The organism is Acidimicrobiia bacterium, assembly GCA_035948415.1.
Lineage (GTDB): Bacteria > Actinomycetota > Acidimicrobiia > IMCC26256 > PALSA-555 > PALSA-555.
Genome location: DASZJD010000096.1, coordinates 1 through 55,972 on the forward strand (window position 1 = coordinate 1; position 55,972 = coordinate 55,972).

66 protein-coding genes (1 of these 66 cut by a window edge) are annotated in these 55,972 nt (G+C 72.6%); 50 read left to right on the top strand and 16 right to left on the bottom strand.

The genetic code is table 11. The features are described from left to right. The 4 genes from VG869_13125 to VG869_13140 all read left to right on the top strand — a co-directional run. Positions 1-227 (top strand): hypothetical protein (locus tag VG869_13125; GenBank protein HEV3452127.1); only part of this gene is annotated, 227 nt, incomplete at its 5' end. Positions 228-381: 154 nt separating this feature from the next. Continuing rightward, positions 382-831, top strand: a complete 450-nt coding sequence (locus VG869_13130) for a VOC family protein (protein HEV3452128.1) — start codon at positions 382-384, stop codon at positions 829-831. Between the two features lie 11 nt (positions 832-842). Next, positions 843-1,628, top strand: coding sequence for an SDR family NAD(P)-dependent oxidoreductase (locus VG869_13135; GenBank protein ID HEV3452129.1), 786 nt, complete (start codon positions 843-845; stop codon positions 1,626-1,628). Next, positions 1,628-2,212, top strand: a complete 585-nt coding sequence (locus tag VG869_13140; protein HEV3452130.1) for a thioesterase family protein — start codon at positions 1,628-1,630, stop codon at positions 2,210-2,212. Before VG869_13135 ends, VG869_13140 begins: the two co-directional genes overlap by 1 nt. A gap of 36 nt (positions 2,213-2,248) precedes the next feature. Here the strand turns inward: VG869_13140 and VG869_13145 are convergent, their stop codons facing one another. Continuing rightward, a complete protein-coding gene (locus VG869_13145) occupies positions 2,249-3,055 on the bottom strand; it encodes a sugar phosphate isomerase/epimerase (GenBank protein HEV3452131.1) in 807 nt (268 codons plus the stop codon). A gap of 100 nt (positions 3,056-3,155) precedes the next feature. Further along, positions 3,156-3,926 carry an SDR family oxidoreductase gene (locus VG869_13150; GenBank protein ID HEV3452132.1) on the bottom strand — a complete coding sequence of 257 codons (771 nt, stop codon included), beginning with the start codon at positions 3,924-3,926 and terminating at the stop codon, positions 3,156-3,158. A gap of 77 nt (positions 3,927-4,003) precedes the next feature. Between VG869_13150 and VG869_13155 the strand changes: the two genes are divergently transcribed. Beyond that, complete coding sequence (locus VG869_13155; GenBank protein ID HEV3452133.1) at positions 4,004-4,885, top strand: cation diffusion facilitator family transporter; 882 nt, start codon at positions 4,004-4,006, stop codon at positions 4,883-4,885. 6 nt (positions 4,886-4,891) lie between these two features. On the opposite strand, the gene VG869_13160 is transcribed toward VG869_13155, so the two are convergent. The 3 genes from VG869_13160 to VG869_13170 form a co-directional block, all read right to left on the bottom strand. Then, entirely contained in the window at positions 4,892-5,956 is a 1,065-nt protein-coding gene (locus VG869_13160; protein HEV3452134.1) for a hypothetical protein, read from the bottom strand. Continuing rightward, positions 5,956-6,477 carry a sigma-70 family RNA polymerase sigma factor gene (locus VG869_13165; protein HEV3452135.1) on the bottom strand — a complete coding sequence of 174 codons (522 nt, stop codon included), beginning with the start codon at positions 6,475-6,477 and terminating at the stop codon, positions 5,956-5,958. The genes VG869_13160 and VG869_13165 overlap by 1 nt, the downstream gene beginning before the upstream one ends. Positions 6,478-6,538: 61 nt before the next feature. Then, positions 6,539-6,973: a Fur family transcriptional regulator gene (locus VG869_13170; protein HEV3452136.1), complete on the bottom strand. Its 435-nt coding sequence runs from the start codon at positions 6,971-6,973 to the stop codon at positions 6,539-6,541. A 26-nt stretch (positions 6,974-6,999) separates the two neighbouring features. Between VG869_13170 and VG869_13175 the strand changes: the two genes are divergently transcribed. Genes VG869_13175 through VG869_13190 form a run of 4 tightly spaced genes read left to right on the top strand, consistent with a single transcriptional unit; the run spans position 7,000 to position 8,849 of the window. Continuing rightward, the gene (locus VG869_13175; GenBank protein HEV3452137.1) at positions 7,000-7,767 is read left to right on the top strand and encodes a transglutaminase-like domain-containing protein; all 768 of its coding nucleotides are present in this window, start codon (positions 7,000-7,002) and stop codon (positions 7,765-7,767) included. Between the two features lie 25 nt (positions 7,768-7,792). Next, entirely contained in the window at positions 7,793-8,407 is a 615-nt protein-coding gene (locus VG869_13180) for an LON peptidase substrate-binding domain-containing protein (protein ID HEV3452138.1), read from the top strand. A gap of 23 nt (positions 8,408-8,430) precedes the next feature. Beyond that, the gene (locus VG869_13185) at positions 8,431-8,568 is read left to right on the top strand and encodes a hypothetical protein (protein ID HEV3452139.1); all 138 of its coding nucleotides are present in this window, start codon (positions 8,431-8,433) and stop codon (positions 8,566-8,568) included. After that, positions 8,565-8,849, top strand: coding sequence for a MoaD/ThiS family protein (locus tag VG869_13190; GenBank protein ID HEV3452140.1), 285 nt, complete (start codon positions 8,565-8,567; stop codon positions 8,847-8,849). Before VG869_13185 ends, VG869_13190 begins: the two co-directional genes overlap by 4 nt. Here the strand turns inward: VG869_13190 and VG869_13195 are convergent. After that, on the bottom strand, positions 8,846-9,466 hold the full coding sequence (locus tag VG869_13195; GenBank protein ID HEV3452141.1) for a superoxide dismutase: 621 nt from the start codon (positions 9,464-9,466) through the stop codon (positions 8,846-8,848). The genes VG869_13190 and VG869_13195 overlap by 4 nt on opposite strands. A 101-nt stretch (positions 9,467-9,567) precedes the next feature. On the opposite strand from VG869_13195, the gene VG869_13200 reads away from it, so the two are divergent. The 9 genes from VG869_13200 to VG869_13240 all read left to right on the top strand — a co-directional run bounded on the left by VG869_13200 (position 9,568) and on the right by VG869_13240 (position 16,951). Further along, complete coding sequence (locus tag VG869_13200; protein HEV3452142.1) at positions 9,568-10,086, top strand: aerial mycelium formation protein; 519 nt, start codon at positions 9,568-9,570, stop codon at positions 10,084-10,086. Position 10,087: 1 nt separating this feature from the next. Then, positions 10,088-10,480 carry a helix-turn-helix transcriptional regulator gene (locus VG869_13205; GenBank protein ID HEV3452143.1) on the top strand — a complete coding sequence of 131 codons (393 nt, stop codon included), beginning with the start codon at positions 10,088-10,090 and terminating at the stop codon, positions 10,478-10,480. Between the two features lie 28 nt (positions 10,481-10,508). After that, positions 10,509-11,738 (top strand): glycosyltransferase, encoded by a 1,230-nt coding sequence (locus VG869_13210; GenBank protein HEV3452144.1) that lies wholly within the window; start codon positions 10,509-10,511, stop codon positions 11,736-11,738. Continuing rightward, the gene (locus tag VG869_13215) at positions 11,735-12,184 is read left to right on the top strand and encodes a YbjN domain-containing protein (GenBank protein ID HEV3452145.1); all 450 of its coding nucleotides are present in this window, start codon (positions 11,735-11,737) and stop codon (positions 12,182-12,184) included. Before VG869_13210 ends, VG869_13215 begins: the two co-directional genes overlap by 4 nt. Before the next feature lie 196 nt (positions 12,185-12,380). Further along, positions 12,381-13,190 (top strand): pyrroline-5-carboxylate reductase, encoded by an 810-nt coding sequence (gene proC / locus VG869_13220; protein HEV3452146.1) that lies wholly within the window; start codon positions 12,381-12,383, stop codon positions 13,188-13,190. Beyond that, entirely contained in the window at positions 13,187-14,089 is a 903-nt protein-coding gene (locus VG869_13225; protein ID HEV3452147.1) for a phosphatase, read from the top strand. Before proC ends, VG869_13225 begins: the two co-directional genes overlap by 4 nt. A gap of 2 nt (positions 14,090-14,091) precedes the next feature. Next, on the top strand, positions 14,092-14,295 hold the full coding sequence (locus tag VG869_13230) for a helix-turn-helix domain-containing protein (GenBank protein HEV3452148.1): 204 nt from the start codon (positions 14,092-14,094) through the stop codon (positions 14,293-14,295). A gap of 24 nt (positions 14,296-14,319) precedes the next feature. Next, positions 14,320-15,147: an SAM-dependent chlorinase/fluorinase gene (locus VG869_13235; GenBank protein HEV3452149.1), complete on the top strand. Its 828-nt coding sequence runs from the start codon at positions 14,320-14,322 to the stop codon at positions 15,145-15,147. 337 nt (positions 15,148-15,484) lie between these two features. Next, complete coding sequence (locus tag VG869_13240) at positions 15,485-16,951, top strand: AMP-binding protein (protein ID HEV3452150.1); 1,467 nt, start codon at positions 15,485-15,487, stop codon at positions 16,949-16,951. 58 nt (positions 16,952-17,009) lie between these two features. Here VG869_13240 and VG869_13245 read toward each other — a convergent pair whose 3' ends face one another. Then, entirely contained in the window at positions 17,010-17,708 is a 699-nt protein-coding gene (locus VG869_13245; protein HEV3452151.1) for a hypothetical protein, read from the bottom strand. A 69-nt stretch (positions 17,709-17,777) separates the two neighbouring features. Between VG869_13245 and VG869_13250 the strand changes: the two genes are divergently transcribed. From VG869_13250 to hemL, 7 genes are read left to right on the top strand one after another with little or no spacing between them, the layout of a single operon-like run. After that, positions 17,778-18,491 (top strand): redox-sensing transcriptional repressor Rex, encoded by a 714-nt coding sequence (locus tag VG869_13250; protein HEV3452152.1) that lies wholly within the window; start codon positions 17,778-17,780, stop codon positions 18,489-18,491. Positions 18,492-18,501: 10 nt separating this feature from the next. Further along, a complete protein-coding gene (locus tag VG869_13255) occupies positions 18,502-19,149 on the top strand; it encodes a bifunctional precorrin-2 dehydrogenase/sirohydrochlorin ferrochelatase (protein HEV3452153.1) in 648 nt (215 codons plus the stop codon). Beyond that, entirely contained in the window at positions 19,125-20,390 is a 1,266-nt protein-coding gene (locus VG869_13260; GenBank protein ID HEV3452154.1) for a glutamyl-tRNA reductase, read from the top strand. The genes VG869_13255 and VG869_13260 overlap by 25 nt, the downstream gene beginning before the upstream one ends. Then, on the top strand, positions 20,387-21,274 hold the full coding sequence (gene hemC / locus VG869_13265) for a hydroxymethylbilane synthase (GenBank protein ID HEV3452155.1): 888 nt from the start codon (positions 20,387-20,389) through the stop codon (positions 21,272-21,274). The genes VG869_13260 and hemC overlap by 4 nt, the downstream gene beginning before the upstream one ends. Positions 21,275-21,284: 10 nt before the next feature. Further along, entirely contained in the window at positions 21,285-22,736 is a 1,452-nt protein-coding gene (cobA, locus tag VG869_13270) for a uroporphyrinogen-III C-methyltransferase (GenBank protein HEV3452156.1), read from the top strand. A gap of 47 nt (positions 22,737-22,783) precedes the next feature. Then, positions 22,784-23,761: a porphobilinogen synthase gene (gene hemB / locus VG869_13275; GenBank protein HEV3452157.1), complete on the top strand. Its 978-nt coding sequence runs from the start codon at positions 22,784-22,786 to the stop codon at positions 23,759-23,761. After that, a complete protein-coding gene (gene hemL / locus VG869_13280) occupies positions 23,758-25,032 on the top strand; it encodes a glutamate-1-semialdehyde 2,1-aminomutase (GenBank protein HEV3452158.1) in 1,275 nt (424 codons plus the stop codon). The genes hemB and hemL overlap by 4 nt, the downstream gene beginning before the upstream one ends. On the opposite strand, the gene VG869_13285 is transcribed toward hemL, so the two are convergent. From VG869_13285 to VG869_13320, 8 genes are all read right to left on the bottom strand, one after another. Further along, complete coding sequence (locus tag VG869_13285; GenBank protein ID HEV3452159.1) at positions 25,029-25,259, bottom strand: hypothetical protein; 231 nt, start codon at positions 25,257-25,259, stop codon at positions 25,029-25,031. The genes hemL and VG869_13285 overlap by 4 nt on opposite strands. 19 nt (positions 25,260-25,278) lie before the next feature. Further along, a complete protein-coding gene (locus tag VG869_13290; protein ID HEV3452160.1) occupies positions 25,279-26,130 on the bottom strand; it encodes a hypothetical protein in 852 nt (283 codons plus the stop codon). A gap of 15 nt (positions 26,131-26,145) precedes the next feature. Next, positions 26,146-27,375, bottom strand: coding sequence for a cytochrome c (locus tag VG869_13295; protein HEV3452161.1), 1,230 nt, complete (start codon positions 27,373-27,375; stop codon positions 26,146-26,148). A gap of 49 nt (positions 27,376-27,424) precedes the next feature. After that, positions 27,425-28,285, bottom strand: a complete 861-nt coding sequence (locus tag VG869_13300; GenBank protein ID HEV3452162.1) for a Rieske 2Fe-2S domain-containing protein — start codon at positions 28,283-28,285, stop codon at positions 27,425-27,427. 9 nt (positions 28,286-28,294) lie between these two features. Then, positions 28,295-29,137: a menaquinol-cytochrome c reductase cytochrome b subunit gene (locus tag VG869_13305; GenBank protein ID HEV3452163.1), complete on the bottom strand. Its 843-nt coding sequence runs from the start codon at positions 29,135-29,137 to the stop codon at positions 28,295-28,297. Between the two features lie 15 nt (positions 29,138-29,152). After that, positions 29,153-29,842, bottom strand: a complete 690-nt coding sequence (gene extP, locus VG869_13310; protein HEV3452164.1) for a selenite/tellurite reduction operon b-type cytochrome ExtP — start codon at positions 29,840-29,842, stop codon at positions 29,153-29,155. Positions 29,843-29,990: 148 nt separating this feature from the next. Beyond that, complete coding sequence (locus tag VG869_13315) at positions 29,991-30,377, bottom strand: 4Fe-4S binding protein (GenBank protein HEV3452165.1); 387 nt, start codon at positions 30,375-30,377, stop codon at positions 29,991-29,993. Positions 30,378-30,406: 29 nt separating this feature from the next. Beyond that, the gene (locus tag VG869_13320; GenBank protein ID HEV3452166.1) at positions 30,407-31,081 is read right to left on the bottom strand and encodes a hypothetical protein; all 675 of its coding nucleotides are present in this window, start codon (positions 31,079-31,081) and stop codon (positions 30,407-30,409) included. 159 nt (positions 31,082-31,240) lie between these two features. Between VG869_13320 and VG869_13325 the strand changes: the two genes are divergently transcribed. From VG869_13325 to VG869_13405, 17 genes are all read left to right on the top strand, one after another. Beyond that, positions 31,241-32,488 carry a geranylgeranyl reductase family protein gene (locus VG869_13325; GenBank protein HEV3452167.1) on the top strand — a complete coding sequence of 416 codons (1,248 nt, stop codon included), beginning with the start codon at positions 31,241-31,243 and terminating at the stop codon, positions 32,486-32,488. Between the two features lie 122 nt (positions 32,489-32,610). Then, positions 32,611-33,078 (top strand): NADH-quinone oxidoreductase subunit A, encoded by a 468-nt coding sequence (locus tag VG869_13330; protein HEV3452168.1) that lies wholly within the window; start codon positions 32,611-32,613, stop codon positions 33,076-33,078. A gap of 2 nt (positions 33,079-33,080) precedes the next feature. Beyond that, complete coding sequence (locus VG869_13335) at positions 33,081-33,650, top strand: NADH-quinone oxidoreductase subunit B family protein (GenBank protein ID HEV3452169.1); 570 nt, start codon at positions 33,081-33,083, stop codon at positions 33,648-33,650. 18 nt (positions 33,651-33,668) lie between these two features. Beyond that, positions 33,669-34,217 (top strand): NADH-quinone oxidoreductase subunit C, encoded by a 549-nt coding sequence (locus tag VG869_13340; protein ID HEV3452170.1) that lies wholly within the window; start codon positions 33,669-33,671, stop codon positions 34,215-34,217. Next, complete coding sequence (locus tag VG869_13345) at positions 34,214-35,503, top strand: NADH-quinone oxidoreductase subunit D (GenBank protein HEV3452171.1); 1,290 nt, start codon at positions 34,214-34,216, stop codon at positions 35,501-35,503. The genes VG869_13340 and VG869_13345 overlap by 4 nt, the downstream gene beginning before the upstream one ends. Then, the gene (locus VG869_13350; protein ID HEV3452172.1) at positions 35,503-36,003 is read left to right on the top strand and encodes an NAD(P)H-dependent oxidoreductase subunit E; all 501 of its coding nucleotides are present in this window, start codon (positions 35,503-35,505) and stop codon (positions 36,001-36,003) included. Before VG869_13345 ends, VG869_13350 begins: the two co-directional genes overlap by 1 nt. Further along, complete coding sequence (nuoF, locus tag VG869_13355) at positions 36,003-37,337, top strand: NADH-quinone oxidoreductase subunit NuoF (GenBank protein ID HEV3452173.1); 1,335 nt, start codon at positions 36,003-36,005, stop codon at positions 37,335-37,337. Before VG869_13350 ends, nuoF begins: the two co-directional genes overlap by 1 nt. After that, positions 37,334-40,015, top strand: coding sequence for an NADH-quinone oxidoreductase subunit NuoG (gene nuoG / locus VG869_13360; GenBank protein ID HEV3452174.1), 2,682 nt, complete (start codon positions 37,334-37,336; stop codon positions 40,013-40,015). Before nuoF ends, nuoG begins: the two co-directional genes overlap by 4 nt. Continuing rightward, positions 40,012-41,214, top strand: coding sequence for a complex I subunit 1 family protein (locus VG869_13365; GenBank protein HEV3452175.1), 1,203 nt, complete (start codon positions 40,012-40,014; stop codon positions 41,212-41,214). Before nuoG ends, VG869_13365 begins: the two co-directional genes overlap by 4 nt. Then, positions 41,214-41,843, top strand: coding sequence for an NADH-quinone oxidoreductase subunit NuoI (gene nuoI / locus VG869_13370; GenBank protein ID HEV3452176.1), 630 nt, complete (start codon positions 41,214-41,216; stop codon positions 41,841-41,843). Before VG869_13365 ends, nuoI begins: the two co-directional genes overlap by 1 nt. Then, complete coding sequence (locus tag VG869_13375) at positions 41,840-42,394, top strand: NADH-quinone oxidoreductase subunit J (protein HEV3452177.1); 555 nt, start codon at positions 41,840-41,842, stop codon at positions 42,392-42,394. The genes nuoI and VG869_13375 overlap by 4 nt, the downstream gene beginning before the upstream one ends. A gap of 14 nt (positions 42,395-42,408) precedes the next feature. Continuing rightward, positions 42,409-42,708: an NADH-quinone oxidoreductase subunit NuoK gene (gene nuoK / locus VG869_13380; protein ID HEV3452178.1), complete on the top strand. Its 300-nt coding sequence runs from the start codon at positions 42,409-42,411 to the stop codon at positions 42,706-42,708. Between the two features lie 24 nt (positions 42,709-42,732). Next, the gene (nuoL, locus tag VG869_13385; GenBank protein ID HEV3452179.1) at positions 42,733-44,772 is read left to right on the top strand and encodes an NADH-quinone oxidoreductase subunit L; all 2,040 of its coding nucleotides are present in this window, start codon (positions 42,733-42,735) and stop codon (positions 44,770-44,772) included. Further along, on the top strand, positions 44,772-46,358 hold the full coding sequence (locus VG869_13390; protein ID HEV3452180.1) for an NADH-quinone oxidoreductase subunit M: 1,587 nt from the start codon (positions 44,772-44,774) through the stop codon (positions 46,356-46,358). The genes nuoL and VG869_13390 overlap by 1 nt, the downstream gene beginning before the upstream one ends. Then, entirely contained in the window at positions 46,355-47,842 is a 1,488-nt protein-coding gene (locus VG869_13395) for an NADH-quinone oxidoreductase subunit N (GenBank protein ID HEV3452181.1), read from the top strand. Before VG869_13390 ends, VG869_13395 begins: the two co-directional genes overlap by 4 nt. Before the next feature lie 61 nt (positions 47,843-47,903). Further along, positions 47,904-49,526 (top strand): glucose-6-phosphate isomerase, encoded by a 1,623-nt coding sequence (pgi, locus tag VG869_13400; GenBank protein ID HEV3452182.1) that lies wholly within the window; start codon positions 47,904-47,906, stop codon positions 49,524-49,526. Further along, on the top strand, positions 49,523-50,092 hold the full coding sequence (locus tag VG869_13405) for a histidine phosphatase family protein (protein ID HEV3452183.1): 570 nt from the start codon (positions 49,523-49,525) through the stop codon (positions 50,090-50,092). The genes pgi and VG869_13405 overlap by 4 nt, the downstream gene beginning before the upstream one ends. Here the strand turns inward: VG869_13405 and VG869_13410 are convergent, their stop codons facing one another. Beyond that, on the bottom strand, positions 50,093-50,935 hold the full coding sequence (locus VG869_13410; GenBank protein ID HEV3452184.1) for a patatin-like phospholipase family protein: 843 nt from the start codon (positions 50,933-50,935) through the stop codon (positions 50,093-50,095). A gap of 161 nt (positions 50,936-51,096) precedes the next feature. On the opposite strand from VG869_13410, the gene ndhC reads away from it, so the two are divergent. The 8 genes from ndhC to nuoK (VG869_13450) all read left to right on the top strand — a co-directional run. Continuing rightward, a complete protein-coding gene (gene ndhC / locus VG869_13415; GenBank protein HEV3452185.1) occupies positions 51,097-51,459 on the top strand; it encodes an NADH-quinone oxidoreductase subunit A in 363 nt (120 codons plus the stop codon). Further along, positions 51,450-51,965 carry an NADH-quinone oxidoreductase subunit NuoB gene (gene nuoB, locus VG869_13420; protein ID HEV3452186.1) on the top strand — a complete coding sequence of 172 codons (516 nt, stop codon included), beginning with the start codon at positions 51,450-51,452 and terminating at the stop codon, positions 51,963-51,965. Before ndhC ends, nuoB begins: the two co-directional genes overlap by 10 nt. Further along, positions 51,940-52,650, top strand: coding sequence for an NADH-quinone oxidoreductase subunit C (locus tag VG869_13425; protein HEV3452187.1), 711 nt, complete (start codon positions 51,940-51,942; stop codon positions 52,648-52,650). The genes nuoB and VG869_13425 overlap by 26 nt, the downstream gene beginning before the upstream one ends. Positions 52,651-52,751: 101 nt before the next feature. Then, positions 52,752-53,831, top strand: coding sequence for an NADH-quinone oxidoreductase subunit D (locus VG869_13430; protein HEV3452188.1), 1,080 nt, complete (start codon positions 52,752-52,754; stop codon positions 53,829-53,831). Next, on the top strand, positions 53,828-54,865 hold the full coding sequence (locus VG869_13435) for a complex I subunit 1 family protein (GenBank protein ID HEV3452189.1): 1,038 nt from the start codon (positions 53,828-53,830) through the stop codon (positions 54,863-54,865). Before VG869_13430 ends, VG869_13435 begins: the two co-directional genes overlap by 4 nt. Next, complete coding sequence (locus tag VG869_13440) at positions 54,865-55,359, top strand: NADH-quinone oxidoreductase subunit I (GenBank protein ID HEV3452190.1); 495 nt, start codon at positions 54,865-54,867, stop codon at positions 55,357-55,359. The genes VG869_13435 and VG869_13440 overlap by 1 nt, the downstream gene beginning before the upstream one ends. Before the next feature lie 6 nt (positions 55,360-55,365). Next, positions 55,366-55,872 carry an NADH-quinone oxidoreductase subunit J gene (locus tag VG869_13445; protein ID HEV3452191.1) on the top strand — a complete coding sequence of 169 codons (507 nt, stop codon included), beginning with the start codon at positions 55,366-55,368 and terminating at the stop codon, positions 55,870-55,872. 1 nt (position 55,873) lies between these two features. Continuing rightward, positions 55,874-55,972: the 5' end (the start) of an NADH-quinone oxidoreductase subunit NuoK gene (nuoK, locus tag VG869_13450; protein ID HEV3452192.1), read on the top strand. It continues 201 nt past the right edge of the window; only the first 99 of its 300 coding nucleotides appear in the window; the start codon lies at positions 55,874-55,876; its stop codon lies off the right edge, out of view.

The following is a 55,972-nucleotide window of genomic DNA, read 5'->3' on the forward strand; positions in this document are numbered from 1 at the left end:
CGCTCGAGCGCCGCCGTCACCGCGAGGTGCTCGACGAGGCCGGCCTCGCGCTCGTCGCCCCGCACGAGGTGCGGGGGGCGGCCCTCGTCGGCCTCCTGGCCGTGCAAGGCCCGGTGGCGACGTGGCAGCGGATCCGAGGCCTGGTCCGAGTCCCCCCGCTCGGCGTGAAGGGCGTCGGGGTCACGCCGCGGCGATGGCTCGGAGGGCCGGCCCGGCCGTACGCATGAACCGACGAGGCCGAGCGTCGGTCTCGCGGGTGTGGGGCGGCGCGGGCGCGCGCAGCACGGGGTGGCCGCCCGCGTCGCCTCGGCGCGGCGGCCCGTCGCGGGCCGGTGGGCACAGCCCGACGTTGGACGTGGGGCGGGCTAGCGTTCGCGGCGCGTGCCCCGATCGCTGCATCACGCCGCGCTCTGCGTGCGTGACCTCGACGCCAGCCTGCGCTTCTACCGCGACGGGCTCGGGCTCGAGGTCCTCATGGACGAGCGTTTCGACGGCGACTGGCCCGCCCTCTTCAGTGCCCGCACGCGCGTGCTGCACTCGGTGTTTCTGGGCGAGCCCTCCGCACCGAACGCAGGGATCGTCGAGCTCGTCGAGTTCGACGGCGGCGTCGACGATCGATCCGAGCCGGACCGGCCGGCCCGCGGCTTCTTCCTGCTGTCGTTCTTCGTCGACCTCGACGCCACGCTCAGCCGGCTCGCGCGTCTCGGCCTCGGCGGCCGCCCGCGGCGCATCGAGCAGCCGGGCGGGCACGGGACGGTCGGCATGGCGACCGTCCACGACCCCGATCTGGTGCGGGTGGAGCTGATCGAGTCCGGCCCAACCCGGATCTAGCCTCGGCGGCCGTGCTCCACCCCGAGGTGTCGACCGACGACGCCCGCGCCATGCACCGCGTCGACGGCCGGGTCATCATCGTGACGGGCTCGGGTCAGGGTGTCGGTCGGGGCATGGCCCATCACCTGGCGAAGGCCGGCGCGACGGTCGTAGTCGCCGACTACCAGCAGGAGAAGGGCCGACGAACCCGCGACGAGCTGACGGCGCTCGGTGCCCACGCGATCGACGTCGACGTCGACATCCGTGATGCCGCGTCCGTCGACGCCCTGGTGGCGCGGGTCGTCGCCGAGCTCGGGCGGGTCGACGGCATCATCAACAACGCGCAGACCTTCCGCCCGAATGCCCCGATGGCCGAGGTCGACGCCGACGACGTCGACGTCTTCTACCGCTCCGGGGTCCTCGGCACGCTTCGGGCGATGCAGGCGGTCTACCCCCACATGCGGGCCGCCGGCTGGGGCCGCATCGTGAACTTCGCGTCGTCGATGGGGCGCGTGGGCGGCGAGGGCTTCGGTGCCTACAACGCGTCGAAGGAGGCCATCCGGGCCCTCACTCGGACGGCGGCCCGCGAGTGGGGTCGGGACGGCATCGTGGTGAACGCCATCGCCCCGGCCGCGGCCCCGCCCCGGGCCGTCGGCTCGCCGCACTACGAGGCGTTCATGGAGGCGTGCCCGATGGGCCGCAACGGGGACCCCGAGCTCGACATCGCGCCGGTGGCCTTGTTCCTCTGCTCGGACGCCTGCCGCTACCTGACCGGCCAGACCTTCATGGTCGACGGCGGCACCTACCTCTGGTCGTAGTGGCGACACCGGCACGAGGTCGCGACGCCGACTGGCGCAACCCGTGGCCGGTGCAGGGGGTGCGTCGTGGCGATCCCGAGCCGTCGCCGGGCGTGACGACGCTCCACGTCGACGGTTTCGCGGTCGCGTTCGACGTCGAGCCGCTCGAGGCCGACCGCGACGAGTACCAGGACCACCTCAACAACACGGCCGTCGTCCGCATGTTCAACGAGCTGCGGATCGCATTCGTCGCGGCGCGGTTCGCTCCCCGCTGGCCCCGCTACGTCCGCCGCGAGGGCCTCACCGTGGTCGTGCGCGAGCTGCACGTGCTCTACGAGAGCGAGGGTTGGATGCAGGAGCGCTACGTCGGCGCCACCCGGGTCGCCCAGCGCCGGGACAAGGCCGCCGTCGTCGAGCAGCGCCTCGTCGAGGCCGTCACGGCCCGGCCCCTGGCCCGGGCGTGGGTGCTCCAGCTGCTCGTGGGAGCCGACGGGCGGGTGACGGGCTGGCCCGACTTCTTCTGGGACGTGGTGATGGACGTGCAAGGCGCGCCGGTGCACACCGTCCCGGACCCGACCCGCCCTCGCTGGGGGCCGCCGCCTTGATCGACGAGACGCCGACGGGTTGAGCGGCGCGGGCGGTCAGGCCTCGAGCGTGTCGAGCAGGTCGCCGAGCCAGCTGATGGCGCGCCTCGACGCGTCGGCGTAACCCTCCTCGTCGATCCGCGGGCCGATGAGCTCGAGGTCGAACACGCCCCGGTAGCCGGCCGCGAGCAGCTGCCCGACGATCCGGTCGAGCGGGATGTCCCCGTCGCCGGGGACGAGCCGGTTCGGGGTCGACAGGGTGCCGATGGCGTAGTCGCTGACTTGGACGATCCTGAACTCGGCGACGCCGTCGCGGATCGTGGCGCCAAGGCCCCGCTCGGCCCAGCAGGCGTTCAGCTCGGCGCAAACGCCGATCCCCAGCCGGCGGGCCAGGTCCAGCGCGTCACGAAGGGTGTGCACGAAGCCGATGTCCACCCGCAGCGAGTTCGTGTGCTCGAGACCGACGGGGATCTGCCGGGCGCGCGCGTCGTCGAGCAGCGGGCCGAGCGCGGCCGCCAGCGCCTCGGCGGCGTCCTCCCACGACAGCGACCCCGCGGGTCCGGTGGTGAGGATCAGGCACTCCGCCCGCACTGCCTCGGCGGCGTCGAGCGCGCGACGCACCCGGTCCCGCTGGCGACCCCATTGGGACCGGTCGCTGAGGACGAACGGGCCGACGCCGATCAGGTTGGTGACGCGCAGCCCGGCGTCCAGCAGCCGGCGTGCCCCGGCCTCGATCCCGGCCACCTCGAGCTTCGCGAGCGAGGCGCCGACCGCCGTGATGCCGGCGGTCTCGTAGAAGGCGAGGTCGTCGTCAAGGCTCCACGAGAACGTGGAGATGGCGCTGAGCGAGACGCGCGGGTGCATCACGCGGCGACGAGGCGGGCGATCGGGCCGCGCGCGGCGAGGTGAGACCGACGCTCGTGGTGCGCCCGCCCGTGTGGGCGCCCCGGGTCGGCGTGGGTGCTCATCCGAGCGAAGCCGCCCGGGCGATGCTGCTCCCGCCGTCGAGCTGGAGGTTGATCCCGGTCAGCAGCTCCGATTCTCGGCTGGCCAGGTAGACCGCGGCCCAGGCGACATCACGCGCCTCGCCGAGCCGGGTGAGGTGCATCGCCTCGAGCCGTCGCCGCCGCTCCGGCGCCAGCTGCGCGTCCCGACGCTCGTTGATCACGTAGCCGGGGCTGATCGTGTTGCACCGGATGCCCTGGCGTGCGTACTCGACGGCGAGCGACCGGGTCAGGGCGTTCAGGCCGCCCTTGCTGGCGGCGTAGGCGGCGAGCCCCGGGCTCGGCCGCTCGGCCTGCCGCGACGAGACGTTCACGATCGAGCCGTGGCCGGCGCCGACCAGGTGGGGGATCGCCGCCCGGCACAGCCACATCGGCGCGGTGAGGTTGACGCGCAGCGCGTACTCCCAGTACTTGGTGTCGAGGTCGCCGACGCTCGCGTCGTGGCCGTCGGGGCTCGCCACCGCGTTGTTGACGAGCACCGTCAGGTGGTCCCAGCGCGCCGCGGCGGCGGTCACGAGGTGTCGGCACGCGTCCTCAGTGCCGAGGTCCGCGGCGACGAACACCGCCTCGCCGCCACCGCCCACGATCTCGTCGACGACCGCGCCGCCCCGGCCGGCGTCTCGGCCGTGGACGCAGACCCGTGCGCCCTGCCCCCCGAACTCGAGCGCGATCGCCTTCCCGATCCCGGCGGTGGAGCCGGTGACGAGGGCGGTCTCCCCAGCGAGGCGCACGCGGGAACCCTAAGGGAGGGCCGCGGGAGGGCGCGGGGGACCGACGGCGGTCCGGTCGAGCACGGCACTATGGGTTCGTGCGCACGGTCAGCGACTCGAGGGCCCGGCGTGCGCTGTGGATCGCGCTCGGCGCCAACGCCGGGCTGCTCGCGGCGGAGCTCCTCGGCGGGTTCGCCTTCGCGTCCTTGGCCCTGCTGGCGGACGCCGCCCACCTCGCGACCGACGTAGTCGGGCTCGCGGTGGCGCTCGTGGCGCAGACCCTCGTGACGCGACCGGCGTCGGACCGCCGGACCTTCGGGCTCCGTCGGGCCGAGGCACTCGGAGCCCAGGCCAACGCGCTCCTGGTGCTCGGCGCGGCGGTCTGGATCGCGGTGGAGGCGGTCGGTCGCCTCGGCACGGGCCACGAGGTCGACGGGGCGGGCGTCGTCGCGGTGGCGGCGGTGGCGTTGGCGCTGAACGGCGTCAGCGCGGCCGTCCTCGCCGGGGTCGCGGGTCGGCGGCTCAACCTGCGCGCCGCGCTCGTGCACTTGCTCGCCGACGTGGGCAGCTCGTTCGCGGTCCTCATCGCCGGCGTCGGGGTCTTGGTCTTCGCCGCCGACTGGCTGGACCCGGTGGCGTCACTGGCCATCGCGGCGCTCGTCGTCTGGTCGATCTGGGGGCTCCTGCGCGATACGACGAACGTGCTCCTCGAGGCGGCCCCGCGTGACTTGGTCGTCGGCGATGTCGAGCACGCTCTGGCTGCCGCGCCCGGCGTCGAGGCGGTGCACCACCTCCACGTGTGGGAAGTCGCGTCCGACTTGCCGGCGCTGTCGGCGCACGTGGTGCTGAGCGGCGCGCCGACCCTGCACGACGCCCAGGCGCGGGGCGACGAGCTGAAGACGATGCTTGCCGGTCGCTTCGGGATCGCGCACGCCACGCTCGAGCTCGAGTGTCACGAGTGCGACACTCCGGACCACTGACGGCTGTCAGGCCGAGGTGGCGCCGGCGCGTTGGGGCGCGCGCGCCGGTCGTCGCGTCCGCGCCGGCGCGGGTCGAAGCCGGAGCCCACCGACGACGGCGATCCCCGACCCGAGGCCGATGACGGCTGCGACCTCGAGTCGAGCCCAGGCGTGCGGCAGCGTCGTCGGGAGCTGGGACCGATAGAGCTCGGTGACGTCGGCCAGGCCGCCGGCGAGGGCGAGGAACAGGCCCGCGAGCAGCAGCAAGGGGGCCGCGGCGTGGACCCCCCGTCGGACGACCCACAACAGCGCGATCGAAGCCACGGCGACGCCGCCGACGGCGTACGCGCTGGCAGCCAGCTTCGTCGTCCCACCGACCGTGGTCCCGAACCACGAGCCCAACACGTGCGCGGCCTCGCCCGCGATCATCACGGCGAGGCTGGCCGCGACGGCAGGGCGCGCGGCGCGGCTATGGGCGGCGGCGACGACGACTCCGGCGAGGGCGAGGGCGAGGGCCAACCACCCCCACGGAGCGGGTCCCGGAATCCACTCGACGTCACCGTGCACGGCTATTCGCGTTCCAGCGCTGACCAGGGTCACGGTCCAGCGCTGGACGAGGTGCCGCGACGCCCGATCTCGCTGCACCTGCGGCGGGTCGCCGCTCCCGAGCCAGTGCGCGCGGTGGTCGTGCCACCGCACGACGAGTCCGCCGCCGATCCGCCGCCACTGCGGCGGCGCGTGCGGGTCGGCCGAACGAGGCACGGGCACGTTGCCCGTGCGGTTCCGGTTCAGGTACGCCGCGGGCGAGCGACCGTTCTCGAAGACGCCGCCCGGCCCGACACGCAGGTACGGCTCGTCGTCGTAACCGAGGACGGTGACGTCACGACCGGTGTGGTTGTCGAGCTCGAGCTTGTTGCCGAGGTCGCGGGCGCGGACCTGCAGGCCCGGGGTGCGAGGCACCACGGCGAGCACGCGTGTCGCGAAGTTGCTGGGCTGGATACCCGCGACCCCGTGGGCGTCAGCGGGGTCGGCCGACACGACCACCGTCGCCATCCCGAGCACCAGCGCGAGGAGCGCGTGGCGCAGCCGCATCAGCTCGCCGCGGCGTCGCGCAGCTGTGCGATCAGGTCGGCTCGGGCTCGGGCCACCCGGGACCGGATCGTGCCCACGGGCACCGCGCAGGCCGCGGCGGCGTCGTCGTAGGAGAAGCCGAGCAGCTGCGTGAGCACGAACGCCTCCCGGCGGCTGCTCTCGAGCGTTGCGACCAGGGTGCGCAGCGCGTGGGCTGACGCCGGGTCGGGTGGCTCGGCGGTCGGGCCGTCGACGAGCCGGCCGGCGAGGCGGGTTCGCCGGCTCCTCCGCCGCATCGCGTCCACGCACGCGCGTCTGGCGATGGCGAGCAGCCAGGTGCGCGCCGACGCGTCGCGGCGGAACGCGGGGAGCGCCCGCCAGGCCCGGACGTAGACGTCCTGGGTGACGTCGTCGGCCTCGTCGACGCCGACCTGATGAGCGACGAACCGCCAGACCGCGGGCTGGCTCGTCTCCACGAAGGATCGCAAGGCAGCGCGGTCGCCGTCGCGGGCGGCGAGGAGCAGAACCGTCAGCTCGTCCACCGCCACGACCCTACCGACGGGCCCCGCACGCAGCGACGTCACCCGCTCGTCGGCGGCGCGGTCACGCGCAGCGGCGACAGAGCCCGACGAGGTCGATGCGATGGGTCTGGGTCCGGAACCCGGTGGCCGCGTTGACCTGCTCGACGGCGCGGCGCATCGACTGCTCGAGTCGAGCGTTCGCCGGGACGTCCTCGATCATGCCGCACGACGAGCAGATGAGGTGATGGTGGTGTCCGACCAGGTCCTCAGCGAGCTCGAACCGAGCGAACTCGTCGTTGGTCACGATGCGATGGACCACCCCGGCCTGCTCGAGGATCACGAGGTTTCGGTACACGCTGCTCTGCGCCAGCCCCGGCCAGGTGTCGAGCACTTCGGGAATCGTGACGGGTCGTGGCGACGCGACGAGCACCTCCACGATCGCCTCGCGGTTCGGTGTGAGGCGCTGGTGCACCCGCCGAAGTCGCGAGCTCACCATCTCGCGAAGGTCGTCGGTCACGGCGCGGAGTGTACCGTCGACGTTCGATGAACCCGACGGAGTCGTTCACGCGTGTTGTGCGGCGACCGGAGACGGAGATCGCGCTCGACGAGGCGGCTCTGCTCATCGCGGCGCATGACCACGACCTCGACCTCGAAGGCGAGCTCTCGCGGCTGGACCGACTGGCGGACGCCGCAGGTGACGACGTCGAGCCGCTGGCTCGGTTCCTGTTCGTCGAGCAGGGCTTCGTCGGCAACGAGCTCGACTACGGCGACCCGCACAACTCGTACCTCGACTCGGTGCTCCGGCGACGGGTCGGCCTGCCGATCACCCTCAGCGTGCTGCTGCTCGAGATCGGTCGGCGTCGGGGCGTCGCGCTGCACGGGGTCGGCATGCCGGGCCACTTCCTCGTCGGCACCGACGACGGGCGCTTCGTCGATCCGTTTCACGGAGGCGCGCTCCTCGACGAGGCGGGATGCCGAGCGCAGTACGAGCGCCTGCGCCCGGGCGCGCCGTGGCATCCCTCGTACCTCGAGCCGGTCGGCCGCCGGGCGATCCTCGTCCGAATCCTGGCCAACCTCGTTCACACCCTCGTCGAGCGGTCGCCGGCAGACGCCGCGTGGGCCTTGCGCCTCCGGCTGGCCGTGCCCGGGGTGGCGCCCGGCGAACGACGGGACGCGGCGGCGTTGCTCGGCACCCTCGGTCGCTTCCGGGAGGCGGCCTCCGCGCTCGACGAGCTCGCCGACGAGCTCGACGACGCGAGCGCGACAAGGGCCCGAGAGGACGCGGCCCGGCTGCGGGCCCGAGCCAACTGAGCGGGCCGCCGCTACCGTGCCGCTGATGAGCCCGGAGCTCCCGATGTTCCCGCTCGGGACCGTGCTCTTCCCGCACGCCGTGCTGCCCCTGCACGTCTTCGAGGCGCGCTACCGAACGATGACCGAGCGCTGCCTCGCCGACGACGCCACCTTCGGTGTGGTGCTGATCGAACGGGGCAGCGAGGTCGGCGGCAACGACCTCCGGTTCGACGTCGGGACCGTCGCCCGAATCGTGCAGGCGCACCGTCTCGACGACGGCCGCTGGGTGCTGATGACCGCCGGCGAGCACCGGCTGCGGGTGCAGCGGTGGCTCCCCGACGACCCCTATCCGCGCGCCGAGGTGACACCGCTGCCCGATCGGGCCGCTGGCGGAGCGGCGCCCGACCTTCCGGCCGTCGCCCGCGACCTCCAGCGCGTGCTCGCACTGCGCGCCGAGCTGGGCGAGCCGGTGCCGACCGTCGAGGTCGCGCTCCCCGCCGATCCCGTGCGCGCGTCGTTCGAGGCCTGCGCCCTGGCCGGACTCGGCCCGCTCGACGCGCAGCGCCTCCTCGAGCTCGACGACGCCACCACCAGGCTCGCTGAGCTCCGGTCCCTGCTCCTCGAGCAAGTCGCCGCCCTCGAGTTCCGGCTCAGCCGCTGACCCGTTCGCCCTACGCTCGGGAGGTGCAAAGCAACGAGCCCGCCGAGCCCACCGACGACGACCGCGACTTCGCCGCGCTGGAGGAGGCCGAGCAGGAGCTCGCCGAGCTCGAACGGGAGTTGGGGCGCATCGACGGTGACGGCGAGCCTCCTGACGCGTGAGCGAGCCCCGCGGTGTCGTTCGGGTCCGGTTCTTCGCCGCTGCCCGCGAAGCCGCCGGCACCGCCGAGCTCGTGGTGGACCCGCAGCCACTGGGCGCCCTGCTCGACGCGCTTCGACACGACCTCGGCCGCGGCTTCTCGGGCGTGCTCGACACCGCACGCGTCTGGGTGAACGGCGATGACCCGAGCCGCGGCGACGACACGCCGCTGACCCCCGGCGACGAGGTCGCCGTCCTCCCTCCGGTGAGCGGCGGGTCCGTGTGCGCGAGGGCGCGCCGCTAGTCGCCGAGTGCCAAGTCGATCGTCCGCGCCTTGCCAAAGCGCGTCGACACGTCGAACCAGTCGACGAGGTGCCAGAACGCGTCGACCCACTCGCCCTTGCGGTTCTCGTACTGGAGGTAGAAGGCGTGCTCCCACATGTCGAGGACGAGCAGGGGCGGGCCACCCTGGCCCACGTTGCCCTGGTGGTCGTAGACCTGCTCGATGATCAGGCGCTTCCCGACCGGCTCCCATGACAGCGCCGCCCACCCCGAACCCTGCACGTTGTTCGCGGCCTCGGAGAACTGGGCCCGGAACTGGTCGAAGGACCCCAGGTGCTCGTCGATGGCGGCGGCGAGCTCTCCGGTGGGCTTGCCCCCGCCGTCGGGGCTCATGTTCTTCCAGAACAGCGAGTGCAGGATGTGTCCGGACAGGTGGAAGGCCAGGTTCTTCTCGAGCTGGTTGATCGATCCGAAGTCGCCGGTCGCGCGCGCCTCCTGAAGCCGTTCCAGCACCTTGTTCGCCCCGTCGACGTAGGCCTTGTGATGCTTGTCGTGGTGCAGCTCCAAGATGCGTCCCGCCAGGTGCGGCTCGAGCGCCTTGTAGTCGTACGGGAGTTCAGGCAGGGTGTAGAAGACCATGTCGGCTCCTTTCGATGAGGTCGACGGTAGCGGGACCGAGCCGTCGAGCGGCCAGCGGGGACCGCGCCAGGCGAAGCGCTGCAGGCGGTACCCTCGCCGCGGTGAGTGAGCCGCATCGACGCCGCCTCGACGTCATGCTCGACGAGGATTACCTCGACGGCCTCGACGCCAGACCGCTTGACGAGGTGCGGGCCATGCACGAGGAGTGCCTCGAGGTCGAGACCGAGGTCTCGTACGTGCGTCGCCTGGCTCAGGCGCGCATCGACATCGTGTCGGCCGAGCTGGATCGTCGATCGGCGGGCCGGTCGGTCGGAGACCTCGTCGCGATGCTGCCCCAGATCCTGGCCGACGAGGCGCCGCGATCCGACCCGGCGCACAGCCGGCTGCCGCGGCATCTGGCCCCGTCGATGTCGATCCCGTGGCGGCGCGGCCTCGAGGAGCTCATCACCGACTCGACGCTGGTGAACCTCCCGACGATCAGCGACGACGAACTGCGGGACACTCTCGAGCAGCTCGGCATTCTGGAGCGAGAGATGTCAGGGCGTCGACGAGCCCTGCACGGTGTCATCGACCGTATCGAGGCTGACCTCGCGGCGCGACACCGGCTCGACCACGTGTGACGTGGCCGACGCGATTGAGCAACGCCTGCGCGAGCTCGGCACCTTCATCCGCGACCGGCGGCGCGACGCCCGGCTGTCCTTGCGGCGGCTGAGCGAGCTCGCCGGCGTCTCGAACCCGTACCTCAGCCAGATCGAGCGCGGCCTGCGCAAGCCCAGTGCGGACGTCCTCCAGCAGGTCGCCCGCGCGCTCGAGGTCTCCGCCGAGACGCTGTACGTGCGGGCCGGGATCCTCGACCCTCGTGACGGCGAGCCGAATCTCGAACATGAGATCCTGCGCGACTCGTCGCTCACCGAACGCCAGAAGCAAGCCCTGCTCGAGGTCTACCGATCGTTCCAGGGCGACCCCGAGCGTCGGCCGGCGTCCGACGCCGAGCCCGGGGACCGGGGGTCGTGACGACCGCGTCTGTAGGATCGGCCGCGCCATGAGCGTCCCCCGCGTCGCGATGCTGAGCGTGCACACGTCGCCCCTGGCCCAGCCCGGCGCGGGTGACGGCGGCGGCATGAACGTCTACGTGCGCTCGCTCGGTGAGGCTCTGGTCCGGGCTGGCGTCGGCTGCGACATCCTCACCCGCGCCGAGCACCCCGCCCAGCGTCCGATCGTCGAGCTCGAGCCGGGACTGCGCGTCGTGCACCTGGACGCCGGGCCCCGAGCCCCGGTGCCCAAGCACGCGCTGCCGGAGCTCCTCGACGCCCTCGTGGACGCCGCGCGCGACCACCTGCAGTGTGGACGGTCGTGCTACGAGGCCTTGCACGCCAACTACTGGATCTCGGGCGCAGTCGGGCATCGGCTCAAGCACGAGCTCGACCTGCCGCTCGCGGCCACGTTCCACACCCTCGCCCGCGCCAAGGCGGACGCCGGGATCGTGGACGACCCGGCCGAGCGCGCCGCGGTGGAGGCGGAGGTACTGCGATGCGCGGACGCGGTGCTCGTGGCGACCGCGGACGAGGGCGCCGGTCTGTGCGCGGAGGCCGACGTCGAGCCGGAGCGGGTCGAGGTCGTTGCCCCCGGCGTCGACCACGCGCTCTTCTCGCCCGGCGAGCCGAGCGTGGCCCGCCGTCGCCTGGGCCTGCGGACGGACCGTCCGATGCTGCTCTTCGTCGGCCGCATCCAGCCGCTGAAGGGGGTCGACGTCGCCGTCCGCACCCTGGCCGCGATCGGCGACGCCACGACGGAGCTGGTCGTCGTGGGTGGCCCTAGCGGCACCAACGGTCCCAGCGAGGTGGCGCGCCTGCACGCGCTGGCCGACGAGCTCGGCGTCGCCCGCCGCATCCGGTGGGTCCGTCCGGTTCCGCACCAGCGGCTGGCCGACTGGTACCGGGCCGCCGACGTGTGCCTGGTGCCCTCGCGGACCGAATCGTTCGGCCTGGTCGCGCTCGAGGCCGCCGCGTGCGGAACGCCGGTCGTCGCGGCCGACGTCGGCGGCCTGCGCACCCTCGTCGACGACGGTCGCACCGGCTTCCTGGTCGGCGGACGGGAGCCGGACCAGTACGCCGCTCCGGTCCAGCGGCTCCTCGACGATGACGGCCTGGCGGCCGAGATGGGCACGAGCGCGGCGGCGCGCGCCGCCCGCTACACGTGGAGCATCGCGGCGGCGCGGCTGCGGCGCCTCTACTCGGACCTCGCCGCCCGCGCCCTCGTCCGCTGCTCGTGACGGAGGTCGCGGCCCTCGAGGCTCGCGAGCGGGCCGCCCACGAGCTCGTGGCCGATCACCTCGAGGGCGAGGTCGCGGGCCAGCCGTTCGTGCAGACCGTCGAGTACGACCCGGAGATCCCGCGCTGGTACGTCCGCTTCGGCTGCGAGGGCCGCGACGCCACGACGATCTACTTCGACCTGCGCCAGCGGACGCTGCGCTACGAGGTGTACTTCCTGCCCGACCCGCCGCGGAACCAGCTCGACCTCTACCGGTTCCTGTTGCAGCGCAACCACCGGCTCTACGGCGCGCGCTTCTCGATCGGCCCCGATGGAGACCTCTACCTCACCGGCCGGATCGCGCTCGAGCACCTCGACCGGGCCGAGCTCGACCGGGTGATCGGTGTGCTCTACGAGATCGTCGAGACGTGGTTTCAGCCCGCGGTGCGTCTCGCGTTCCGCGCCTGAGCGCGGACGCGGGCGAGCCCGAGGAACGATCGGGTCCCTCCGCACTTCCCCGAACGGAGTGGCCTTCCTGCACCTCGGGCTCACCGCCACCGGCACCCGTCGGTGCCGGGACCGCGGACTGTCGCGCCGGCGGAGCCGCTGCACAAGGCCCAATCTCTGCGTCGTCCCGGTCGCCGCCATCCCGTAACTTGCTGACATGGTGCGACTGGCGGTCCTCGGGGGTGGCCGCATGGGTGAGGCACTCGTCGCCGGCCTGCGCGAGGCCGGCTGGGAGGCGGACGAGGTCGCGGTCGCCGAGGTCGAACCCGACCGCCGCCGGGTCCTCGAGGAGCGCTTCCCCGGGGTCCGGGTCGTGCCGAGCCCGGCGTGGGCGGTCGCCGACGCCGAGGTGGTCGTGGTGGCGGTGAAGCCCGCCGACGTCGCCGCCGCGCTCGAGGCCACCGCCGAGGCGCTGCCCGCGGACGCGCTCATCCTGTCGCTCGCGGCCGGCGTGCCGCTGGCCGAGCTCGAGCGCGCCGCGCCCGACCACCCGGTCGTGCGGGCGATGCCGAACACCGCCGCCCTCGTCGGACGCGGCGCGGCGGCCGTCGCCGCCGGCCGCCACGCCGACGTCAGCCACCTCGAGGCCGCCGAGCGAATCCTCGGGGCCGTCGGCACCGTCGTCCGGCTGCCCGAGCACCATCTCGACGCGGTCACCGCGCTCTCGGGCTCGGGGCCGGCGTACGTGTTCCTCGTCGCCGAATCGCTCGTCGAGGCGGGGGTCCTCGCGGGCCTGCCGCGCGACGTCGCCGAGGACCTGGTCCGCCAGACGCTGCTCGGCGCGGCGACGCTCCTCGCCGGCGGTGAGCCGCCGGAGGCGCTGCGCGCCGCGGTGACCTCCCCTGGCGGCACGACTGCGGCCGGTCTCCAGGTCCTGGAGCGACGAGGGGTGCGCAGCGCGTTCCTCGACGCGGTGCTCGCGGCCACCGAGCGGTCGCGCCAGCTCGGTGAGACGAACCGGCCGTGACGCGCCGACCGCGCCGGGACCTCCCACCCCGGCTCACGGAGCGGTCGAACCCGGCCCGCCCTGCGCTCACGCGATCACCGGCGCCGACGGCGGCGCGCCGCCTCGTCCGGGCCGGGGTGTGTGGGCGGCATCCGCGCCTCGGTCACGGCGAGGTGCTGGCAGCGGCGCGGCGGCTGGCCGACACCGAGTCCGCGCGCGGGACGTCGCCGGTCACGCTCGACGAGGTCGTCGCCGCCGTCGCCGCCGCCGCCGGCCCTCAAGGTGAGCGGCACGGCGAGATCGATCCGGCTCGGACGCTCGCCGCCGCGGCCCGGGCCGGTCAGGAGGTCGCGGCCGTGGCCCGAGCCGGCGGGCGGATCGCCCTCGCGACCGCGGCGCCCCCCTCGCTCCTCAGCCTCTACGCCGCGCTGGCGCGGGCGGCGCGGGCGGCCGGGGGGGTCGTCGCCGACCCTGGGGCCGCCGGGCCGTACGCGTCGGGACGACTCCTCTGGTGGCTGGACGGCGTCGCGGTCGCCACCGACGGCCGGGCGCTCGTCGAGGAGTCGCGGCCCGAGGCGGCTGACGAGTGGCTCTTCTCGGCCGGCCGGCCCGCGATCGCCGTCGCCGACGGCGTGTTCGCGGTCGGGGCGATCGCGGCGGGCGTGCCCACGGTGGCGTTCGCAGACCTCGACGCTCCCGCCCCCGCACTGGCGGCGCAGCAAGGTCGGCCGGTCGTCGTCGTCCCGCTGGCGCTGCGTCGACCGCCCGCGGCGTACGGGCCCGTCACCGCCGCCGTGCTCGAGACCGTGAGGGGCGCCGGCCCCGTGGTCCACGACCGCGACGCCACACGGCAGCCGCCACACTTGGCAACAGAGACCCCGGGGACGTACGCTGGCCCCCCGAGCGGGGGAGAGGGGTGAGCGTGGCGGACTCGGCGGACTCGTTTGCTAAAGCGCGCTTTCTGACGGTCCAGGAGGTGGCGGACCTCATGCGGGTCTCGTCGATGACCGTGTACCGGCTGATCAAGGCGGGCGACCTGCCCGCGGTCCGGGTGGGGCGCTCGTTCCGGGTGCGTGACGTCGACGTCGACACGTACCTCTCGTCCCGCTACACGCAGGCGGGATAGCTGGGGCCAGGGGGCGAGAGGCCGGTGAGCAGGCCGGTCGCCTTCCTCTCCGACTACGGCCTCGTCGACGAGTTCGTCGGCGTGTGCAAGGGCGTGATGCTCGGCCTCGCCGCCGGCCTCGACGTCATCGACCTCACGCACCAGGTGCCCGCCCACGACGTCCGCGCCGGGGCCCTCGCCCTGGTGCGGGCGGTCCAGTACCTCCCCGACGGCTGCGTCGTGCTGGCGGTGGTCGACCCCGGCGTTGGCACCGAGCGCCGGCTCGTCGGGGTCGAGTGCGACCGAGCCGTCTTCGTCGGCCCGGACAACGGCCTGCTGGCCCCGGCCGTCGCCATGCTCGGCGGGGCGCGCCGGGTCGTGCACCTCACCAACACGGAGCACCAGCTGCCTGCTCCCGGGCCGACCTTCGCCGGCCGGGACGTCATGGCCCCCGCCGCCGCCCACCTCGCCGCCGGCGGCACGCTCGAGGACCTCGGCGAGCCGGTGGACCCGGCGACCCTGGTGCCCGGCGTCGTCGGCCTGCCCCGCGTCCTGCCTGGCGGCGCCGTCGAGGCCGACGTCTGGTGGGTGGACCGCTTCGGGAACTGCCAGCTCAACGTCGGCCCCGACGAGTTGGAGGCGGCCGGGGCCGAGCCCGGCGGGACCCTCGAGGTGCGGGTCGGAGGCCGGGCCAAAGCCGCCCGCTGGGTCCACACCTACGCCGCCGCTCGCCCGTCCGAGCTCGTCCTCCTCGTCGACTCGTACGGCCTCGCCGCCCTCGCCCTGGACCGTCGCTCGGCCGCCGCCGAGTACGACCTTCAGCCGGGCTCGACGGTGATCCTCGTCCCCCCTGGCGCTACCGTGCCGCCGTGAGGCCGGGCACCACGATCGCCATCGCCGCCCTCCTCGTCCTCATCTTCGCCGCCGCTTTCGCGCAGTTCGTCCTCCGGCTCAGCCCGTAGTCGCCGCCCCCCCATTCCACTCTCAGTGACGAAAATGCTCAAGCCGATCACGCAGAGCGACGATGCTGGGGACGGTTCCGGCACGCGGGCGTGGGGAGCGTGACGCCACGAAAAAGTGGCGATCACTGGCCTCCCAGCCCGCCCCAAGACCCACGCCCGCGGCTGGAGCCACCTCCTCCTCTCCGAGGCGCTGACCCCTCTCCGCGGCACTCACCGGCCGGACGGCGCCACCCCCTTACCATCCCCCCGTGAACCTCGCCGCCGCCCTCCAGCACGGGGGGCTCGGCCGGCCCGACGCGGTCGCGCTGATCGGCGGGCGCGGCGCCACGACGTTCGGGGCCCTCGCCGAGTCGTCGGCCCGCCTGGCCGCCGCCCTGGCCGACGACGGGGTGCGGCCCGGCGACCGGGTCGCGCTCGTCAGCCCCAACAACGAGGCGTTCGTGACCGGATACCTCGCCGCCCTCCACGCCGGCGCCACGTGCGTGCCGCTGAACCCGATGGCGCCGCCCGCCGAGCTCGAGCGCGACCTCGCCGCGGTCGAGCCCCGGCTCACCCTCGCGGCCGGGTCGGTGGCGCCGCTCGTCACCGCCGCGGGGCAGCGGCTGCGGACCGTCGACCTGGACGCCCTGCCCGACACCGCCGCTCCGCTCGCCGAACGGTCGGCCGCTGACATCGCGGTGCTGCTCTTCACGTCCGGGACCGCGGGACGGCCGAAGGCGGCGATGCTGACCCACGGGAACCTCGCCGCCAACATCGCCCAGGTCCTCGACCACCCCGGCCTGGCGGTCGGGCCGTCCGACGTCGCTCTCGGTGCGCTGCCGTTCTTCCATGTCTTCGGGCTCAACGTCGTCCTCGGCGTGGCGCTCGCGGCCGGCGCCAGCACCGTGCTCGTCGACCGGTTCCAGCCCCGTCCCGCCGCCCGGCTCGTCGAGCGCCACGCCGTGACCGTGCTGGCGGGGGTCCCGACGATGTTCGGCGACTGGCTCGACGTCGACGCCGACGACGCGACCGAAGAGACGTTCCGGTCGGTCCGCCTGGCGGTGTCGGGAGCCGCGGCGCTGCCCGCCGAGGTCGAGGCCGGGTTCAGCGCCCGCTTCGGCCTCGTCCTCCACCAGGGCTATGGGCTCACGGAGGCGTCGCCGATCGTGGCCACGACGGCGCTGGAGCCCGCCCCGCCCCGCCCCGGGTCCATCGGTCGCCCGCTGCCGGGCGTCGACGTCCGCCTCGCCGACCTCGACGGCGCCGACGTCCTCACCGGCGACCCCGGCGAGATCTGGGTCCGGGGCCCGAACGTCTTCCCCGGCTACTGGCGGGACCCGGAGGCGACGCGCCTGGTGCTCGGGGACGACGGGTGGCTCCGCACCGGGGACGTGGCCGTGCTCGACGAGCACGGCGACCTTCGGCTGGTCGACCGCCGCAAGGACCTCGTCATCGTGTCCGGCTTCAACGTCTACCCCGTCGAGGTGGAAGACGTCCTCCGGACCCATCCGGACGTGCGCGACGCCGCCGTCGCCGCCGCCCCGAACCCGCGCACGGGCGAGGCCGTCGTCGCCTTCGTCGTGCCCGAGCCCGGGCACACGCCCGACCCCGCCGCGCTCATCGCGCACTGCGCCCGGTCGCTCGCCCGCTACAAGTGCCCGACGCGCGTCGAGGTGCTCGACGAGCTGCCCCGCGACGCCGCCGGCAAGCTCCTGCGCCGAGCCCTCCCGGTCTGAGGCTCGCGGCGCGGGGACGGTCGCCCTCGCCGCGGCCCACGAGGCGGCGCCGAGGGGCTCACGGCGACGCGGTCGACGGCGTCCGGCGGCGTCGCCCGGCCACCCGGAAGCCGGCGTAGACGACCACGATGCCGGCGGCGAGGGTCGCGGCGAAGGCCTCGTCGTGGCCGAGGAAGCCCTGGACCAGGCCGCCGCTCGACAGGACGAGGGTGCCGGCGGCGATGAGCCCGTTGGCGACGGCGCGGCGTGCGTTGCCGGGCTGGGTCCGATCCCGGGCGAACCGGACGGCCGACAGGACGGCGCCGACGAGGATGACCGTGGCCCCGATCCCGCTGCCGACCGCGGCCAGCGCCCGGGGGAAGGCGCCGAAGGTCCGGCTGGCCACGGGGATGCGGGTGCCCGCCACCGCGCGCATGGGGGCACTCGCGATCACGCCCGCGGCGAGGCCGGAGAAGAACACGACGAACCACTGGGCCCGGCGGCCCGCCCGGGGCCCGAGCAGGAGGTCGACGGTCCCGAGCGCCAGCCACGGCACGTCCAGCACCGCGCCGAGCAGGAAGAAGACCCGGTAGGTGCCGCGGTCCCAGCCGTTCGAGGTCCCGAGGGCCAGGGCGGCGGCCGCCAGGGCGAAGAGCGCCAGGGCCACGGTCCAGTCCCACAGCTCGCGCCGCCGCCGCTGCTGGGTGGCAGCCGCCAGCGTCGACTCGGCGAACAGGGAGGCGACGGCGGTGGCCACGAACGCCAACCCCGTCACCATCTCGGTGGCGAGCGTAGGCGCCCCGCCTCGACCTCGCGCTTGTGACCGCGTGCACAAGCGCGGGATAGGGTGGCCGGAGCCCGGACCGCGCCGGCACGACCACTCGCGCCGAGCCGAGAGGAGCCCGACATCGGAGTTCGGCCGATCCCCGAGGCCACCGTGGCCCGGCTCCCCCTCTACTACCGAGCCCTGCTCCAGGTCGCCGACCAGGCGATCGGCACCGTCTCGTCGGAGCAGCTCGCCGAGCTGGCGGGCGTGAACGCGGCCAAGGTGCGCAAGGACCTCTCCCACCTCGGCTCCTACGGGACCCGCGGGGTGGGCTACGACGTCGACCAGCTCGTGCGCGAGGTGTCCCGGGAGCTCGGCCTCACCCACGACTGGCCGGTGGCCATCCTCGGGCTCGGGAACCTCGGCCGGGCCCTCGCCAACTACCGGGGGTTCAGCGCCCGTGGCTTCCGGGTCGTGGCCCTGGTCGACGCCGACCCGGCGAAGGTCGGGGAGCCGGTCGGCGGCCTGCCGATCGAGCCGGTCGAGGCCCTCGGCCGCATCGTCACCGAGCGACACGTCGCCATCGGCGTCATCGCCACCCCCGCCGCCTCGGCCCAAGCCGTCGCCGACCGTCTGGTGGCCGCCGGCGTGCGGGCGATCCTGAACTTCGCCCCGACGGTCGTGGTCGTCCCCCCTGAGGTGTCGCTGCGGAAGGTCGACCTGGCCACCGAGCTGCAGATCCTGTCCTTCTACCAGCAGCACGGACGGCGCGCCCGGGACGGCGCCGGCGTGTGACCATGGGCCGGTGGGACGGCCCGGACTCCTCGGCTACCCGGCCAGCCTCCTCCTCGCGGGGCGGCGCTGCGTCGTCGTCGGCGCGGGCCGGGTCGCGGCCCGCAAGATCGACGGGCTCCTCGAGGCCGGCGCCGCCGTGCACGTGGTCGCGCCCGACCTCGGGCCCGAGGTGCTGGCGTGGCGGGACGCGGGGCGGGTGACCGTCGACGAGCGGGCCTTCCAGCCCGCCGACCTCGACGAGGCATGGCTGGCGACGGCGGCGACCCCCGACCCGGCCGTGAACGCGGCCGTCTACGAGGCCGGCGAGGCCCGGCGGGTCTTCGTGAACGCCGCCGACGACCCCGCCCACTGCTCGCTCACGCTGATGTCGGTGGTGCGGCGGGGCGACCTCGTCGTCACCATCGGCACCGGGGGCCGCAGCCCGGCCCTCGCCACCTACCTGAAGGAACACGTGGCCACCGAGATGGGGCCCGAGTGGGAGGTGCTGCTCGAGCTGCTCAGCGAGGAGCGCGAGCGCCTCCGCGCCGCCGGCACGTCGACCGAGACCGTCGATTGGCGACGGGCCATCGATTCCGGCATGCTCGACCTCATCCGCACCGGGCGCGTGGCCCAAGCGAAGGAGCTGCTCCGGGCGTGTCTCTCGTCGTCGTCGGACTGAACCATCGCACCGCGGCGGTCGACCTCCTCGAGCGGATGACCGTCGCCGCCCCGGGCCTCCCGAAGGCGCTCCACACCCTGGCCGGGCGGGAGCACCTCGCCGAGGTGGTCCTGCTCTCCACGTGCAACCGCACCGAGGTGTACGCCCGCTCCACCCGGTTCCACGCGGGCGTCGACGACGCCCGGCACTTCCTCGCCGAGCTCGCCGGCCTCGATCCCGACGACCTCGCCGAGAGCCTGTACACGTACCACGACGACGCCGCGGTGGCGCACCTCTTCGGCGTCGCCGCCGGGCTGGACTCCATGATCATCGGCGAGGCCGAGATCCTGGGCCAGGTCCGCGAGGCCTGGCGGACCGCCGAGCGGGAGGGCACCGCCGGGCCGCTGCTGTCCCGCACCTTCCGGCACGCGGTCCACGTCGGCAAGCGGGCCCGGCACGAGACCGGCATCGGCCGGCACGCCGTGTCCGTCTCGTCGGCGGCGGTCGCCTTGGCCGCCGATCGGCTCGGGTCGCTGTCCGGGCGGCGGGTGCTGGTCCTCGGGGCCGGCGACGTCGCCGTGGGCATGGCGGTGGCCCTCGCCGGCGCCGGCGTGGGCGAGATCGTCGTCGCCAACCGCTCCCGGACCCGGGCCCGTGAGCTGGCCCGCCGCGTGGACGGCCGGGCCATCTCGCTCGACGAGGTCCCCGACGCCCTCGTGGACGCCGACGTCCTCCTCGCGTCGACGAGCGCGCCGGGCACGCTCATCGAGCGCGGCGACATGGAGACGGTCATGGATCGGCGTGGGGACCGGGCTCTGCTCGTCGTCGACGTCGCCGTTCCCCGTGACGTCGACGCCGGCGTCGGCCAGGTGTTCGGGATCACCCTCCTCGACATCGAGGCGCTCCGCGCCTTCGGCGAGCAGTCCCTCGAGCAGCGGCGCGCCGAGGTGGGCAAGGTCCGAGTCATCATCACCGACGAGCTCGACCGGTTCCGTGTCGAACGCTCGGCGCGGGAGGTCGCGCCGATCGTCGCCGCCCTCCACGCCCGGGGGGACGCCATCCGCGCCGCGGAGCTCGAGCGCCGCGCCGCGCGGCTCGCCGAGCTGGACCCCGCCGCCCGAGCCGTCGTCGAGCAGGTGACCCGGGCCGTCGTGAACAAGCTCCTCCACGAGCCGACCGTCCGCGTCAAGGACGCCGCCGGCTCGGCCGCTGGCGAGCTCCTCGCCGACGCGCTCGCCGACCTGTTCGCGCTCGACGAGTGACCCGGCCGCTGCGGGTGGCGACCCGCGGCAGCGCGCTTGCCCGCTGGCAGGCCGAACGGGTCCTGGCCCGGCTGGACCGTCCGGGGGAGCTCGTGATCGTGACGACCGCCGGCGACCGTCGGGCCGGCGTGCCGATCCGCGAGCTCGGCGGGCGCGGGGCCTTCACGAAGGAGATCCAGGACGCGGTCGTCGCCGGGCGCGCCGACGTCGCGGTGCACTCGGCGAAGGACCTGCCGTCCATCACCCCGCCGGGCCTCGTCCTGGCGTGTGTCCCGGAGCGGGCCGACCCCCGCGACGCGCTCGTCGGCGGCTCGCTCGACGCCCTGCCGACCGGCGCCCGGGTGGCGACCGGGTCGGTGCGGCGGCGCGCCCAGCTCGCGCACGCTCGCCCGGACCTCACGTTCGCGGAGCTGCGCGGCAACGTCCCGACGCGCGTCGCCCGGGCCGCCGACCACGACGCGGTGGTAATCGCGCTCGCGGCTCTCGAGCGGCTCGGCCTCGTCGACGCGCGGGTGCACCCGCTCGACCCGACCGTGGTCCTGCCCCAGGTGGCCCAAGGCGCGCTCGCGGCCGAGTGCCGGGCCGACGACGAGGACACCCGCGCCCTGCTCGCCGCGGTCGAGGATCGCGCGGCGCGCCGCGCCGTCGACGCCGAGCGGGCCTTCCTCGCCGAGCTCGGCGGCGGGTGCGACGTGCCCGCGGGTGCCCTGGCCGTCGCGGACGACGCTGGGGTGACGCTCACGGCGATGCTGGCGTCGCTCGACGGGCGAATCCTCCTGCGGGCCACCGCCGCCGACGCCGACCCGGCGCGCGCCGGGCGGGACGCGGCCCGGCGGCTCCTGGACCGCCACGGCGGGCGCATGCTCCTCGAGGACGTGGCGTGACCCGCGAGCCGTGACCGTCTACCTCGTCGGGGCCGGTCCCGGCGACCCCGGGCTCTTGACCCGACGGGGCGCCGAGGTGCTGGCCCGCGCCGACGTCGTCGTCTACGACCGGCTGGCCGCCGACGCGCTCCTCGAGCTGGCGCCCGCGTCTGCGGTGCGCATCTCGGTCGGGAAGGCGCCGGGGGCGGCCGAGGCCACCCAGGACGAGATCAACGCGCTGCTCGTCGAGCACGGCCGCGCCGGTCGCGAGGTGGTGCGGCTCAAGGGTGGCGACCCGTTCGTGTTCGGACGCGGCGGCGAGGAGGCCGAGGCGCTCGCGGCGGCGGCGATCCCGTTCGAGGTCGTGCCGGGTGTCACCAGCGCGATCGCCGCGCCCGCATACGCCGGCATCCCGGTCACGCACCGTGGCGTCGCCACGCACGTCACCGTGGTCACCGGTCACGAGGACCCGGCCAAGGGACGCGTCGACGTCGACTGGGAGCAGCTCGCCCGCGTCGGCGGGACCATCGTGGTGCTGATGGGCGCGGCGCGCATCGGCGGCATCGTCGACCGGCTCCGCGCCGGCGGCCTCCCCGACGACACGCCGGTCGCGGCGGTGCAGCACGGCACTCGCCCCGACCAGGTCACCCGACGAGCCACCCTCGGCTCGATCTCGGCCCTCCGGGTCGAGCCGCCGGCCGCGATCGTCATCGGCGCCGCCGCCGCCCTCGACCTGGCCTGGTTCGAGCGGCGACCGCTGTTCGGCCGCACCGTCGTGGTGACCCGAGCCCGCGAGCAGGCCAGCGGCCTGCGGGCCCGCCTTGAGACGCTCGGGGCCCGGGTCGAGGAGCTGCCCGCCATCGTGGTCGAGCCGCTGCCGGTCACCCTCCCCGACCTGACGCGGTACGCCTGGCTCGTCCTCACCTCCGCCAACGGGGTCGCGACCCTCTTCGACGAGGGACTGACGCCGACGGGCCGGGACGCCCGGTCCCTCGCCGGCCTGCGCGTGGCCGTGATCGGGCCCGGCACGGCCGCCGCCTTGGCCGCCCGGGGTGTGCACGCCGACCTGATCCCGGACCGCTTCGTCGCCGACGCGCTCGTCGACGCCTTCCCACCCGGGGCCGGCGAGGCGGTGCTCGTGGCCCGGGCCGAGCAGGCGCGCGACGTGCTCGTCGACGGGCTCGAGGCTCGGGGCTACGCGGTCGACGTCCTCCCCCTCTACCGCACCCGACCGGTGCCATCCGACCCGGCGGTCCTGGCGCGGGTCCGGGCCGGCGCCGTCGACGCGGTGACGTTCACGTCCTCCTCGACGGTCACGAACTTCTGCGACGCCGTCGGGCCGCTCGACCCGCAGCCCCTCGTCGTGTCGATCGGGCCGGTGACCTCGGAGACGGCCCGCGCCCGCGGGCTGCGCGTCGACGCCGAGGCGACCGAGCACACCATCGACGGGCTGGTGGCGGCCCTCCTCGAGGTGCTGGCCTGACGCCCGGGCCGAGGGGCGGCGCCGGGGTGGCGCCCTACCATCGCGGCATGGCGTTCCCCGAGCAGCGGCCTCGACGGCTGCGGCGCACCCCGGCGCTGCGACGCCTCGTGGCCGAGACCCGCGTCGAGGTCGACGACCTCATCGCGCCGCTCTTCGTGAAGGAGGAGCTCCGGGAGCCGGAGCCGGTCCCCTCCATGCCCGGCGTGGTCCAGCACAGCCTCGAGAGCCTCACGAAGGAGGCCCGCGCCCTCACCGACCTCGGCCTGCCGGCGGTCGTGCTCTTCGGCGTCCCGACGCGGAAGGACGCGCGGGGCTCCGGCGCCGACGACCCCGACGGGGTGGTGCCGGTCGCGCTCCGGGCCCTGCGGGACGAGGTGGGCGACGACCTGGTCCTGATCGCCGACACGTGCCTCGACGAGTACACCGACCACGGGCACTGCGGCCTCGTGGGCCCCGACGGGACCGTGGACAACGACGCCACCCTCGGGCGGTACGCCTCGGCGGCCGTCACCCAAGCCGCGGCCGGCGCCGACGTCGTCGCCCCCTCCGGGATGATGGACGGCCAGGTGGGCGCCATCCGCGGCGCGCTCGACGACGCCGGGCACGCCGACACCGCCATCCTCGCCTACGCGGCGAAGTACGCCTCGGCGCTCTACGGGCCCTTCCGCGACGCCGCCGAGTGCGCGCCCCGGTTCGGCGACCGTCGTTCCTACCAGCTCGACCCGCCGAACGGCCGGGAGGCCGTCGCCGAGACCCTCCTCGACGTCGCCGAGGGCGCCGACCTCGTGATGGTCAAGCCCGCCCTGGCGTACCTCGACGTCGTCGCGCGCGTCCGCGCCGCCGTCGACCTCCCCGTCGGCGCCTACCACGTGAGCGGCGAGTACGCGATGGTGGAGGCCGCGGCCGCCAACGGGTGGCTCGATGGCGACGCGGTGATGCGCGAGCACCTGACGGCGATCAAGCGCGCTGGGGCCACCTTCATCCTCACCTACGCCGCGCGTCGCGTCGCCGAAGCCCGGCGGTGAACGAGGACCTCCAGGCCCGGGCCCGCCTCCGCATCCCCGGCGGCGTCAACTCCCCGGTGCGCTCGTTCGCGAGCGTGGGCGGCGACCCGTTCTTCGTCGCCCGCGGCGAGGGCGCGTACCTCGTGGACGTGGACGGCAACCGGTACCTCGACTACGTGCAGTCCTGGGGGGCCTCGATCCTCGGCCACGCCCACCCCGTCGTGGTGGAGGCGGTGCAGCGCGCCGCCGCCGCCGGCACCTCGTACGGGGCGCCGACGCCCGGGGAGGTCGAGCTCGCCGAGGCGGTCGCGACGCGCGTCCCGTCGGTCGAGCAGCTGCGGCTGGTGTCGTCGGGCACCGAGGCGGCGATGACCGCGGTCCGGCTGGCCCGGGGGGTCACCGACCGACCGAAGATCTTGAAGTTCGCCGGCTGCTACCACGGGCACGTCGACGCGCTCCTCGTCGACGCGGGCAGCGGGGTGGCGACGCTGGGACTGCCCGGCTCGGCCGGCGTGACCGCCGGCGCGGTCGGCGACACCCTCGTCGCCCCGTTCAACGACGAGGCCGCCGTCGACGCCGCCTTCGCAGCCCACGGCGACGACCTGGCGGCCGTGCTCGTCGAGCCCGTCGCCGCCAACATGGGTCTCGTCGCCCCGCACCCCGGGTTCCTGGCCGGGCTGCGGCGCCGCTGCGACGAGGCCGGCGCGCTGCTCGTCGCCGACGAGGTCATCACCGGCTTCCGGGTCGGACCGGCCGGCGCCCAGGCGCGGCTCGGCTTCACCCCCGACCTCACCCTGTTCGGCAAGGTGCTCGGCGGCGGGCTCCCGCTCGCCGCAGTCGGCGGACCGGCGGCGATCCTCGCCGGCCTGGCCCCCGACGGCCCCGTCTACCAGGCCGGCACGCTGGCCGGGAACCCGCTCGCCACCGCCGCCGGGCGGGCCGTGCTCGGGTGCCTGGACGCCGCCGCCTACGACGAGCTCGAGGGCCGCGCCCGCCGTCTCGCCGACGGGGTCGCGGACGCGATGGCCGCCGCGGGCGTGGCCGCCCAGGTGCCGAGGGCGTGGACGCTGTGCGGGCTGTTCTTCGCCGACGGGCCCGTCACCGACTACGCCGGCGCCCAGGCCGCGGACGCCAAGCGCTACGCCCGGTTCTTCCAGGCCATGCTGCGCCGCGGCGTCTTCCTGCCCCCGAGCCCCTTCGAGACCTGGTTCCCGAGCCTCGCCCACGAGGACGCCGACCTCGCGGTGACGGTCGAGGCCGCCGGCGAGGCCGCCGCCGAGGTCGCGGACTAGCCGCGGCGTTCCTGGTCCCGGGCCCGGCGCCGGACCCGGTCCATGAAGAAGAGCGCGAAGCCGATCGCGAACACCATGAGGGCGAAGGCGATGAACGCCACCGCCCCCGACCCGTTGTCGCGGGAGCCGGCGTCGACGAGCTGCTGCGCGCCGGCCGGGACCGCCGAGCCCGCCAGGGCGGCCAGGGCGGCGAGGCCGCCGACGACGAGGCGTCGCATCGGTCGCATGGGCATCCTCCTCATGGGCTCACCGCGGAGCGCCGACGAGCGGCCGGGACTCACGCTCGGGAAGGGCGCTGGCGCGCTCGGCGGCGGCCTTGGTGGCGCGCTCGTCCTTCTCCCGCCAGTGGAGCGCGAGGAGGCCGAGGCCGAACAGGATCGACGAGCAGAGGAAGGCGACGAACGGCGGGATCCGCAGCGATCCGTAGTTGAACTTCAGGATCGCGAACCCGCTCTTCGTCGAGGTCGGGTCGCACACCGGCGTCGGGGGAGGGAGGCCGAACGGCAGGTTGTTCGGGAGCACGCCACAGAACTGCACCACCCCGTAGAGGGGCTGGTGGTTCAGCTGCCAGTCGAGGAGGCGCGGCTTGCTGCCGCCGACCTCGTAGTACTTCACCTCCTTGAAGTCGGTCACGGTCTGGAACCGGGCGAACTGATTCTGGTTCGGGGGCAGCGGGATGTTGGCGACGGGCTGGACGGTGACGAGCTTGGCGTCGACCGCGGCCTTGATCGTCGCCGCCACGGTGGTGCTCACGACCCGGCCGACTCGTGGCGCGTCGCGGACCTCGGGGGACAGCGCAGGGTCGTTGAGGTTGTTCACCACCTTCTGCACCTGCCACGCCGGGATCGTGCCCCGCAGCGTGTTCAGCGGTGAGGTCGTGAGCATCCACAGGACCGTGAGCAGCACCATGAACCCCATCAGGCCGGTGAACGCGACGAGGAATCCGAGCCGGGCGCCGAGGTTCGTCGCCAGCAGCACGTACACCGACCCGCAGAACAGCCCGATCGCGGCCACCACGACGAGGATCCCGATGATCGTCGGGTACCAGATGCCGCTCGGCGGCGGCTTGGTGATGGTCTGGGCGAGGAGTGTGAGCACCGGCGCTCCGCGGGCCTACAGGCTGCGCTCGTAGTCGACGATCTCGGCGATCTGCTGGGCGGTAAGCAGGGCGCCGAAGTGGGGCATCCGACCCGACGAGATGCCCCGGGTGCCGTACGGCTGGTTGGCGGGCACGCCGGCCGTCACCCACTGGACCTGCTGGGTGCGCCCGGTCTGGCCGGGGAACTGGATCAGGACCGACCCGCCGTTGAGGGGCGGGCCGAAGGCGCCGCTGCCCTGGGCCGCCGGCGCGGGCTGGCTGAGCTTCGTCGGGTCGTTGAAGGACCAGTTCTTGGTGTGGCAGCGGGCGCAGTTGACCCGGAAGAGGATCGCGCCCTCGCTGAGGCTCTGCACCTCGGCGTTGTTCCGCTGGGCCGCCTGCAGCTGCGCCTGCAGCTGCGAGACCTGGGCCTGGAAGCTGCTGATGGCCGCGGCCGGCGCGCCCTTGGTCTGGGCCTGCGCGAGCTGGGCCTGCGCCGCGCTCAGGCTCTGGCTGGTCGTGGTCACGAGGTCGGCCGCCTGCTGCTTGTAGGTCGCGACCGCGGTCGCCGACTCCTTCTGCGCCTGCGTCGGGGAGATCTGGATGCTGTTGATGAAGTTCACGAGGTCCTCGATTCCCTGCTCACCGAGGACTCCCTTCCCGCTGGCGACCCCCCATGCGGGCATGGGGGTGCCGGGTCTCCCGTACGTGATGATCTGGGTCACCTGATCTCGGGAGAACCGGAACAGCTCGGTGTTCAGCGCCGGCGCCTGCCACGACACCTGCTGCGGGAGGCACTGCGGCACGCTGGCGTTGCTCTGGTTCTGCGGCAGCTGGCAGAGGTCGGCCTCGGGCGGCAGCGTGAACGGCGCCTGCCCGCCCTCGCCGTGCACGCCGTGGCAGTTGGCGCAGAGCAGCGACGTCGTGGGGTCATAGAACGGGCTCTGCTGGTTCGCGAACAGCGTGGCGCCGCGGTGGACCGACTCCTTCAGGAACTCGTTGGACGCGGTCGCCTCCCGGTTGGGCTCGACGAGGAAGTACACGGGCAGCGCCACCGCGAGGACGACCGTGAAGAGGAGGGCCCAGCCGAGGACCCGCTCGAGCTTGCGGCCCTCGAGGTCCTCGTCGGGCAGGCCCGGGGCCAGGTTCAGCGGCGGGCGCGGCTCGGGGTTCCGACGCAGGCTGACGACGCGCCAGACGACGAAGCCGCCGAGGGCCAGGACGACGACGCCGTTCAGGACGGCGATCGCGGACTCGAAGCTCACCGCGCCTCGGTCCCCGCCTCGCCGGCGCCGGGCCCGGACGCCGCCGCCGTCACACGCACGGCGCGCCTTCCGCCGCCTGCCCGGTGGTGTCGGTGCCGATGGGCGGCCCCTGGATGATGGTGCCGGTGTCGACGACCATCGAGCCGCCCGACAGCGAGAACGGGAACCGGTCGAGCCCGCGCGGCGCCGGCCCGCCCCGCTTCTCGCCGACCCGGTTGTACTTCGAGCCGTGGCACGGGCACTCGAACCACTGCGAGGTCAGGCACCACGGCACCCGGCACCCGAGGTGCACGCACCGCTGGTAGAGGGCGACGTAGCCGAGCTGCAGGCCGCTGAGGATGATGGGCGCGTAGATCTTCTTCGCCTTCGGGAGCGCGTCCTTCGGGTACGGGTTGATGTACACCTTCGCAGTGGCGTTGTAGTACGGCGTCTTCTTGGCGATGGCGGCGTCGATGTCCGACTTGTTCCCGATGTTGATCTTGCTGCCGAACCCACCCGCACTCGACGCTCCCGGCCAGAGGAACCCGAGCGCGGCGGCGCCGAAGCCGCTGACGGCCAGGAGCATGCCGGTCAGGATCCCGCGGTTGAAGAACTGACGACGAGTGATCCCCAGCTCCTCATCGTCGACCGGCTCGTAGCGGGTGACGCCCCGCTCGCCGGCGGGGACCGGGAGGCCGCCGCCGCTCTCGATGGCGCGTCGCGACTCGTCGGCGCGCTGGCGCGGGTCCTCGCCCGCCACCGGCTCGGCGCCCTCCGGGGCGCTCGGCGCCGCCTCCGGGGGCGGCTCGCTGGCGTCGGCCCGTCGCGTCTCGCGGCTGAGCCGGCCGGTGGCTCGCCGGCGGGCGGTGCCGACGACGAACAGCCCCGCCAGCCCGATGAGGACCAGGACGCCGACGATGATGACCGCCACCGATGGCTCCTACAGCTCGAAGAACGTCCCGTTGTTCCACGGGAAGACGAAGTTGAAGCCCTCGCCGCGGAAGAACGAGCCGATGATGACGAGCACGGCCCAGAGCATGACGAAGATCGTGAAGACCGCGATGGCGAACTTCCGGTCCTTCGGGAAGTGCGAGGGGTTCTTGTCGACGTAGGGCGCGACCGCGAGCAGGCCGAGCCCGATCCCCGGGATCGTCACGCCCGCCACCATCGGGTGGAACATCGTGAGCAGCTCCTGGAGGCCCAGGAAGTACCACGGCGCCTTCGACGGGTTCGGCGTCTTGTTCGTGTCGGCGAGACCCAGCAGCGGAGCCTTGATGACGGCCGAGAAGATCGTGAGCGCGGCCATGACGATGAGGATCGACGCGAACTCGATGACCAGCAGGTGCGGCCACACGTGCACCTTGTCCTGGGCCTCGGCGCGCGTCTGCTGGATCGAGCCGGACTTGACGACGGTGAGCAGGCGCTGGGTGTGACCGCCGGGGCCGGTCGCGGTCGGGGCGGGCGGGGCGGCGACCGCCGTGGCCGCGCCCGCGCCGACGCCCGCCGCCGCGGGGGCGGCCTCGCCGGCGACGGTGGCCCGCCGCTTCTTCGACCGCTCGAGCAGGTGGGCCGGGATCTTGGCGCCGCCGGGCGTCTCGACGTCCTCGCCGCCGCCCTCGGCCCCCGCGCCGGCGTCCGCGGCCGGTGGGGCCTCGGCCGCGGGGGCTTCGGCGTCGGCCGCCTCCGCCGCCGGCGCCTCGTCCTCCTCGCCCGGCACCGGGAGCCCCAACGCCTTGCGGCGCTCGCGGGACCGCCGCAGCAGGTGTTCGGGAACCTCAGCCACGCTCCTCCTCCGTGCCTACAGCGGACCCGAGAGGCCGCCGTCCTTGCGGACCCGCCAGAAGTGGACGGCCATGAAGATGACGATGACGAACGGCAACAGCAGCACGTGCAGCACGTACCATCGCAGCAAGGTCTGGTCGCCGATCTGCTGCGACCCGAGCAGCACGTATTTGACGCTGCTCCCGAACACGGGCGTGTACCCCATCATGTTCGTGCCCACCGTCACCGCCCAGAGCGCCAGCTGGTCCCACGGGAGCAGGTAGCCGGTGAACGACAGGAGCAGCGTCAGCGTGAGCAGGATTACGCCGATCACCCAGTTGAACTCCCGGGGGGCCTTGTAGGCGCCGTGGTAGAAGACGCGGCACATGTGCAGGAACACGGTGAGCACCATGAGGTGCGCCGCCCACCGGTGCATGTTCCGCACCAGCGACCCGAACGTGACCGCGGTCTCGAGTGTCCGGATGTCGTTCCAGGACGTCGCCGTGGTCGGCCGGTAGAAGAACATCAGGAAGATGCCGGTCACGGTCAGCAAGATGAAGAGGAAGAACGACATCCCGCCGAGACACAGCGTGTAGGACACCTTCACGGCGTGCCGCTTCACCTTCACGGGGTGCAGGTGGTACAGCACGTTGTTCATGATCACGTAGGACCGGTTCCGGGGGCTGTCCGTGTAGCCGCGCCGGTACACGGAGCCGGGCCGGAAGATGGAGTTCCACGCCTGCGAGCCACGGAGCCGTTCGTCGACCTTGTCGAGCGCGGCCGCGACGCGCACCCGGCCCCGCCCGTTGCCGTCGCTGCCGTTGCCGTTGGGCACGAACCTGTCTCCTCGCTCGTCGGGGCGCCGGCCGGCGCCCCTAGAACCGCACCCCGTACGCGTACCCGTGCCGGTTCGTGCGGGTGTGCGTGTCGCCGACCGCCTCGTCGCCGCCGAGCTTCCCGAGGATGATCACGCCGGTCGGGCACCGGTCGACACACAGCGCGCAGCGCGTGCAGACGTCCTCGTCGACGATGAACGCCACGTGGTCGTGCGGGTCCTCGCCCGGCTGGTCAGTCCCGACGGCCTCGGCGATCGCGCCGACCGACACCATGTGAATGCACTTCCACGGGCAGATGTCGACGCAGCCCTCGCACAGGATGCACTCGGCCTGGTCGATGTGGAGGAACTGCTTCGGCTTCACCGACTGGGTCAAGAAGGCCGGGTCCACCTCTTGGAGCTGGTAGTCGGTCACGAAGTCCGGCATGGGGGGATTGGCGTCGGTTCGGGCCACGGCTACCCCTTCACCCGCAGCGGCCGACCGAACCGCGACCGCCGAGCCGGTGCGCCCTCAACGGCGGCCGGGGCCTCCCGCACCTCGTGGCGGCGCTGCCACATCACCCACAGCTTCAGGTTGGCGCCGAGCAACGCGACGTAGATCACCGTCGTCACGACGTCCCGCAGCGCCGGGAAGTCGAGGTTGAAGGGCCAGTGCCAGGGGAGGAACAGCATCTGCTCGCTGCTCCTCCAGACGAACTTCGTCGTGTCGCCCCACTGCAGGTAGGCGTTGGCGTAGTTCAGCCACTCGCTCGGGACGATGGCGTAGCCGACCACGAAGAGCCCGAACACGCCGACGGCGCCGGCGAACGCCTCGGCCCACGTCGCCGGCTCCTCGGGCCCGCGGCCCCGGCTGCTCGCCGCCATGAGGAGCCCGTGCCCGACCAGCGCGAGGGCGGTGGCCCAGACGACCAGCGTCTGCACGCTCGGGAGCACCCGCGCGCCCACGACGCCGACGACGAGGATGGCCGGGAAGGCGAGGTAGCCGACACGATCGGGGAACGGCCGCTTCAGGAGGGGGCGCTTCATCATCGTCACCACGAAGATCAGCCCCACGACGAGCGCCAGCGAGCCCCAGATCAGCCGGCCGGCGGGCCGGATCCACGGCAGCCAGTCGGGCATCAGGTTGGGCATGCCGCCGGTGCTCCTCCTCGTCGGGCCGTCGGGCCCTGGAGAGCCAGGCCCTCAAGAACCCTTGTCCCGTCGGCGTTCCTACCACGCTAACTGCGGAACCGGCATATCGGGACGCAGCCGGTGGTCGGTCCGGCCGACGGCGATGGCACGATGTCCGCGATGGGCCCGAGCGACCGCTTCGACGTGCTCGTGGTGGGCGCCGGGCCGTCGGGCGCCGCCGCGGGGGCCTGGCTCGCCGACGCCGGCCACCGGGTCCTCATCGTCGAGCGCAAGGCGTTCCCTCGCGAGAAGACCTGCGGCGACGGGCTGACCCCCCGCGCCGTCCGCCAGCTCGAGGACCTCGGCCTCGCCGACGAGCTCGCCCCCCATCTCCGGGTCGAGGGCCTGCGGTCGATCGCCCACGGTGTCACCCTCGAGCTCCGATGGCCCGAGCACCCCGACTTCCCCGACTACGGGTACGTGATCCGTCGGCGCGACCTCGACACCCTGGTCGCGGACCGGGCGGTGAAGGCCGGGGCCACGCTCCGGACCGGGACCGAGGCGGTCGAGCCCACGACCGACGGCGGGCTCGTGACCGGCGCCGTGCTGCGCGGAGACGGGGGCACCGAGGCGGTGAGGGCCCGCTACGTGGTCGTCGCCGACGGCGCCAACTCGCGGTTCGGTCGGGCGCTGGGTACGACGCGCGACCGCAGCTACCCGCTCGGGATGGCGGTGCGCGGATACTTCCAGAGCCCGTACCACGACGAGCCGTGGATCGAGAGCCACCTGGACCTCCAGGACCGCCACGGCCACCATCTCCCGGGCTACGGCTGGGTCTTCCCGCTCGGCGACGGGACGGTGAACGTCGGCGTCGGGCTGCTCTCGACGTTCGCGGGGTGGAAGGACGTCAACACGACCTCGCTCATGTCGGCGTTCTGCGAGACCGCGCCGGCCCGGTGGCGGATCGGCCCCGACACCGCGTGTGGCGCGCCGACCGGCGGCAAGCTCCCGACCGGGCTCTCGGTGTTCCCGAAGGTCGGTCCGACCTGGTGCACGGTCGGGGACGCCGCAGGTTCGGTGAACCCGTTCAACGGCGAGGGCATCTCCGTCGCCTACGAGACCGGCCGATTCGCCGCCGAGGCGCTCGACGAGGCGCTGCGCACCGGCGACGGCCTCGCCCTCCGGCGCTACCCCGAGCGCCTCGAGGCCGAGTACGGGCTGTACTTCAAGGTCGCGCGCTCGTTCGTCCGGGCCATCGGCAACCCGGCCGTCATGCGCGAGCTGACCCGGGTCGGCTTCCTGTCCCGCTCGCTCATGGAGTGGGTGCTGCGCATCATGGCCAACCTGCTGCGGCCCGACGAGCTCGGCCCGGCGGAGGCCGCGTACCGGATCGTCGAGCGCCTCGTCGCGATCGGTCCGGAGCCCTAACCGACGCGCCCACGATGCCGTCGCCGTCGCGGCTGGTCGCCGACCAGCCGGCTTTCCTGCCCGCCAGAGACGTCCGATAGCCTGCGCGCGCCGGCGTCCCTCGGCCGACTTGGAGGGTCCGCGTGACGCAGTACCTGCCGATTTTGGCGATGGTCGTCTTGGTGCTGCTCTTCGTGAGCCTCTCGTTCGCGGTGTCGGGCCTGCTCGGCCCGCGCCGGCGGCCGACGTCGGCGAAGGAGGCGCCGTACGAGTGCGGGATCGTTCCCGAGTCCGAGCCCGCGGAGCGCTTCCCGGTCCGGTTCTACCTCGTCGCGATGGTGTTCATCGTCCTCGACGTCGAGATCATCTTCCTCTACCCGTTCACGACCGTCCTGAAGTCGCTCGGCGCCTACGGGCTCGTCGCGATGGGCGTCTTCCTGCTGGTGCTCCTCGTCCCGTTCGGGTACCTCCTGTCCACGGGCGCGGTGGAGTGGGGACCGGCCCGCCGCGGCGTCACGCGCGTCGCCCCGCGGCGGATCGTGAGGGTCCGCGGCAGGCCGGGTCGCCACGGGCTGGACCCCAGCCGGACGTCGGGCGAGGAAGCCGCCTGACGATGGGGCTCGAGCAGATTCCTCACAACTTCCTCACCGGGCGCCTCGAGGACCTCGTGCGATGGGCGCGACAGCGGTCGATGTTCCCAGCCACGTTCGGGCTGGCCTGCTGCGCGATCGAGCTGATGGCCGTCGGCGGCGCCCACTACGACTTGGCGCGCTTCGGCATGGAGATCTTCCGGGCCAGCCCGCGTCAGGCCGACCTCATGATCGTCGCCGGGCGGGTGAGCCAGAAGATGGCTCCGGTGCTCCGGCAGGTCTACGACCAGATGGTCGACCCGAAGTGGGTGATCTCGATGGGCGTCTGCGCCAGCACCGGCGGCATGTTCAACAACTACGCGCTGGTGCAGGGCGTTGACCAGATCGTCCCCGTCGACGTGTACGTGCCGGGGTGCCCGCCCGGTCCCGAGACCCTGTTCCACGGCATCCTGACCCTCCACCAGCAGGTCCGGACCGGCGAGCTGCTGCGGCGGCGGCAGGCGACCGGCGCCGGCGCCGGCCTCCAGGTCGGGCAGCGGGACGGGATCCCCTCCCACGTCCAGCCGATCCCGGTGCGCCGGAAGTCGGCCTGACCGACGCAAGCGCAGGCGATGGCCACCGAGCACGAGCAGGGCGCGACGCCCCCGGGCGACACCGTCGACGAGGTCGCGGCGGCCGTCGCGGCGCGCTTCCCGGGCAGCGTGGTGTGGGTGTCGCACGGCCAGCCGGTCGTCTACGTCGACCGGCCCGCCTGGCGCGGCGTGGCGGTGTTTCTGCGGGACGACGAGCGGTTCACGCAGTGCCTGGACGTCACCGCGGTCGACCACCTGGTCGACGAGGAGCGGGTCGCCGTCCCCGGCGTCACCGTGGAGCGGTTCGAGGTCGTCGCCAACTTCCTGTCGCACCCGCGCAACCGCCGCCTCCGGGCCATCTGCGAGGTGCCGGAGGGGGACGCCTCGGTCGCCAGCCTGAGCGGCCTCTATCCCGGCGTGAACTTCGCTGAGCGCGAGGTGTTCGACCTGTTCGGCATCGTGTTCGAGGGCCATCCCGACCTCACCCGGATCCTGATGCCGGACGACTGGGTCGGGTACCCGCTGCGCAAGGACGACGCCCCGGCTCGGATCCCGGTCGAGTTCAAGGGCGATCCGGCCCCGCGATGAGCGAGCCGATTCAGGTTCCGGCGGTCGAAGAGGCGCGGCTCGAACGGCAGACCGACGAGGGCGACCAGCAGCTGTCGCCGGCGCGGGGCGAGGTGATCGCCGGCGGCGTGTGGCCCGAGGGCGACGACACCATGATCATCAACATGGGGCCGCAGCACCCGTCGACCCACGGGGTGCTGCGCATCATGTTGGAGCTCGACGGCGAGACCATCGTGCGCTCCAAGCCGGTGATCGGGTACCTCCACACGGGGATGGAGAAGACCGGCGAGGAGCTCACCTACGTGCAGGGCGGCACGAACGTCACGCGGATGGACTATCTGTCCCCGTTATCGAACGAGCTCGTCTACTCGATGGCGGTCGAGCGCCTGCTCGACCTCGAGGTCCCGCCGCGGGCGGTGTGGATGCGCATGCTGCTCGTCGAGCTGAACCGGGTGGCCTCCCACCTGCTCTTCCAGGCGACGAACGGGCTCGATCTCGCGGCCACGTCGATGATGATCTACGGGTGGCGGGAGCGGGAGCTGACCCTGCGCTTCCTCGAGGCCGTGACCGGTCTGCGGATGAACAACAACTTCATCCGGCCGGGCGGCGTGGCCGCCGACCTCCCGGACGGCTGGCGGGCCGACCTCGACCAGCTCTGCACCACGGTCGAGCGGGGCGTCCGTGACTACGTCGACCTCCTGGCCGAGAACCCGATCTGGCTCGAGCGCCTGGTCGGCGTCGGGACCATCTCGACCGCCGACGCCATCGCGCTCGGGCTCACCGGCCCGATCCTGCGGGCGACCGGCTTCGCGTGGGATCTACGCAAGGCCCAGCCCTACCTCGCGTACGACGACGTCGACTTCGACGTCGTGTGCGGGGAGCGGGGGGACTGCTACGACCGGTACCACGTCCGGCTCCACGAGATCCTCGAATCGGTGAAGATCGTCCGGCAGTGCGCCGATCGCATGCCCGCCGGCGACTACCGGGTCCAAGACCGCAAGGTGACGCCACCGCCGCGCGCTCGCATCGACGAGTCGATGGAAGCCCTCATCCACCACTTCAAGCTGTTCACGGAGGGGTTCCGGGTGCCTCCGGGCGAGACGTACGTCGCCATCGAATCGCCGCGTGGCGAGATCGGCTGCTATCTCGTGTCCGACGGGACCGGCAAGCCGGTTCGCCTCCACATCCGTGGCCCCTCCCTCTACAACCTGCAGGGCATCAGCTCGATGGCCAGCGGTGCCTTGATCGCCGACGCCGTGGCCATCGTGTCCAGCGTCGACCCGATCCTCGGCGAGGCGGACCGCTGATGGCGTTGACGGACGCGGACCGGCGGCGCGCCCGAGAGCTGATCGAGCGGTACCCGTCGCCGAAGTCCGCCCTGCTGCCCCTGCTGCACCTCGCGCAGGACCGCGACGGCTGGGTGGCCCCTGAGTCCATGGAGGAGCTGGCGGCGATCCTCGGGCTCTCCCCGGCCCAGGTGCTCGGCGTGTGCTCCTTCTACTCGATGCTGAAGCGCGAGCCGGTGGGGCGACTTGTGGTCTCGGTGTGCACGAACGTCTCGTGCATGGTCAACGGCGGCTCCGAGCTCTTCACCCAGCTCCACGACCGGTTCGCGGCCAACCCGGACGTGACCGTCGAGGAGGTCGAGTGCATCGCCCACTGCGACCACGCCCCGGCCTACCAGGTCAACTACGACTTCCACGGGCCCGCCGACGCTGACGCGGCCGCCGACGTCATCGAGCGGTACGAGCGCGGCGAGCTCGCGGCCCGCACGATCTCGGGGACCTCGCCCGCGGAGGTGCCGTGATGGCGGACCCGTCCCACGAGACCCTCGTCGTCACCGAGTTCCTCCGGGCCCGAACCGACGACTCGTGGACGATGGAGGCCGCGCGCACCCACAACCGCGCCTACCAGACGGTCGAGCAGGCCTTCGCGATGGGACCCGAGGCCATCACCGCCGCCGTCACCGACTCGGTGCTGCGCGGCAAGGGCGGCGCCGGGTTCGGAACCGGGCAGAAGTGGTCGTTCCTGCCGAAGGCCGCGTTCCCGCGCTACCTCTGCGTGAACGCCGACGAGGGCGAGCCCTGCACGTTCAAGGACCACATGCTGATCGAGCGTGACCCCCACCAGCTCCTCGAGGGCATCATCATCTCGTCCTACGCCATCCAGACCGACCTCGCCTTCGTCTACGTGCGCGGCGAGTTCGCGCTGGGCGCCGAGCGCCTCGGCCAGGCCATCCGCGACGCGTACGCGCAGGGTTTCCTCGGGGCCAACATCCTCGGATCGGGGTACCGCCTCGACGTCGTCTTGCACCGAGGCGCGGGCTGCTACATCGCCGGTGACGAGACCGGCCTGCTCTCCAGCCTCGAAGGCGAACGCGCCATGCCGCGCATCAAGCCACCCTTCCCCGCCGCCCAGGGCGTCTACGCGGCCCCGACGATCGTCAACAACGTCGAGACCATCTCGACCGTCCCCCACATCATCCGGCGCGGCGCGCAGTGGTACAACGCGATGGGCGCGAACCGGTCGACGGGGACGCGGATCTTCTCGGTGTCGGGCCACGTCCAGCGGCCGGGCAACTACGAGGTCGAGCTCGTCAAGACCAGCTTTCGCGACCTGATCGAGGGCCTCGCCGGCGGCGTGCGCGGCGGGCGGGAGCTCAAGTTCTTCGTGCCCGGCGGCGCGTCGTCACCCTGGTTGCTCCCCGAGCACCTCGACGCCCCGCTCGACATGGACTACGTGCAGGGCGAGCTCCGGTCGATGCTCGGCTCCGGCGCGGTGATGGTCTTCGACGAGACGACCGACCCGATCCTGGTCGCGTGGCGGCTGGCCAGGTTCTTCGCCCACGAGTCCTGCGGTAAGTGCACCCCGTGCCGAGAGGGATCGGCCTGGATCGAGAAGGTGCTCTACCGAATGGCCCACGGCCAGGGTCGACCCGACGACCTCGACCTCCTGCTGTCGTTCGGCAACAACATCGTGCCGGGGCTCAACGCCCCGTTCGCCCAGACGACGATCTGCGCCCTCGGCCCGAGCACGATGAGCCCGGTCGTGAGCCTCGACCGGTGGTTCCGCGACGAGATCCTCGAGCGGATGCACCGCGACGAGCAGCGTCGCCGCGCCATGGAGGTCGTGCCGGCGTGACCCTCGACGCGGTCCCGATGTCGCAGTGGCCGTCGCTCCACCGCTACACGATCCCGGTCCAGCCGGGCCCGGACACGGTCACGGTCACGATCGACGGTCGCCCCGTCCCGGCGCGCCACGGCGAGCTGCTCATCCGGGCGGCGCAGGACCACGGCGTCTACATCCCGCGCTTCTGCTGGCACGAGCGCTTGAAGCCAGTCGGCATGTGCCGGATGTGCCTCGTCGAGGTCGAGGGGATGCGAGGGCTGCAGATCTCCTGCGCCACCCCCGTCGCCGACGGCATGGTGGTCCACACCGCGAGCGACGCAGTGAAGACGGCCCAGGACGGCGTGCTCGAGTTCCTGCTCATCAACCATCCCCTCGACTGCCCGGTCTGCGACCGGGGGGGTGAGTGCCCGCTCCAGGACCAGACCCTGGCCTTCGGGCCCGGGGAGTCGCGCTTCATCGAGGAGAAGCGACACTTCGCGAAGCCGATCCCGATCAGCGAGCTCGTCCTCCTCGACCGGGAGCGCTGCATCCAGTGCGGCCGCTGCACCCGATTCGCGGCCGAGGTCGCCGGCGACCCCCTGATCGACTTCGGGGGGCGAAGCGGCGACACCGAGGTGATCATCTACCCCGGCGAGCCCTTCCACTCCTACTTCTCGGGCAACACGGTCCAGATCTGCCCGGTCGGTGCGCTGACGGCGCGCCCGTACCGCTTCCGCGCCCGTCCGTGGGACCTCGACGCGACGGAGACGACCTGCACCGCGTGCGCGGTCGGCTGCCGCGGCTCGCTCGAGTCGACCACGAACCGCCTCGTCCGGCTCCTCGGGGTCGATTCCGAGCCGGTGAACCAAGGCTGGTTGTGCGACAAGGGGCGGTACGGCCTCGACTGGGTGCACAGCGACGCCCGAGTCCGAGCGCCGCTCGTCCGCCAGGCCGGGGAGCTGGTCGAGGCGACCTGGCCCCGGGCGCTCGAGCGCGCCGCCGACGCGCTGCGCCACACCGTCGACGCTGGCAGCCCCGACGAGATCGCGGTGCTCGGCGGCGGCCGTGGGACCAACGAGGACGCGTACGCGTGGGCCCGCCTCGCCAAGGGCGTGCTCGGCACCGACCACGTCGATGCCCAGCTCGGCGACGGCCTCCCGGCCGACGTCGTGCTCGGCATGCCGCGCGCCACGATCGCCGACCTCGACCGCGCCCGGGCGATTGTGCTCCTCGCCCCGGACCTGAAGGAAGAGCTCCCCGTCCTCTACCTCCGAGTGCGGCGCGCCGCCGCCGACCTCGGGGTGCCGGTCGTGGACGTGGCCGCCCACGACCACGGGCTGACGCCGTACGCGACCGCCGTGTTCCGCCACGTCCCCGGCGAGTCGGCCGACGCCGCCGCCGCGGTGGGCAAGGCCCTGGCCGGGAAGGGGAAGTCCGACGCCGCGCGTGCGGTCGCAGCCGCGACCGCCGACCGGGACGGCCCGGTCGTGGTCGTGCTCGGGCGGGCGTCGGTCGCCGAGCAGGCGGGCGCCGCCGTGCACGCCGCGGCCGTGCTCGCCGAGGGGCCCGACACCCGGTTCCTGTCGGCCCTCGGGCGAGGCAACGTGCACGGGGCGCTCGACCTCGGGCTCGCACCCGGGTTCCTCCCCGGGCGGGTGACGCTCGACGCCGGCCGGGCCCACCTCACGCGAGCGTGGGGCCGAGTCCCCGACCGCGTCGGCCGGGACGCCGAGGGCATCCTGCGGGCCGCGGCCGACGGGCAGATCCGCACCCTCGTGCTCCTCGGCTCCGACCTGCTGGCCGACTTTCCCGACCGCACCCTGGCCCGCCAGGCCCTGGACCGCGTCGAGACGATCATCGCGGTGTCGGCGTTCCTGAACGCGTCGGCCCACCTCGCCACCGTCGTGCTCCCGCCCACGCTCTGGGGGGAGCAGGCGGGGAGCACCACGAACCTCGAGGGGCGCGTGCTCCGGCTCGGCCGCCGGGTGACCGCCGACGGGTCCCCGCTCGAGTCGTGGCGCATCCCGATCGAGCTGGCGGCGCGCCTCGGCGTGGACTTCGACCTCGAGACCGTCGACGAGGTCCAGGACGAGATCGCCCGGGTGGCGCCCGCCTTCGCCGGCGTCGACGCCGACTTGCTGCGGCGCGCCCGGGACGGCGTCGTGCTGCCGCTCGCCGATCACGTCGCCGAGCTCGCGTTCGGCGTCGGCGCCCCCGGCGGGCGGCCCTCCTGGGAGCCGATCCCCCCGACTCCCGAGGCGCCGGGCGCGCCGCCGGAGGCCGACAGGGCGGCGGCCGACGCCGCGACGGACCTCGACGTGCCGACTCCCGCCGTCGCGCTGCACCGGTGGGAGCGCCGCGGGGAGCCGCCGACCCCGACCCCCGTCGACGCGTACGCTCTGCGCCTCGTGGCCGCGCACACGATGTACGGCGCCGACGACATCGTGGCGGCCACGCCCGCCCTCGCGCCGCTGATGCGCTCGGCCGAGCTCGGGCTCAGCGCCCGGGACCGCGACCGCCTCGGCGTGCACGACGGCGAGCGGGTGCGCGTGACCGCAGCCCGGGGATCCGTCGAGCTGGCGGTCCGGACCGACGCCCGCGTCACGCCCGGGACGGCGTTCCTCCCCACCAACGTCGCCGGCCCGGGTGCCGCCGACCTCATCGACGTCGACGCCCCCGTCACCGACCTGCGCGTGCAGACGATCTCGTGAACCCGTTCTCGGGCGGGGACCCGCTCTTCAACCACGGCGTCGACCTCACCGTCGTGGTCATCCTGGTGGTGAAGACCTTCGTGGTCTTCGGGCTGGTGCTGGTCTCGGTCCTCATCTACATCTGGTTCTTGCGGAAGGTCATCGCCGACATGCAGAACCGGGTCGGGCCGAACCAGGCCGGCCCGTTCGGGGTGCTCCAGACCCTCGCCGACGGGGTCAAGCTCTTCTTCAAGGAGCGCACGACCCCGACGACGGCCGACCGCCCCGTCTACCTCCTGGCGCCGTTCGTGTCGGCGCTGGCCGCGTTCCTGGCCTTCGCCATCGTGCCCTTCGGCGGCGTGGCGCGACTCGGGAGCCACACCACGTTCCTCCAGCTGGCCGACCCTCCCGTCGGTGTGCTGTGGCTGCTGGCCATGTCGGGCCTCGGCGTGTACGGCGTCATGCTGGCCGGCTGGTCGTCGGGGTCGAAGTACCCGCTGCTGGGGTCGGTGCGCGCCTCGGCCCAGCTGCTGAGCTACGAGGCCGCCGTCGGCCTCTCCGTCGTCGGCGTCCTCGTCCACACCAACACCCTCTCGACCCGAGGAATCGTCCTGCAGCAGGCCTGGGGGAAGTGGGACTCGTTCGTGAGCCAGTGGCTCTGGCTCCCAGCGATCGGCGCCCTCGTCATCTTCCTGATCTCGGCCACGGCCGAGACCAACCACCCTCCGTTCGACTTCTCGGAGGCCGAGGAGGAGCTCGCCGGCGGCTACCACCTCGAGTACTCGGGGATCCGGTTCGCGATCTTCTACCTGGCCGAGTTCATGAACGTGATCACGATGTCGGCGATCGCGGTGACGCTCTTCTTCGGCGGGCCGTCAGGCCCGAGGCTGGGTTTCCTCGACCAGCGCGGCTGGGTGAACGTGTGGATCGTTCCGGTCTTCTGGTTCCTGCTGAAGCTCTGGGCCGTGCTGTTCGGCACCGTCTGGATCCGGGCGTCGCTGCCGCGGCTCCGGTACGACCTGCTCATGGACCTCGGCTGGAAGGTCCTCATCGAGGCCGCGTTCCTGTGGGCGATGGTCACCGGAGTGATCGTCGTGGCTCGCGACCGAGGCTGGAACCTGTGGATCGTGACCCCGGTCGCGGCCACGGCGGCGCTCCTCGTGTACGGCTTCCTCATGGCGTGCGTGCCCCGCGCCGGCGAGCTCGAGGAGATCCGCTGATGGGCCGGCTCTCCGGCTTTCGCGTCACCTTGAGCCAGATGTTCAAGCCTCGGGTCACCGAGAACTACCCGGAGGAGAAGCGGCCGAAGCCGCCGCGCTTCCACGGCCGCCACGTCCTGAACCGCTACGAGGACGGGATGGAGAAGTGCATCGGCTGCGAGCTGTGCGCCGGCGTGTGCCCGGCCCGCTGCATCTACGTCCGCGGCGCCGACAACCCGCCCGACGCACCCGTCTCCCCGGGGGAGCGGTACGGCTTCGTGTACGAGATCAACTACCTGCGGTGCATCCACTGCGACCTCTGCGTCGAGGCGTGCCCGACGGAGGCCATCACCGAGACGAGCCTGTTCGAGTTCTCGTTCCCGCGCCGCCAGGACGCGATCTACACCCGCGACGAGCTGCTCGTCGGCGACGACGGCCGGGCCCGCCGGCAGCCCTGGGAGCTCTGGCTGGGTGGCGAGGACGACGACACGAGCGCGTGGATGCGGGCCACCTCGCCGTCGGGCAACGCGATGTACGAAGGCCGGGTGGCCTGGTCGGGCGAGCTCGGCTTCGGCGTGCGTGAGCCGGAACGGGGCCAGCTCGAGGATGCGCCGGCACTGCCCGCGGGCGAGCTCGGTCCCGAGTCGTGACCGTCGCGCTCTTCTTCATCTTCGCCGGTCTCACCCTCGCCGGCGCGGTCGGGGTCGTGCTCGGTCGGAACCCGGTCCACTGCGCGCTGTTCCTCGTGCTCACGCTCGTCAGCGTGGCCGTGCTGTTCCTCATCCAGGACGCGCAGCTCGTCGCCGCGGTGCAGATCATCGTCTACGCCGGCGCGATCGTCGTGCTGTTCCTGTTCGTGATCATGCTGCTCGGTGTCGATCGCCCGGAGCGGCTCGAGGAGCCGCTCCGCCTCCAGCGCCCGGTCGCGCTCGGGCTGGGCGCCCTCGTCCTGGCCGAGGTGCTGTTCCTCGCCGGGCACCGGTGGGCGACCGGCGCCAAGACCGCCCGCGGCGTCGGGATCACCGGCGGGGCCTTCGGGAGCAACATCGAGCGGGTTGCCCGCGTCCTCTTCACGACCTTCTTGTGGCCGTTCCAGATCACCGCGGTGCTGCTCGTGATCGCCGTCGTCGGCAGCGTGGTCCTCGCCCGCCGGAGCGGGGAGCGGCCGGACCGGGAGCCGGCCGAGGGCGGCCCGCAGTGATCGCGGCGCTCACGATCACGCCGGCCTACTACCTGGTTCTCGGCGCGGTGCTCTTCACGGTCGGCGCGGTCGGGCTCCTGCTCCGCCGGAACATCATCGTGATGTTCATGTGCATCGAGCTGATGCTCAACGCCGTGAACCTGACCTTCGTGGCGTTCGCCAAGGCTCTGAACGACGTCGGAGGGCAGGTCCTCGTCTTCTTCACGCTCGTGGTCGCGGCCGCGGAGGTCGCGGTCGGCCTGGCGATCATCGTGGCGATCTTCCGCCGCCGCCGGGCCGCGACGGCCGACGACCTCCGGATCCTCGAGGGCTGAGCGCATGGGCGCCGGGGGGCTGGGGTGAGCGCGCGCGACGTGCTCGGGCTGGCCGGCATCGTTCCGCTGCTGCCGCTCGTCGGCGCCGCGGTGCTGATGCTGTGCGGCCGACGGCTCGGCCGCCCGGCGGCCGGGTGGCTGGCGACGGCGCTCGTCGGCGCCTCCTTCGCGTGGTCGGGCGCGCTGCTCGCGGCGCTGCTGAGCGTGCCGCCCGAGGCGCGCAGCCGCACCAGCGTCGTGTTCACGTGGCTCGCCGCCGACCAGCTCCACGTCCACATCGGGTTCCTGGCCGACCCGCTCTCGGTGACGTGGTGCCTGCTGGTCACCGGGGTGGGCTCGCTCATCCACCTCTATGCGATCGGCTACCTGCGCGACGACCCGAACTTCGGCCGGTTCTTCGCCTACTTCAACCTGTTCGTCGGCTCGATGCTGCTCCTCGTGCTCGCCGACAACTACCTCCTGACCTTCCTCGGCTGGGAGGGGGTCGGGCTGTGCTCGTACCTGCTGATCTCGTTCTGGTTCGAGCGGCACGCCGCCGCCCTCGGCGGGAAGAAGGCGTTCGTCTACAACCGCGTCGGCGACTTCGGGTTCATGCTGGCGATGTTCCTGCTCATCGCCCAGTTCGGCACCCTCGACTACGGCGCCACCGGCCACGCCGCCGCCCACGCGTCGGGCGGCGTCACGACCGCGGTGGCGCTCCTCCTGTTCCTCGGCTGCGTCGGCAAGAGCGCCCAGCTCCCGCTGTTCCCGTGGCTCACCGACGCGATGGAGGGCCCGACGCCGGTCTCGGCGCTCATCCACGCCGCCACGATGGTCACCGCCGGCGTCTTCCTCGTCTGTCGCGCCCATCCGTTCTTCGACGCCAGCCCCGACGCGCAGACCGTGGTCCTGTGGATCGGCGGCGCCACCGCGCTGCTGGCCGGGACCATCGCCGTGCTGCAGCCCGACATCAAGCGGGTGCTCGCGTACTCGACGATCAGCCAGCTCGGGTTCATGTTCCTGGCCCTCGGCGCGGGCGCCTATACCGCCGCCATCTTCCTCGTCGTCGCGCACGCCTTCTACAAGGGCTGCCTCTTCCTCGGGGCCGGCTCGGTGATCCACGGCAACGCCGAGAACCAGGACCTGCGGACGATGGGCGGGCTCCGCCGGTTCCTGCCGATCACCGCCGCCGGCATGGTCGTCGCCTGGCTGGCGATCGCCGGGGTCCCGCCGTTCGCCGGGTTCTGGGCGAAGGACGCCGTCCTCGAGGGCGCCTTCCTCCGCCACGACTACGGCGCCTGGGTCGTCGGCGTGCTGGCGGCGGTCATGACCGGCCTCTACATGACCCGGCTCATCGTGCTGACCTTCTTCGGCAACGAGCGCTTCCGTGACACCGGCGTGCCGGCGCCGGCGAGCGGCGGGTCCGACGACGACGTCGAGGCCGAGCTCGGCTACGACCCCGACTACGCCCCCACCGTCGTGTTCGGCGAGCCGCCCCGCCCGCCGCGCCTCCACGGCCACGACCCGCACGAGAGCCCGTGGACGATGGCGCTCCCAATCACGGTGCTCGCCCTCCTCTCCCTCGTGGGTGGCCTCCTGAACATCCCGCTGCGGGGGCTGACCTGGCTCGACACCTGGCTGGCGCCGGTGTTCCGCGGGGTGCACCAGCCCGCGCCGTCGTCGTTCGGCGGAGCCGCCGCGCTCACCGCCGCCGCGTTCGGGTTCGGCGCGGCCGGGATCCTGGCCGCGTACCTCGCCTACCGACGGGGGCTGCCAAGCCCGGCCGACGATCCGCTGCAGGACCGGCTCGGCCCCGCCGCCGACGTGCTCGGCCACGGCTACTACTACGACGACACCATCTCGCTCGCCACCGACGGGCCCGTTCGCGCCACGGCCGAGTTCCTCGACCGCGACATCGACCACGGCGTCTTCGACGGGGCCGTGAACGGCACCGCCCGAGTAGTCCGAGAGACCGCCGACGGGCTCCGGCACGTCCAGGACGGGTTCGTCCGCCGCTACGCGGTCGGGATCGCGCTGGGCACGGCCGCGCTCCTCCTCTTCTTTCTCGCCTACGCGGGTCGCTGATGGACTTCCCGATCCTCACCGCCATCATCGCCACGCCGCTGATCGGAGCGGTCGTCGTCCTGCTGGTGCCGTCGCGACGACCGGAGCTCGTGCACGCGGCGGGGTACGCGTTCACGGTCGCAACGCTCGGCCTGACCTGCTGGCTCCTGGCCAACTTCGCCACCAAGCAGGTCTTCTTCCAGTTCGTCGAGAACCGTCCGTGGTTCCCGGGACTCGGGTCCCGCTACATCGTCGGCGTCGACGGGATCAGCCTCTTCATGGTTCTGGCCACCGCGCTGCTCATCCCCGTCGGGCTGCTGGCCTCGCAGCGCTACCCGTCGGCGCGGCCGAAGGCGTACACGGCGTGGTTCCTCCTGCTCGAGTTCTCGCTCCTCGGGATCTTCCTGTCCCTCGACCTGATCATGTTCTTCGTGTTCTGGGAGATCCTGCTGGTCCCGATGTACTTCCTGATCTCGGGGTGGGGTCACGAAAATCGGCAGTACGCGGCGCTGAAGTTCTTTCTCTTCACCGCCGCCGGGTCGGCACTCCTGCTCGCCTGCACGCTGATCCTCGGGTTCCTCCACCAGGCCAGCACCGGGGTCCTGACCTTCGACTACCGGGTCCTCGCGGCCTGGTCGTGGCACGGGCTGTCGTCGACCACCGAGACGCTCCTGTTCCTCGGTTTCATGGCCGCGTTCGCGATCAAGGTGCCGCTCATCCCCGTGCACACCTGGCTCCCGGACGCGCACACCGAGGCGCCCACCGCCGGCTCGGTGGTCCTGGCCGGCGTCATCATCAAGATGGGCGCGTACGGGTTTCTCCGCTTCTCGTTCGAGCTGTTCCCGCACGCATCGGTCGACCTGGCGCCGGTCCTGCTGGTCCTGGGCGTCACGGGCATCCTGTACGGGGCGATCGTCGCCGCGATGCAGAAGAACCTCAAGCGGATCATCGCCTACTCGTCGATCGCCCACATGGGCTTCGTCATCGTCGGGATCTTCTCCCTCACGGTGCTGGGGCTCGACGGCGCGGTGTTCACGATGCTCAGCCATCCCTTGACCACCGGTGCGCTGTTCCTCCTCGTCGGCATGCTCTACGAGCGTCGCCACACCTACGAGATCTCGGACTACGGCGGCGTGTGGCGTCCAGCGCCGATCCTCACCGCGCTCTTCCTCTTCGCGATGTTCGCCGGGATCGGGCTCCCCGGCTTCTCGGGGTTCATCGGCGAGTTCCTGTCCCTGGCCGGGACGTTCGTGTCGCGCCGGCCCTGGGCGATCGCCGGCGCCGTCGGCGTGATCCTCGCCGCCGTCTACATGCTGTGGGCCTTCCAGCGCGCGTTCATGGGCAAGCCGTCGGAGACGACGATGCGACTGCCCGACGTCGGGCTCCGCGAGGTGTGCGTCGTCGCGCCGCTCCTCGCGGTGAGCCTCTTCCTTGGCCTGTACCCGCGGGCCGCCATCGATCGCATCGAGCCGTCCATCAAGCGCAGCATCGTGAACCTCGAGCTCAAGACCAACTTCCGCGAGAAGCGGCCGACGGGGTACGCCAAGACGGCGTTGCCCCCGGGCGTCACGAGCGACGAATCGATCCGCCTCGGTCTGCGGCGATGAGACCACCGATCCTGCACCCGACCGTCAACTGGCTGGCGGTGTCGCCCGAGATCGCGCTCGGTGCCGCCGGCGTGGTCATCGTGATGCTGCGCGGCGTCCTGCGGCGACGCGCCCTCACCACGCCGCTCTGCGTGATCGTCGCGATCTCCGGGACCGTGGCCGCCGGCGCCGTGGAGTACCGGCTCTGGCACCTGCTCCGGCACCACCACGCCATCACGACCGTCGCCGGGATGGTGCGGGTCGACCTCTTCGGCGTGTTCCTCGGCGTGGTCGTCCTCGCCGCCACCATCCTGGCGATCCTGCTGTCGGTGGCATACCTGGGCCGTGAGGGCCTCGAGGCACCCGAGTACCTGGCGCTCATCCTGCTCTCCGCCGCCGGGATGCTGGCGATGACCACGGCCAACGACCTCATCGTCGTGTTCCTCGCGCTCGAGGTCCTCTCGATCCCGCTCTACGTGCTCGCCGCCTTCGACCGTCGACGGCTGAGCTCCCAGGAAGCCGGGATGAAGTACTTCGTGCTCGGGTCGTTCTCGTCGGCGATCTTCCTCTACGGCGTCGCGCTCACGTACGGCGCGACGGGCACGACGTCGCTGACCGGGATCGCCAGCTTCCTGTCTCGCAACACGCTGCTCGACCAGGGCACCCTCCTGGCGGGGATCGCCCTGCTCCTCGTCGGGCTCGGTTTCAAGGTCGCGGCCGTCCCCTTCCACATGTGGACACCCGACGTGTACCAGGGCGCGCCGACGCCGGTGACGTCCTTCATGTCGGCGGCGACGAAGGCCGCCGGCTTCGCCGCGTTGCTGCGCGTCTTCGGCGTCGCCTTCCCGCTCTACCGGAGCGACTGGCGCCCCGCGGCCTGGGCCCTCGCGGTGCTGTCCCTCGTCGTCGGCAGCGTCGCCGCCGTGATCCAGACCGACGTGAAGCGCATCCTGGCCTACTCCTCGATCGCGCACGCCGGGTACGTGCTCATCGGCTTCCAGACCGGCACGTCGCGGGGCCGGGAGGCGTCGCTGCTCTACCTGTTCGTCTACGCCTTCATGACCGTCGGCGCCTTCGCCGTCATCACCGTGGCCGCCCGCCGCGGCGACGACCACCACTCGCTCGACGACTACCGAGGCTTGGCGCTCGACCGGCCCGTCGTCGGGGGGCTCCTGATCTTCTTCGTGCTCGCCCAGGCCGGCGTGCCGTTCACCGGCGGCTTCATCGCCAAGCTCGAGGTGTTCAGCGCCGCCGCCCAGGCCAACCAGTACGGGCTGCTCGTGATCGGGGTCCTGGCCGCGGTGGTCGCCGCCTTCTTCTACCTCCGCATCGCGTTCACCCTGCTCACTCCCGGGCCCGAGCCGGCGAGCTCGAGCGCCGGGCTCCGTCGCGTCGACGTGTGGAGCGGGGCCGTGCTCCTCGCCTGCGCCGCGCTCGTGCTCGTCGTCGGTGTCCTCCCCGGGGCGTTCGTGCACTGGGCGCGCGACGCGACGTTCCTCCTCTGACCGCCGACCGGTCCGGCTCGACGCCGCCGACCGTAGGCTGACCCGGGCGATCGGAGGCCGATTGACCAGCATCGCCGACAGCGCCGAGTGGCGGGCCCTGGCCCGCAACCACGAGCAGCTGCGCGACGTCCACCTCCGCCAGCTGTTCGCCGACGACCCGAGCCGTGGCGAGACGATGGCGCTGGAGCTCGACGACCTGTACCTCGACTACTCGAAGAACCGGCTCACGCCCGAGACGATGACGCTGCTCGCGGCCCTGGCTCGGCGGGCCGGCGTGGAGCAGCTTCGGGACGCCATGTTCGCGGGCGAGCCGATCAACGTCACCGAGCGGCGGTCGGTGCTGCACATCGCGCTGCGGGCGCCGAGGGGCGAGCAGATCTTCGTCGACGGCGTCGACGTCGTCCCGGCAGTCCACCGCGTGCTCGACCGCATGGCCGCGTTCGCCGACCAGGTCCGCGCCGGGACCTGGACCGGCCACACCGGCCGCCGGATCCGCAACGTCGTCAACGTGGGCATCGGCGGCAGCGACCTGGGGCCCCGCATGGCGTACGAGGCGCTCCGGGACTTCAGCGACCGCTCGCTCAGGTTCCGATTCGTGTCGAACGTCGACGACACCGACTTCTTCGAGGCCACCCGAGAGCTGGACCCAGAGGAGACGCTGTTCGTCATCTCGTCGAAGACCTTCACCACCCTCGAGACCATGACGAACGCGCGCACGGCCCGCGAGTGGGCCCTGGCGAGCCTCGGCGACCCGGCCGCCGTCGCGAGGCACTTCGTGGCCGTGTCCACGAACCGGGCCGAGGTGGCCAAGTTCGGGATCGACCCCGCCAACATGTTCGAGTTCTGGGACTGGGTCGGCGGCCGCTACTCCTACGACTCGGCCATCGGGCTGTCGCTGATGGTCGCGGTCGGCCCGGCCGCCTTCCGCGACATGCTCGACGGGCTCCACCGCATCGACGAGCACTTCCGCACCGCACCGATCGAGCGGAACCTCCCGATGACCCTCGGGCTGATCGGGATCTGGTACGACAACCTCTTCGGGGCCGAGACCGTCGCGATCCTCCCGTACGACCAGTACCTGTCACGGCTGCCCGACTACCTCCAGCAGCTCGACATGGAGAGCGACGGCAAGTCCGTGCAACGCGACGGGCAGCCGGTCGAGTGGCAGACCGGGCCGATCCTCTGGGGCCAGCCGGGCACGAACGGTCAGCACGCGTACTACCAGCTCATCCACCAAGGCACGAAGCTCATCCCGTGCGACTTCATCGGCTTCTGCCGTCCTCGTCACCACCTCGGCGACCACCACCGGCTCTTGATGGCCAACCTGTTCGCGCAGCCGCAGGCGCTCGCGTTCGGGAAGACGGCCGAGGAAGTCCGCGCCGAGGGCGTCCCGCCGTACCAGGTCCCGCACCGGACCTTCGCCGGCAACCACCCCACGAACACGATCCTCGTCACCGAGCTGACCCCGAACACGCTCGGGCAGCTCATCGCGCTGTACGAGCACAAGGTGTTCGCCCAGGGCGCGATCTGGAACATCAACTCCTTCGACCAGTGGGGCGTGGAGCTGGGGAAGGAGCTCGCGCGCGCGATCGTGCCGGACCTGGACGCCGAAGCCAGCACGACGTTGCACCACGACTCGTCGACGAACGAGCTGATCCGCCGCTACCGAGGTCGGCTCCGGTGAGCGGGACCGCGCCGCAGCTGTGGCTCATCCGTCACGGCGTGACCGAGTGGAGCGAGACCGGGCGCCACACAGGCCGCACCGACGTTCCGCTGCTGCCGCGGGGCGAGGAGCAGGCGCGTGCGCTCATGCCGCGCCTCTGCGACCACGACTTCGCGCTCGTGCTCACCAGCCCGCGGCAGCGAGCGCGCGTCACGGCCCGCCTCGCCGGCTACCCGAACGCCGAGGTCGACGACGACCTGCGCGAGTGGGACTACGGCGAGTACGAGGGTCGGACCACGGCCGAGATCCGCGAGACCATCCCGGGCTGGACGATCTGGACCGGCGAGGCACCGGGCGGCGAGACGGTCGCCCAGGTCCAGGCCCGAGTGCAGCGGGTCATCCGCCGCTGCGAGGACGGGGACGGCGACGCGCTCCTCTTCGCCCACGCCCACGTCCTCCGGGTGCTCACCGCGGTGTTCCTCGGCTTCGGGCCCCGGGCCGGTGCGCAGTTCGCGCTCGGGACCGCGACCGTCAACGTGCTCGGCCACGAGCGCGAGTACCGGGCCCTGCGGGCCTGGAACGCCTGATCAGCCCCGCCGCCACCACCGCCGACGGGCCCGCCGGCCGCCACCAGCGTCGTAGTCGTCGAGGGCTTGGAGGGCGAGCTTGTGGGCCTCGCGGATCAGCGCCTCGCCACCCGAGTAGTCGAAGAACTCGCGGTCGTCGGGAGGCGCGGGAAGCACCACGACGTCGACGTCGGCCGGCACCCACCGCAGCTCGAGCTCGAAGCGCTGGTCCCGGGAGATGGCGAAGGCGCGAATGGCCACGTCCAGCGGAGAGCGGATGGGGCGGTCGGCGATCGGGTCCGACACGTCGAGCACGAAGATCCGATTCACCGGTCCCGCCAGCGCGTGTGAGATCGGCACCAGGTTCACGACGGCGCCGTCCACGAGCCGGTGCCCGTTCAGCTGCACCGGCGGGAAGACGCCGGGGATCGCCGCGCTCGCCAGCAGCGCCGGCGCGACCGGGCCGGCCACGACGACGATCTCGTCCCCGGTGTCGAGATCGGTCGTGACGACGCGGAGCGGCACCTCGAAGTCGGCGAACTCCCGTGCCGGCTCGGTCGCTCGCGTGACCAACTGGAGCAGCCCGTCGTTCGGGGTCAGGTGGTCGTCGCGGCGCAGCACGTTCCAGGCTCGCTGCAGCGTCCCGCCCGGGAAGATCTGCTCGCCGGTCAGCCCCAGCCAGATCTGCTCGAGCCCGTCCACGACCTCCGGGGTCGGAGCCCGAGCGATCGCCGCCGCGTTCAGCGCCCCCGCCGAGGTCCCGATCAGGACGTCGGGCGTGATGCCGCGTTCGAGCAGCGCGCGCAGCATGCCGACCTGGGCCACACCTTGGTTGGCGCCGCCCGACAGGACGAAGGCGGTCACCGGACCACCTTGGCTTCGCGCTCGTCGCATCTGGCCTCCAGGTCGACTCCCTGCATCGTCGCGCGGCGACGCTCGCGCCACGTTGGTTCAGGGAATGCCGATGCCCGCTGATAGCCTCCGGCTCCGGTGAAGTCCCGGGGGATCGAGAGGGCCGGTTCGCAGTGACCGAGTTCTACCGCCAGTATCTCGCCGTCGCTGTGCTCATCGGGGCCGCCGGCCTGATGTTCGGGGCCATGCTCGGCGTGGGCCGGCTCCTGCGGCCGACGCGACCCCAGCCGGAGAAGTTCATCACCTACGAGGCCGGCTCGGACCCCGTGGGCGGGTGGGGCCAATCGAACGTCCGCTACTACGTCTACGCGCTCCTCTTCGTCATCTTCGACGTCGAGGCGGTGTTCGTGTTCCCCTGGGCGGTCGACCTGAAGACGCTCGACACCTTCGGGCTCATCGAGATGACGATCTTCATCGTGGTCCTGACCCTCGGGCTCGTCTACGCCTGGCGCAAGGGGGTGCTCCGATGGGCCTGATGGACCGCGGCCACCTGCCGAAGCCCCTGACGTGGCTCCTGAACTACAGCCGCAAGTACTCGCTCTGGATGTTCCAATGGGGTCTGGCCTGCTGCGCCATCGAGATGGGCGCGGCGCTCGCCAGCCCGCGGTACGACGTGATGCGCCTCGGGGTCATTCCCTTCCCGGCCAGCCCTCGTCAGGCCGACCTGGTCGTCATCTCCGGCACCGTCACCGACAAGATGTCGCCGTCGATCAAGCGGCTCTACGAGCAGATCCCCGACCCGAAGTACGTCATCTCCATGGGCTCGTGCGCCAACTGCGGGGGCCCGTACTGGGACTCGTATTCGGTGACGAAGGGCGTCGACCAGGTGATCCCGGTCGACGTGTACGTGCCCGGCTGCCCGCCGCGGCCCGAGGCCCTGCTCCAGGGGATTGTGCTGCTCCAGGAGCGGATCCAGCTCGAGGGCGTCGGCAACGACGAGCTCGAGAAGCGTTGGCGTGGGGAGCCGATCGTCGTTGGCTGAGGAGGCTGCCACCGAGGCGACCGAGGAGCCGGCGGCCCCCGACCCCGACCACGAGACGATGCTCGACGCGCTGCGAGCCGGGCTCGGTGCGGACGCGATCGTGGATCACGCCGCGGTGTTCGGGGACCTCGTCGTGCGGGTGGCGCCGAGCGCCTGGAGCGAGGCGGCCGCGGTCGCTCAGGGTGACCTCGGCTGCGACTACCTCTCGTTCATCGCCGGGATCGACTGGGAGCCGGCGCCGAGGGAGGGTGACGAGGCCGGTGGCGACACGTCGGCGCCGGTGCAGCCGACCGAGCGGACCTACGGCGCCGCCGGCTCGGCCGGGCGGCTCCAGGTGTTCGCGCACGTCGAGTCGACGACCGGGCCGCGTGGCCTCACCCTGAAGACCGACGTCGACGAGGCCGCGCCGTCCGTGGCCTCCTGGGTGCCGGTCTACCCCGGCGCGGACTGGCACGAGCGCGAGTGCTGGGAGATGTTCGGCGTCGTCTTCGAGGGGCACCCCTCGCTCCGGCACCTCTACCTCCCGAGCGAGTTCGAGGGTCACCCGCTGCGCAAGGACTTCCCCCTGCTGGCCCGGGTCGTCAAGCCCTGGCCCGGGCTCGTCGACGTCGAGGCCATGCCCGGGGAGGGCGAGCCCACGGCGGTCGACGCCGGTGCCGCGCCCGAGGGCGAGGGCGCGTCGTGAGCACCACCGGGACGCCGCCAGTCTCGGGCCTCGCGGTCGAGCGGTCCTCGCTGCGCCACCTCGCCGACGCCCAGGTCAACGTCGAGCTCGACACCGGCGACATGATCCTGAACCTCGGGCCCCAGCACCCGGCGACGCACGGCACGCTGCGCATCGTGGTCCGGCTCGACGGCGAGCGGGTCGTGAGCGCAGACCCGGTGATCGGCTACATGCACCGTGGCTACGAGAAGCTCACCGAGTTCCGGACCTATCCGCAGATCACGACGCTCATCAACCGCATCGACTGGCTCTCCAGCTTCGCCAACGAGGTCCCCTTCATGGCCGCGGCCGAGGCCTTGATGGGCGTCGAGGCGCCGGCCCGGGCCGTCTACATCCGGACCGTCCTCACCGAGCTGTCGCGGATCGCCACGTTCCTGCTCTTCCTGGGCGAGATGGGGCTCCAGGTCGGCGCGCTCACCCCCGCCTTCTACGGCTTCCGGGACCGTGAGTACGTGCTGAACCTCATCGAGGCCGCCACCGGGGGGCGGTTCCACCCCAACTTCAACCGCATCGGCGGGCTGAAGGACGACCTGCCGTGGGGGTGGATCGCCGAGTGCCGCTCGACGATGAAGGTCGTCCTCGATGCCTGCGACGACTTCGAGGACCTCGTGCTGAAGAACGAGATCTTCGGGGCTCGCACCAAGGGCATCGGCATCATCCCGCCGACGGTCGGGGCCGGCTACGGCGTCTCGGGGTCGAACCTGCGGGCCTCGGGCGTGGACTGGGACCTGCGGCGAGACCGCTCCTACCTCGCGTACCCGGAGCTCGACTTCCAGGTGTGGACCCACCCCGACGGCGACTCGTACTCGCGCTACTGGGTCCGGCTCCAGGAGACGCGCGAGGCCGCACGGATGGTGCTGCAGTGCCTCGACCAGATGCCGAGCGGCCCGGTCATGGCGAAGGTGCCGCGCATCATCAAGGTGCCGGAGGGCGAGATCTGGGTGGAGACCGAGAACCCGCTCGGTCAGATGGGCTACTACGTGATCTCGAAGGGGGCCACGGGTCCGTTCCGGGTCAAGATCCGGTCGGCATCGTTCAGCAACGTCTCGATCCTGCCCTGGCTGCTGCGGGGCGTCTACGTGCCGGACGTCATCACGATCCTGGCGTCCCTCTACTTCATCCTCGGCGACATCGACCGATGAGCACGCTCCCGACGCTGGCGCTCAACATCGGGTGGGGCTCGACGCTGGCCATCAAGACCGTCGTCATCCTCGCCGTCATCCCCCTTGGCGCTCTGATCCTCGGGTACGTCTTCCTCCTGAAGATGATGAGCCACATGCAGAGTCGCCTGGGGCCGATGGACCCCGGAGGCTTCCACGGCTGGTACCAGCTCGTCGGCGACGGCCTGAAGTTCCTCCAGAAGGAGGACGTCATGCCGGCCCAGTCCGACCGGCGGGTCTTCGCCGCCGCGCCGGCGGTGGTGGTGATGTCGACGTTCCTCGTGTTCCTCGTCATCCCGATGGGCCCCGACCTCGTCGTGAAGGATCTCGACGTCGGCGTCTTCTACGCCCTCGCCGTGTCGAGCCTCTCGGTCGTCGGGGTCCTCATGGCGGGATGGGCGAGCGCGAACAAGTACGCGCTCCTCGGCGCCCTGCGGGCTGCGGCCCAGCTCATCGCCTACGAGCTGCCGTTGCTCCTGGCCGTCGTGGGCGTCGTCATCCAGGCCGGCACGATGAGCCTCCAAGGAATCGTCCTGGCCCAGCAACGCGGCTCGATCTTCGGGTGGGGAGGTCTCGGCGAGCCCTTCGTTCTCACCCAGCTCATCGGGTTCGCGCTGTTCCTCGTCGCGTCGCAGGCCGAGCTCACCCAGACGCCCTTCGACATGCCGGTCGCCGAGAGCGAGCTCGTCGCCGGCTACATGGTCGAGTACACGGGCTTTCGATTCCTGTTCTTCTTCATCGGCGAGTTCGGCACCGCGTTCGCGTTCGCCGCGATCGCGGCCACGCTCTTCCTGGGCGGCTGGGCGATCCCGGGCGTCAGCGGCGACTGGGCGAACATCCTCGGCCCGGCGGTGCTCTTCGCCAAGCTCATGGCCGTCGCGTTCCTGATGTTCTGGGTCCGGTTCACCTACCCCCGGCTTCGCGAGGATCAGCTGCAGGCGGTGGCGTGGAAGTACCTGATCCCGCTCGGGCTTGCCAACATTCTCCTGACCGGTGTCTTCAAGGTGGCGTTCTGATGCCGGCGAAGCTGCCCCGCCCGAAGGTCCCGGGTCTCATCGGTGGGCTCGGCGTCACGCTGAAGACCATGCTGCGACCGGCGGTGACGGTCCAGTACCCGCACGAGAAGGAGTCGCCGGCGCCCCGAGCCCGAGGCGTCATCGCGCTGAAGGAGGAGAACTGCACGGTCTGCATGCTCTGTGCTCGGCAGTGTCCCGACTGGTGCATCTACATCGAGGGACACAAGGAGCAGCGGCCGCCGCGCCGTGAGGGAGGGCGGCCTCGCTCGGTGAGCGTGCTCGACCGCTTCGACATCGACTATGCCCTCTGCATGTACTGCGGGATCTGCGTCGAGGTGTGCCCGTTCGACGCGCTGTTCTGGAGCCCCGAGTACGAGTACTCGGAGTTCCAGATCTCGCGTCTGCTCCACGACAAGGTCAAGCTGGGCGAGTGGATGGAGACCGTGCCGGAGCCCGAGCCGCTCGAGGTGGGCGCCGAATCGGGGAAGCGCTAGGCGCACATGTGGGAGCAGCAGGTCGCCTTCTGGATCCTCGCAGTGGCGATCGCCGCGGCGGGGTTCGGAGTCGTCCGGTCCCGGAACATCGTCCACGCCGCGCTGTTCCTCGTCGTCGTCCTGGCCGGTGCCGCCGCGCTCTACATCCTGCTCGCGGCCGAGTTCGTGGCCTGGGTCCAGGTCCTGATCTACATCGGCGCGGTCGTGATCCTGTTCCTGTTCGGCATCATGCTCACCCGCGCGCCGATGGGGATGGCCGGGTCCCGCCTCGACAACGACCAGCGCTGGGGCGCGGTGGTGGTGTCCCTCTTCGTGCTGGGCGTGCTGGTGACCCTCCTCGTCGACGCCTTCGGAGGCAAGCAGATCCACTTCAGCAGCAGGCTCGTCGCGCTGGGCCGGACCGCCACGGTGGGCAAGGACATCTTCCGCGTCTACGTGGTGCCGTTCGAGGTCGTCTCGATGCTCCTGCTGGCCGCGCTCGTCGGGGCCGTCGTCCTCGCCCGGAAGGACTGAGGTGGCGCTCAACGAGTTCCTCATCCTCAGCGCGGTGTTGTTCTGCACCGGCATCTACGGTGTCCTCGCCCGCCGGAACGGGGTGCTGGTCCTGATGAGC

Excerpts from the sequence above, each read along its gene's own strand:
- VG869_13145 (HEV3452131.1), bottom strand. The coding sequence starts at position 3,055 with ATGCACCCGCGCGTCTCGCTCAGCGCCATCTCCACGTTCTCGTGGAGC.
- VG869_13160 (HEV3452134.1), bottom strand. The coding sequence starts at position 5,956 with ATGCGGCTGCGCCACGCGCTCCTCGCGCTGGTGCTCGGGATGGCGACG.
- VG869_13175 (HEV3452137.1), top strand. The coding sequence starts at position 7,000 with ATGAACCCGACGGAGTCGTTCACGCGTGTTGTGCGGCGACCGGAGACG.
- VG869_13180 (HEV3452138.1), top strand. The coding sequence starts at position 7,793 with ATGAGCCCGGAGCTCCCGATGTTCCCGCTCGGGACCGTGCTCTTCCCG.
- VG869_13195 (HEV3452141.1), bottom strand. The coding sequence starts at position 9,466 with ATGGTCTTCTACACCCTGCCTGAACTCCCGTACGACTACAAGGCGCTC.
- VG869_13210 (HEV3452144.1), top strand. The coding sequence starts at position 10,509 with ATGAGCGTCCCCCGCGTCGCGATGCTGAGCGTGCACACGTCGCCCCTG.
- proC (HEV3452146.1), top strand. The coding sequence starts at position 12,381 with ATGGTGCGACTGGCGGTCCTCGGGGGTGGCCGCATGGGTGAGGCACTC.
- VG869_13245 (HEV3452151.1), bottom strand. The coding sequence starts at position 17,708 with ATGGTGACGGGGTTGGCGTTCGTGGCCACCGCCGTCGCCTCCCTGTTC.
- hemB (HEV3452157.1), top strand. The coding sequence starts at position 22,784 with ATGGCGTTCCCCGAGCAGCGGCCTCGACGGCTGCGGCGCACCCCGGCG.
- VG869_13285 (HEV3452159.1), bottom strand. The coding sequence starts at position 25,259 with ATGCGACCGATGCGACGCCTCGTCGTCGGCGGCCTCGCCGCCCTGGCC.
- VG869_13315 (HEV3452165.1), bottom strand. The coding sequence starts at position 30,377 with ATGCCGGACTTCGTGACCGACTACCAGCTCCAAGAGGTGGACCCGGCC.
- VG869_13320 (HEV3452166.1), bottom strand. The coding sequence starts at position 31,081 with ATGCCCAACCTGATGCCCGACTGGCTGCCGTGGATCCGGCCCGCCGGC.
- VG869_13325 (HEV3452167.1), top strand. The coding sequence starts at position 31,241 with ATGGGCCCGAGCGACCGCTTCGACGTGCTCGTGGTGGGCGCCGGGCCG.
- VG869_13335 (HEV3452169.1), top strand. The coding sequence starts at position 33,081 with ATGGGGCTCGAGCAGATTCCTCACAACTTCCTCACCGGGCGCCTCGAG.
- VG869_13340 (HEV3452170.1), top strand. The coding sequence starts at position 33,669 with ATGGCCACCGAGCACGAGCAGGGCGCGACGCCCCCGGGCGACACCGTC.
- VG869_13345 (HEV3452171.1), top strand. The coding sequence starts at position 34,214 with ATGAGCGAGCCGATTCAGGTTCCGGCGGTCGAAGAGGCGCGGCTCGAA.
- VG869_13350 (HEV3452172.1), top strand. The coding sequence starts at position 35,503 with ATGGCGTTGACGGACGCGGACCGGCGGCGCGCCCGAGAGCTGATCGAG.
- nuoF (HEV3452173.1), top strand. The coding sequence starts at position 36,003 with ATGGCGGACCCGTCCCACGAGACCCTCGTCGTCACCGAGTTCCTCCGG.
- nuoI (HEV3452176.1), top strand. The coding sequence starts at position 41,214 with ATGGGCCGGCTCTCCGGCTTTCGCGTCACCTTGAGCCAGATGTTCAAG.
- VG869_13390 (HEV3452180.1), top strand. The coding sequence starts at position 44,772 with ATGGACTTCCCGATCCTCACCGCCATCATCGCCACGCCGCTGATCGGA.
- VG869_13395 (HEV3452181.1), top strand. The coding sequence starts at position 46,355 with ATGAGACCACCGATCCTGCACCCGACCGTCAACTGGCTGGCGGTGTCG.
- nuoB (HEV3452186.1), top strand. The coding sequence starts at position 51,450 with ATGGGCCTGATGGACCGCGGCCACCTGCCGAAGCCCCTGACGTGGCTC.
- VG869_13430 (HEV3452188.1), top strand. The coding sequence starts at position 52,752 with ATGATCCTGAACCTCGGGCCCCAGCACCCGGCGACGCACGGCACGCTG.
- VG869_13435 (HEV3452189.1), top strand. The coding sequence starts at position 53,828 with ATGAGCACGCTCCCGACGCTGGCGCTCAACATCGGGTGGGGCTCGACG.
- VG869_13440 (HEV3452190.1), top strand. The coding sequence starts at position 54,865 with ATGCCGGCGAAGCTGCCCCGCCCGAAGGTCCCGGGTCTCATCGGTGGG.
- VG869_13445 (HEV3452191.1), top strand. The coding sequence starts at position 55,366 with ATGTGGGAGCAGCAGGTCGCCTTCTGGATCCTCGCAGTGGCGATCGCC.